The organism is Candidatus Neomarinimicrobiota bacterium, from assembly GCA_018651745.1.
Taxonomy (GTDB): Bacteria; Fidelibacterota; Marinisomatia; order Marinisomatales; family TCS55; genus JAAZYX01.
Genome location: JABIDL010000037.1, coordinates 1 through 57,671 on the forward strand (window position 1 = coordinate 1; position 57,671 = coordinate 57,671).

General features: G+C 39.7%; 32 protein-coding genes (1 of these 32 running past the window's edge). 22 read left to right on the top strand and 10 right to left on the bottom strand.

Annotated elements, in window-relative coordinates:
• The 16 genes from HOD97_06940 to HOD97_07015 form a co-directional block, all read left to right on the top strand.
• Nucleotides 1-397 (top strand): hypothetical protein (locus HOD97_06940; GenBank protein ID MBT4281331.1); only part of this gene is annotated, 397 nt, incomplete at its 5' end.
• A 25-nt stretch (nucleotides 398-422) separates the two neighbouring features.
• Nucleotides 423-1,064: a TlpA family protein disulfide reductase gene (locus HOD97_06945; protein MBT4281332.1), complete on the top strand. Its 642-nt coding sequence runs from the start codon at nucleotides 423-425 to the stop codon at nucleotides 1,062-1,064.
• A gap of 80 nt (nucleotides 1,065-1,144) precedes the next feature.
• On the top strand, nucleotides 1,145-1,864 hold the full coding sequence (locus HOD97_06950; protein ID MBT4281333.1) for a hypothetical protein: 720 nt from the start codon (nucleotides 1,145-1,147) through the stop codon (nucleotides 1,862-1,864).
• Between the two features lie 12 nt (nucleotides 1,865-1,876).
• A complete protein-coding gene (locus HOD97_06955) occupies nucleotides 1,877-7,906 on the top strand; it encodes a hypothetical protein (GenBank protein ID MBT4281334.1) in 6,030 nt (2,009 codons plus the stop codon).
• A 4-nt stretch (nucleotides 7,907-7,910) separates the two neighbouring features.
• Nucleotides 7,911-8,678 carry a FecR domain-containing protein gene (locus tag HOD97_06960; protein ID MBT4281335.1) on the top strand — a complete coding sequence of 256 codons (768 nt, stop codon included), beginning with the start codon at nucleotides 7,911-7,913 and terminating at the stop codon, nucleotides 8,676-8,678.
• A 45-nt stretch (nucleotides 8,679-8,723) separates the two neighbouring features.
• Nucleotides 8,724-11,030 (top strand): adenylate/guanylate cyclase domain-containing protein, encoded by a 2,307-nt coding sequence (locus tag HOD97_06965; GenBank protein ID MBT4281336.1) that lies wholly within the window; start codon nucleotides 8,724-8,726, stop codon nucleotides 11,028-11,030.
• 93 nt (nucleotides 11,031-11,123) lie between these two features.
• Nucleotides 11,124-12,647, top strand: a complete 1,524-nt coding sequence (locus HOD97_06970; GenBank protein ID MBT4281337.1) for a UbiA family prenyltransferase — start codon at nucleotides 11,124-11,126, stop codon at nucleotides 12,645-12,647.
• Nucleotides 12,648-12,730: 83 nt separating this feature from the next.
• Nucleotides 12,731-13,396, top strand: a complete 666-nt coding sequence (locus HOD97_06975; GenBank protein MBT4281338.1) for a ubiquinone/menaquinone biosynthesis methyltransferase — start codon at nucleotides 12,731-12,733, stop codon at nucleotides 13,394-13,396.
• A 19-nt stretch (nucleotides 13,397-13,415) separates the two neighbouring features.
• Entirely contained in the window at nucleotides 13,416-14,516 is a 1,101-nt protein-coding gene (carA, locus tag HOD97_06980) for a glutamine-hydrolyzing carbamoyl-phosphate synthase small subunit (protein MBT4281339.1), read from the top strand.
• 35 nt (nucleotides 14,517-14,551) lie between these two features.
• The gene (typA, locus tag HOD97_06985) at nucleotides 14,552-16,378 is read left to right on the top strand and encodes a translational GTPase TypA (protein MBT4281340.1); all 1,827 of its coding nucleotides are present in this window, start codon (nucleotides 14,552-14,554) and stop codon (nucleotides 16,376-16,378) included.
• A 35-nt stretch (nucleotides 16,379-16,413) separates the two neighbouring features.
• Nucleotides 16,414-17,316 carry an ABC transporter ATP-binding protein gene (locus HOD97_06990; protein ID MBT4281341.1) on the top strand — a complete coding sequence of 301 codons (903 nt, stop codon included), beginning with the start codon at nucleotides 16,414-16,416 and terminating at the stop codon, nucleotides 17,314-17,316.
• 1 nt (nucleotide 17,317) lies between these two features.
• Nucleotides 17,318-18,154, top strand: a complete 837-nt coding sequence (locus HOD97_06995) for an ABC transporter permease subunit (GenBank protein ID MBT4281342.1) — start codon at nucleotides 17,318-17,320, stop codon at nucleotides 18,152-18,154.
• Nucleotides 18,151-18,885, top strand: coding sequence for a hypothetical protein (locus tag HOD97_07000; GenBank protein ID MBT4281343.1), 735 nt, complete (start codon nucleotides 18,151-18,153; stop codon nucleotides 18,883-18,885). Before HOD97_06995 ends, HOD97_07000 begins: the two co-directional genes overlap by 4 nt.
• Nucleotides 18,886-18,972: 87 nt before the next feature.
• Nucleotides 18,973-22,185: a carbamoyl-phosphate synthase large subunit gene (gene carB, locus HOD97_07005; GenBank protein ID MBT4281344.1), complete on the top strand. Its 3,213-nt coding sequence runs from the start codon at nucleotides 18,973-18,975 to the stop codon at nucleotides 22,183-22,185.
• 69 nt (nucleotides 22,186-22,254) lie between these two features.
• A complete protein-coding gene (gene mtaB, locus HOD97_07010; GenBank protein ID MBT4281345.1) occupies nucleotides 22,255-23,553 on the top strand; it encodes a tRNA (N(6)-L-threonylcarbamoyladenosine(37)-C(2))-methylthiotransferase MtaB in 1,299 nt (432 codons plus the stop codon).
• Between the two features lie 223 nt (nucleotides 23,554-23,776).
• Nucleotides 23,777-25,648, top strand: coding sequence for an ABC-F family ATP-binding cassette domain-containing protein (locus HOD97_07015; GenBank protein ID MBT4281346.1), 1,872 nt, complete (start codon nucleotides 23,777-23,779; stop codon nucleotides 25,646-25,648).
• Between the two features lie 12 nt (nucleotides 25,649-25,660).
• On the opposite strand, the gene gcvP is transcribed toward HOD97_07015, so the two are convergent.
• Both gcvP and HOD97_07025 read right to left on the bottom strand, forming a co-directional pair.
• Nucleotides 25,661-28,465, bottom strand: coding sequence for an aminomethyl-transferring glycine dehydrogenase (gene gcvP / locus HOD97_07020; protein MBT4281347.1), 2,805 nt, complete (start codon nucleotides 28,463-28,465; stop codon nucleotides 25,661-25,663).
• 8 nt (nucleotides 28,466-28,473) lie between these two features.
• The gene (locus HOD97_07025; protein ID MBT4281348.1) at nucleotides 28,474-28,746 is read right to left on the bottom strand and encodes a cupin domain-containing protein; all 273 of its coding nucleotides are present in this window, start codon (nucleotides 28,744-28,746) and stop codon (nucleotides 28,474-28,476) included.
• Nucleotides 28,747-28,876: 130 nt separating this feature from the next.
• Between HOD97_07025 and lysA the strand changes: the two genes are divergently transcribed.
• From lysA to HOD97_07045, 4 genes are read left to right on the top strand one after another with little or no spacing between them, the layout of a single operon-like run.
• Nucleotides 28,877-30,127 carry a diaminopimelate decarboxylase gene (lysA, locus tag HOD97_07030; GenBank protein MBT4281349.1) on the top strand — a complete coding sequence of 417 codons (1,251 nt, stop codon included), beginning with the start codon at nucleotides 28,877-28,879 and terminating at the stop codon, nucleotides 30,125-30,127.
• Entirely contained in the window at nucleotides 30,117-32,558 is a 2,442-nt protein-coding gene (locus HOD97_07035; GenBank protein ID MBT4281350.1) for a T9SS type A sorting domain-containing protein, read from the top strand. The genes lysA and HOD97_07035 overlap by 11 nt, the downstream gene beginning before the upstream one ends.
• On the top strand, nucleotides 32,555-33,850 hold the full coding sequence (locus HOD97_07040) for a DUF1343 domain-containing protein (protein ID MBT4281351.1): 1,296 nt from the start codon (nucleotides 32,555-32,557) through the stop codon (nucleotides 33,848-33,850). Before HOD97_07035 ends, HOD97_07040 begins: the two co-directional genes overlap by 4 nt.
• A complete protein-coding gene (locus HOD97_07045) occupies nucleotides 33,843-35,069 on the top strand; it encodes a T9SS type A sorting domain-containing protein (protein ID MBT4281352.1) in 1,227 nt (408 codons plus the stop codon). The genes HOD97_07040 and HOD97_07045 overlap by 8 nt, the downstream gene beginning before the upstream one ends.
• 4 nt (nucleotides 35,070-35,073) lie before the next feature.
• Here HOD97_07045 and HOD97_07050 read toward each other — a convergent pair whose 3' ends face one another.
• The 7 genes from HOD97_07050 to HOD97_07080 form a co-directional block, all read right to left on the bottom strand.
• Nucleotides 35,074-36,126 carry a PorV/PorQ family protein gene (locus HOD97_07050; protein MBT4281353.1) on the bottom strand — a complete coding sequence of 351 codons (1,053 nt, stop codon included), beginning with the start codon at nucleotides 36,124-36,126 and terminating at the stop codon, nucleotides 35,074-35,076.
• Nucleotides 36,123-39,500, bottom strand: coding sequence for a hypothetical protein (locus HOD97_07055; GenBank protein ID MBT4281354.1), 3,378 nt, complete (start codon nucleotides 39,498-39,500; stop codon nucleotides 36,123-36,125). Before HOD97_07055 ends, HOD97_07050 begins: the two co-directional genes overlap by 4 nt.
• Before the next feature lie 2 nt (nucleotides 39,501-39,502).
• A complete protein-coding gene (locus tag HOD97_07060; protein ID MBT4281355.1) occupies nucleotides 39,503-42,157 on the bottom strand; it encodes a TonB-dependent receptor in 2,655 nt (884 codons plus the stop codon).
• Nucleotides 42,158-42,220: 63 nt separating this feature from the next.
• A complete protein-coding gene (locus HOD97_07065) occupies nucleotides 42,221-45,403 on the bottom strand; it encodes a T9SS type A sorting domain-containing protein (GenBank protein ID MBT4281356.1) in 3,183 nt (1,060 codons plus the stop codon).
• 112 nt (nucleotides 45,404-45,515) lie between these two features.
• A complete protein-coding gene (locus HOD97_07070; GenBank protein MBT4281357.1) occupies nucleotides 45,516-47,489 on the bottom strand; it encodes a TlpA family protein disulfide reductase in 1,974 nt (657 codons plus the stop codon).
• Between the two features lie 36 nt (nucleotides 47,490-47,525).
• On the bottom strand, nucleotides 47,526-49,928 hold the full coding sequence (locus HOD97_07075) for a TonB-dependent receptor (protein MBT4281358.1): 2,403 nt from the start codon (nucleotides 49,926-49,928) through the stop codon (nucleotides 47,526-47,528).
• Nucleotides 49,929-49,999: 71 nt separating this feature from the next.
• Nucleotides 50,000-51,505, bottom strand: coding sequence for a T9SS type A sorting domain-containing protein (locus tag HOD97_07080; protein ID MBT4281359.1), 1,506 nt, complete (start codon nucleotides 51,503-51,505; stop codon nucleotides 50,000-50,002).
• Between the two features lie 160 nt (nucleotides 51,506-51,665).
• Between HOD97_07080 and HOD97_07085 the strand changes: the two genes are divergently transcribed.
• Nucleotides 51,666-52,757, top strand: a complete 1,092-nt coding sequence (locus HOD97_07085) for a beta-lactamase family protein (GenBank protein ID MBT4281360.1) — start codon at nucleotides 51,666-51,668, stop codon at nucleotides 52,755-52,757.
• A gap of 12 nt (nucleotides 52,758-52,769) precedes the next feature.
• On the opposite strand, the gene HOD97_07090 is transcribed toward HOD97_07085, so the two are convergent.
• Nucleotides 52,770-56,504, bottom strand: a complete 3,735-nt coding sequence (locus HOD97_07090; protein MBT4281361.1) for a hypothetical protein — start codon at nucleotides 56,502-56,504, stop codon at nucleotides 52,770-52,772.
• A gap of 343 nt (nucleotides 56,505-56,847) precedes the next feature.
• On the opposite strand from HOD97_07090, the gene dacB reads away from it, so the two are divergent.
• A protein-coding gene (dacB, locus tag HOD97_07095) for a D-alanyl-D-alanine carboxypeptidase/D-alanyl-D-alanine-endopeptidase (protein MBT4281362.1) crosses the window boundary here: on the top strand, nucleotides 56,848-57,671 show its 5' portion. 454 nt of this gene lie beyond the right edge of the window; 824 of the gene's 1,278 nt are visible here — the first part of the coding sequence; it begins with the start codon at nucleotides 56,848-56,850; its stop codon lies off the right edge, out of view.

The window sequence follows — 57,671 nt, forward strand, 5'->3', positions numbered from 1 at the left end:
GAGCGAAAGTGTTGGCGCAGGGGGGCTTGAGTCAGGTTTATCTGCGCCAACCACCGGCGCAGTTACCGGATTGATTATTGATGCAAGAGGGCTCGGCGTTCGCCCTGCCATGTCTCCGCAAGTACTGGATCAAAATGGTGGAATTGTGTACGGACCAAATAATTATGACAGGAAATATGCTGTTACTAATGGTGTGGCGGGATATTCCAAAACACCCGAATCTGCTTCAAAGGATCAAAGAGTTATGGGGAATCCGCTGATTGTCAAAGCTGTAGCTACCGCCGGTACGAACAAAACAGATGTAGTGATCGGAAACTCAGACATTATGAAAATCAAATCGGCAGATTCCAGCTATGGTGTTCTGCGAGACTGTCGCGTTTTGATTATTCTTGATTGAACAATAATACAAAGGGTAAATGAAAATGAAATTTAGAATTTATGTAACACTTGCAATCTTTGGGTTTATGACCTTGGTGCTCGCCCAGGAAGAAGCCATTAATGAGGCAATGGAAAAAGATGATTCAAAGGATTTAATGATCGGGCAAATTGCGCCAAAGTGGGCACTTAAAACTAATCCCGATAAGATTAATTTTGAATTCTTAAGAAAATGGACTGTCGGAAAAGATGAACGGCTTTTACGTCCGCAATCCCAACCAAACAGACATGCAGTGTTGATGAGTTTTTTTGCAACTTGGTGCTCACCCTGTATGAAAGAATTACCCATATTGGAAGAGGTCTATAAAAAATATAAAGATAAACAAATCAAATTTTTTCTGATTGATATTACTGAGGCAACACGCGGGAACCCTGGATACGAAAACATGCCAAAGGCCGGGCCATTCCTTAAAGAAAAAGGTGTTACGATGGAAATTTTATATGATTTACGCGGGAAAGTGATGGAAAATTATAATGCACAAACATTACCCAGATTGTTTATTGTGGACGGTTACCAAACACTTCGCATGACTAGGAAAGGATTTCACGAAGGGGAAGAAGAAATATTTAAGAAAGAATTATCTGAAATTATAGACGAACTTTTGGCTGAATTGCCGGATTCGGAATAATTAATGTGAACAGCATCACAGTAAATAATGTAAAAATTGCGTAAACTGAATCTGAATTGAAACTAAAAAGGAACCATTTCATGAATGCAACTAAATCAATCAATCAATTTTTTCTTCCAGTATTAATGCTAATTAGCTTTGCTGAGGCACTTGATAAATCTACGGCAGCTGTACTGGATTTTGACGCACGAGGCATTTCTGCGTTGGAAGCCCAAACCCTTACAGATCGGTTTGCCGGTGAGTTGGTAAATACTGATGCCGTTATTTTGGTGGAACGCAACCAGATGGATGAAATTTTAGATGAGCAAGGATTCCAGCAAAGCGGTTGTACCAGCGCAGAGTGTGCGGCTGAAATCGGCGCCATGCTGGGTGTGCAAAAAATGATATCCGGGTCTTTCGGGAAACTAGGCAGCTCCTATACTATCGAAGCCAAAATGTTTTCCGTAGAAACAGGACAAACTGAAAAAGCTGTCAGCAAAACTTATAAAGGCGAAATTGACGGGTTGTTGGACCAGATTGCGATTGTAGCTTGGGAACTAATGGGACTTCAGCCACCGGCTGATTTGTTGGCCCGTGCTGGAATAAAACCACCGGAACCTGAAAAAATTTCCAAAGAAGGTGGCGGTAGTAATTGGCTTTTATGGACATTGGTCGGTCTGGGTGTAGCTGGTGGCGGCGCTGCGGCAGCACTTGGAGGTGGCGGCGATGACACGGGCGGTGGCGGAGGAACAGATCCTCCTCCAACCGGCGGAGGTGAACTTCCTGAACCACCAAACCCACCAAACCCACCAAACGGTTAAGGTTGGAGAAGAATGATGAAAAAATTATTAGCACTTAGCACAGTATATAGTCTTTTAAACTTGGCGCCGCTACAAGGACAGTGTTATACATATTACACGCAGCCCACCTGTGAAGCTGCCGGGTGTATATGGGATGCAAACACCAACGTTTGCGGGGATGGCGGTGGCGGAAATACTTCCGGACTCTTTGAAATCTATATGTACGATAACTATTTCTCTCCCGTCGACCAGTATATTAATGTGGGTGATACCGTAAAGTGGATAAATAACGGTAGCAATACTCATACTGCTACTTCCAATGATGGCTCTTTTAATTCCTATGATATTTCTTCCGGGCAATCATTCACCCATATTTTTTCCACCGAAGGAAATTTTAGCTACTACTGTACCTATCACTCTAACATGACTGGTACGATTAACGTTAGTTCTGGCGGCGGCACAGATTATATAGATATATCCAATCCTACCGATGCTTCCGTATGGGATGCAGGCAGTTCCTACTCAATTACCTGGAATACCAATCTTGATAGTTGGGAATATGTTAGCCTAACTCTATATAAATACAATAGTTACCACTATAATATTGTTCCCAGTACTGAAAACGACGGAAACTACACATTTTATGTACCAGACACGGTAACGACAAGCGACCATTTTCAGATATACATTGAACATAGTAATAGTGGCACAAGTGACTATAGTGATGAGTTTACCATTAACGGTTCAGGTGGTGGCTCGAACCTGTGCGAATCCCAGATAGAATATGTTCTAGATGGAGACGGGCTAAACTACATTCAGTGGTCACTGCCGATTGATGACGGCATCTGCGATGATACAGGGCACACCGGATACAAAATTTACAGGGAAGACAACCCGGGGAATCCGAATGTTTTTGACCAGACAAATGCAGTTGGTGCTTGGGAAACAGACCTAACCAACGGAACGACGTATTGTTACTATGTATCTGCTGTGTATGGTGCCGATGAAGCGCCCGCATCGCAAAGTGTGTGTGGAACGCCCACTCCTACTCCAAGCGTAGATGTCAGCGGATTCATATCGTATCCAGACAATGCCATTAATTTTCCCAGTGGCGGATTAAATGTGGCGGTATTTAAAAATCCGTCATCCTGGCCGCCGGCTGCATCCGATATTCCGATTGCTACGGATAATATTTCCCCGGTAGATTTTTCATCATCGGTGAGCTATACGGTTGAGGTAATGGATCCTGATTATCCGGATTGGAATGACACCTATTATTACATCGCTGCAAAGCTGGATGAGGATAGTGACGGCAATAACGATGCCGGCGGGATGTACAGCAATGATGCATTCACGGATACGGACAATATTGAAGCTAATTCCTATGATTTTTCTTTGTCTGCTGAGGGAGGGTCCCAAGCAACAGAATTAGTGAATGGAGATACAGTGTCCGGTATATCTATTAGTTCGCAGGAAGAACTGATGTATTACCTTGATGTCCCCACCGGCCAAGACTCCGTCCGGTTTGAAATTTTCGGCGGAACGGGTGACGCAGACCTGTATGTAAGACACGGCAGCTACCCGGTTGCGAATGATACCGATTGGGATTGCCGTCCATATGTCGGCGGTAATAATGAAGAATGTGTTTTAACGGCCACTGAAGGGACTTGGTACGTAATGATAAAGGCCTATGTAGCTGTTACGGGTTTATCATTAGTCGGAGAATATGGGACGATGGGTGGCGGCGCAACTGAGATGATTGAATTTACGGTAACAAGTAATGAAAGTTTATCGGGTGGCGAAACTAGAGTTGGGCTCATAAAACCAGGCGATGATCCAAATTATTGGTCTAACCGATCTTGGGATTGGATATTTGGCGCCTATACATACCCGGGGAGTCACCCTACAAGTGTTTGGGATAATGCGATTACCGATGATAACGGGTATCATTTAATGATTTTTTATGATCAAAACAATGATTGGCAACTAGATGATGCAACCGAAGCTTATGTAATTTCACCCGCATTTGATATTCAAGGATCCTACGGAAATGCCGGAACATTAGATATGGTTTATAGTGGTAGCAATGGGCCATTAACTATTTCCGTTACCTCGCCAAGCACGGGAGACAATTGGAGCACTGGTACAGGAGAGTCTATAGAATGGATATCAACCACATCTGACGGAAATGGGTATAATGTGGATATTGAATTGTGGCAAAACAATGCATATGATTCAGATATTGTACAGAATTATGCAAGCGGTTCTACGGGGGGTAGTTTCTGGTGGTCTATTCCATCCTTCGTCACGCCTTCAACAAATTATCAGATAAAAGTTCAACATACTGCTTCCGCCGTAGAGGGTACGAGTAGCGTTTTTGCAATTAGTACAGGTGGTGGTGGCACCGATGAATATTCACTGGATTTTGGTGTTTCCGGATCTGCAGAAGTAAATAATTTTGGCTTCACTTCCGGGGAGATTACCGTTGAAATGTTTTTCAAATTACATTCTACCGATCAGGAATATGAATGGTTCTGGATTGGAGATCACTCTGCTAGTACTCAGGTAGTAAGATTTGGATATGGGAGTTCGAACATTGAGTTTGAATTGGAAGGCATTGGTCAGCTTAACGCTGGGGTCACACCAACCCCAAATGATTGGATCCATGTAGCCGCTGTTTATAATGGTAACGAAATGAGAATTTTTGTAAATGGTACTCAACAACAATCTTCATCGCCTGGTGGGACATTCACCGGGTTTACGAATCAACAAATGGAAGTTGGTTGGAGTATGAATGGTTTAGGAGATGTAATTCGCGTTAGTGATATTGCCCGCTATGACGGAAATAACTTTGACCCCTGGACTCAGAACTATAGCCCCGATGCAAGTTCAGTTTTGTTATGGCATTGTAATGAGAACACCGGCAGTGTACTAAATGATGACAGCGGTAACAATTATACCGGGTCATTTACGACGGGAACACCGATATGGAGCTCAGATACTCCGTTCGGCGGTGGCGGAACAGGCGGGAGAATTGGTGGCGGTGTTAGCCTTAATGAAAATGTTGGAAACGGTCAGGTGAACATAGGTGTTTGGTTGCCTGGTAGTAACACCATGAATGCACCGGATATTAGCATTCCAAGCTGGGGAGAAAATTCACCATTCTCGAATATCGGTTTTGATGTACAGGACGATCAGATAACTCCCGGTTGTTGCTATACTGTGGGCGGATTTTTTGACACTAACAATAACTGGAATTGGGATGATGGAGAGCCCCAAGGCATGGTGGAAAATATTACTATTGATGCCTCTGGCGAATATTTTGGAGTGGATTTGGTTCTTTCCACCGGTGGCGGTAATGCGGGTAAAGTTTCCGGACTTCTAACTTTTGATATGAATAAAATTGCCGGTGGTGATGCTATTGTGGGCCTGTTCTGGCCTGGAGAAAATTCAGAAAATATCGCAGATTGGGGGAATAATGGCGACATGGTAAATCTTGGTGGCATGTCATCCGGCAACAGCATGAATTATGAGTTTAACAGTTCAGCTATTTATGATAATTCAAGTGACAGCTATTCTGTTGCTGCCTTTATTGATTATGATGGCGATGAAACACCGGGAGAACTTGAGCCGTATATTACTACTTCTGATATAATGGTTAGCGCTGGTATAGGGGACGTTCCCGAAACGCACGTAACGTATAATAACGCCGGGAATTTGTACACCGAAACATCTGATCTGTTTATTACAGCTATAACGGGTGAAGTCGTGGATTTGTATTTTGGAATATTGAACGATGGTTCCGGTCCCGCTCTTATTGATAATGTAACGACAGATAATTCTGAATTTTCAGTTCAATGGTACCCAATTGGTATTGGTGCTGGAGGTAACGATTTTATCCACTGCCAGCTGGATTTTCCCAATGTTGATAATATAACAGGAAATATTTCCATTGCCCTCAGGAATAACGGAAATGGGGACGTAACTATTCCCTACGATATTGATGTTTACGATGATGCCGATGCATCGATTACAACAGACACGACAACGGTCAGCTCGGATGGTACCTACGACTTAGATGCTGCCAATACGAGTTTTGATTTTTCTGGTGTAAGCGGGTCTGGTGGTACCATTACTGCAACATTAGTGGACGGAATGTATCCCAGTGATGATTCTACCGGGATGGCCGACCGCTACTGGGAAATTACCGCTGATTTTGATTTTAATTCGGCAACGGTCTGCTTTGATTTGACTCAACTTGACGCAGCCGGGATGTTGGATGGGATTACCGACTTTAACAGCTTGGTCATTTATTACCGTCCGAGTTACTCGCAGGAAGATTGGATTCAGATATCAGGTGGCGATATGACTTACAATGAAAGCGAAGGAACTGTTTGCGCGGACGTTGGTAGTTTCAGCCAGTGGACGGTAGGCGGCGGAGATAATTTTCTACCGACTTATACCGTTTCTACAGACTTAGACCAAATGAGTGGATCCGAAGGTCAAGGTGTTGCTGTGACGGCAACGATTTCAGGAATATCATCTCAATATATCACAGATGTAAAAGTAGTACATTTCAAACCGGGTGATAGCGGGTGGGGCACGACCACTTTAAATGATCCGAGTGGCGCTATGGTCTATGATGGGGAAATTCCCGATGGTGAAATAACGGCAGCTGGGTTGGCCGCTACAGTGGTTGTTACCGATTCCTGGAACCGCGTTTCAACATCTGACACGGTAAATATCCCGATATCGTTTGGTGAATTAACACTAGGATCAACATCTGCAAATACTTACAGAATGATTTCTGTTCCGGGGAATTTGGATGATAAAAGCATAAATGGCGTGGTTGGAGATGATCTTGGAGCATATGACAATACCGTTTATCGCGTTTTCCGGTACGATCCACAAGGTGCGACGTATAATGAAAATTCTGGACAGTTCACTCCGACTACAGCATTTTGGGTCATCACCGCAAGCGGACAAACATTAAAGGCGGGAAGCGGAGTTTCAACGCCACTCGTCAATGTACCGACAGTAACGCTCCAGCCCGGATGGAACATGGTTGCAACGCCCTATGCGGCAGATACCTATTTAAGTTCATTTGAAATTCAAAGCGGAAATGTTGAAGATAAAGTCTATCGTTATACCGGAAACGGCTATACGCAAACAACCCAACTCCAACAGGGGAGCGGATATTGGCTGTTTGTAAATGAAACATCTCAAATTAAGGTAAAATATCCGCGTCCAGGGATTAGCAAACCGGTAGCAAGAACGGCTGCCGAAATTTCACTCGATTTTGCCGCCAATATAAAGGCATACATCGGAAATGCGCGTGATGATGAAAATCAATTTGGGCTTTCTATCAACGCCTCTAACGAGTGGGACGAACTTGATTCTCGGGAACCCCCTGTCATCGGGGAATATATTAGTCTTGCATTTGACAATCGGAATTGGACACAAAATAACGGACTGTATAACACGGACATCCAACCAACCGGGAACGCAGTAAATGAATGGCCGCTTGTGGTTACAACAAACAAATATGGCGTTGTGAATCTCGATTTTGAATGGATGACTTTGCTTGAACCAAGTTGGACGGTTCACCTCGTGGATCTCGATCTTGGTTTAGTTCACGATGTTTCGGTAAACCCGAATTATTCTTATGCTTCAACAGGATCCGAAAAAGAAAGATCCTTTGTGATTGTTGCAGGAGATGAAGATGATGTGGAAACGGAAATAGGTAAATATGGGTTGATTCCAGATTCATATGCGCTGGGACAGAATATTCCAAATCCGTTTAATCCGGTAACATCTATCCCAATCGTTTTAGGTGAAGATGCTTATGTATCTCTCTCAGTATATAATATACGCGGTGAAGAAGTGTCTCGCATACTTGATCATCAATCCATGACAAAAGGCCATCATAATCCTTTTTGGATTGGAACCGATTCCAGAGGATTGAAAGTGCCAACCGGCGTTTATCTTTATAGGTTGGAAGCGGTTGACAGTTTTGGTCAAATGCTATACCAAAACACCCGTAAAATGATCATGGTGAAATAACCACTTGATTCGAAAACCCACTTCACAATTGAAATATTTTCAATCGGCTTTATTAACCTATATCATCTTCTCGGCGCAGGTTAATGCTGCTGAATTTGGTAAAATCAGTTTACCACTTGGTAAGGTGGAAGTCAAATCCGCCGGATCATCGGATTGGGTGCGTGCCAAACCAAAAATGCCTCTCAACGAAAATGATGTTATTCGGACGCTCGCTAAATCCCGCTGTGAAATTACTTTGACTGGAGGTGGTAAGGTACGCATTGGAGAAAATTCGGAACTTGAAATAACAGTAGCTAGCGTTAAGCCCATGACTAAAGATTTTAGTGCTAACCTGAATAAAGGGAGTGTATGGGTTGCTGCTAAGGCAGCCTTTGGTGAAAAAAAGAGAGTTGCTGTTCGAACTCCAACCGCGGTTGCGGCTATCCGCGGAACTAAATATCGCGCCACTGCCGGAGAAGATGAAAGCGCAGTATTGGTTTATGAAGGGAAAGTTGATGTCAATGCAGCAAAAAACATTAGCGAAAAACGGAAAGAGAAACGCAAAGGATTTACACCCGGAAGTCTCAACCCAAATAAACCAAAATTCACGCTAGGGCCCGTAACCGAAGTATTAGGACCTTACGAAGTCACGTTAAAAGATTGGATCAGTCTCGTGGAAGGTATGCAAATCAATGTCCGGAAAGACGGCAAATACCACATGTTTAAATTTGATCAATCATTAGACGTAGAAAACGACTTTGTTAAGTGGAATCAGGAAATGGATTCCCAATAGCAGTTTCCGCTTACCTTACGCCTCACTTTTCCTTATTTTCCAACCATGTCTGATCTCCTAAAGCGCGTAAGCATTGGTGCACTTATTGGGTTTTGTATGGCTCTATTTGTAGGTCTTGGCACTCAAAAAATCCCATTTATAAAATCTCTCCTTGACGGATATGAATATCTTTCCTACGATTCTCGTATGAAAGCCAAAGTTTCCGGCGTAGAAGAACAGTCTATTGATGATGTTATTATTATAGATATTGATCAGAATTCTGTTGCCGCTCCGGAAGATGGAGGACTTGGGAACTACAAGGATTGGCCTCATGCCCTACATGGTCAACTTATTGAGTCTGTTGCGATGGGAAATCCAAAAGCGATTTTATTTGACATAATTTTCGATCCGGAAAACACGAATAATTATTTCCTATTTTCGGACTTGATTAGTGATCATACTTTTAAAACTCAAGATATGGTAGATCGTGTAAATGAATTCCTTTTCACCCGAGATCCATATGCTTTTATTGACCAAACATCTGCAACCCAAAAAGCTTATCATGCTCTTGTATTTGAAAAGGAAGACAGCCTCAATTTTTTATACAAGATGGAATCTGAACCGAAAGGGTATCAGTACGAAAATCACGTAATTAGCGGCATCCCAAAAGAGATTGCTGAAAAATTGCCGACAGCAGACCGCATCGGGAATACATATGTAGAACTACTTTCTGCATCTGTTGGATCTGGAAGTGCAAATTTCCCCCAAGATGAAGATGGCATTATCCGTCGTGCACCGACCGCTATTTATTTTGAAGGTCCGAACCATGTATATCCGAGTTTGGTAATGTCTGCTGTAATTGATATTCTAGGAATAAAAAAAGACGGTGGCTTTGATTATGATTTTGAAAACCATGTGTTGCGGCTCATCGATACAACAAATACAATTGTCAGAGAAATTCCCATTGATGATCACGGTCGCATGTATGTGAATTATTACGGACGCTTTAAAACGTTTTACTATTTGCCGTATAGCTATTGTATTGATCCAAACCTTTCCGATTACTTTGAAGACAAAGTTGCTTTTGTTGGAGCTTCCTTGCCTGGTTTAATGGACCTTCGAAACACTCCAGTACAAGAAACGTTTGCGGGTGTAGAAATTCATACTAATGTGATGCACAGTATTCTGCAAAATCAGTTTATTCTTCCAACGTCATCCGGGACAAATTTGATGGTGATCTTGATTGTGGGCACCATCCTTGGAATCCTCGTAAGCATTCCAACCAAACCGCTTTACACACTTCCAGCTCCTTTGGTTGGTATTGTTGCATGGGTTTTATTTACATACACTCAATTTTTATCTAATCTTGTCATGTGGGAAATTGTTCGTCCAGCGATGAGTATGGCAGGGACATACCTCGGGATATTCCTTTATAATTTCCTCGTTGTTGAAAAAGATAAGCGCTTTTTAAAGAGCACATTTAGTACCTACATCTCTCCTGAGCTTATTGACCAAATGTATGATAATAAGGAAGAGCCTCAGCTTGGAGGTACGGAAGGTTACCATACGGCATTTTTTACGGACATTCAGAGTTTTTCCGGTTTCTCGGAAAAATTAACCGCATCTGATTTGGTAGAGCTTCTAAACGAATATTTAACCGAAATGACGGATATTTTATTGGACAACAAGGGAACTTTGGATAAATACATCGGGGACGCAATTGTAGCATTTTACGGGGCGCCTGCACCGGTAAAAGACCACGAATACTGGGCTTGCCTTACAGCAGTAAAAATGCAAGAACGTCTTGCGGAACTGCGCGTAAAATGGCAATCCGATGGTGACAGGTGGCCGGAAATTGTCCATAATATGCAAAACAGAATTGGAATTAATACGGGTCCGATGGTTACAGGAAATATGGGATCAACGATGCGCATGAATTATACTATGATGGGCGATACGGTCAATCTTGCGGCTCGCCTAGAAGCATCCGCAAAGCAATATGGTGTATATATTCAAGTTGCCGAAGAGTCTTACAAGGCTTGCATGGACAAATTTATTTGGCGAGATTTGGATTTTGTTATTGTGATGGGAAAAACTGAACCGGCACAAGTGTTTGAACTTATTGCAGAGAAGGGGCAAATGCCCAAAGGTTACGATAAATTATTGCCAGCATATCACGAAGCTGTCAAATTGTATCGCAATCAGAATTGGGGGAAAGCAATTGAAGCGTTTAAAGCATCCGATGAGCTTGAAGATATGTTCCCTGGACGAAAGACAAATCCGAGTAAAATATATATCCCCCGGTGCGAACATTATCGGGACAATCCTCCCGGTGATGATTGGGACGGATCTTGGGCTTTAACTAAAAAATAGATATTTTTGGTATGTAATTTCCGTTGGTGTGGGAGTGGCTGTTTACTTAATTTCAATGGATTTATCAGAGATAATTATAAAGGGAACAAGATTATGAATGATGTAATAGATGAAAAAATACTAAGCCTTTTAAACGAAGCCAATTTTCTGACCTTAGGCACTTCAGTAGGTGGAAACGCCTCAGCAGCTAATGTGTTTTTTGCTAACGATAGCTTTGATCTTTATTTTTTCACATTTAATCCATCTCGCAAAGCAGAACAAATTCGCGTGAATCCCAATGTCCAATGCGTCGTCAGACCTGATGGGTGTGAGGGAATTAAGGAACTCCAAATTGAAGGCAGGGCAACTCAGATAAAAGATGAAGCCGAAATTGAGAAAGCTTATGGGATGATTTGCAAAGTGACTGAAGCATTTAAGCCATATATGAATGATGAATTTCTCAAAAAAAATAAAGTGATCGGGTATTATAAAATCAAACCAACTGTAATTAAATATGTGGATTTTTATTCCGAGAAACAGTTTGAATGGAGAGAGTTTCCGGAAAATCGTCTATCATTATCATCTTCTATCATTAAAGGCGCTTTAAGCAAAGTCGGGCTATACTTGCGAGCTGTAAGGGCACCGTTTTTTACAGCTACGATTGCTCCGGTTGCATTGGGCGGAGCGGTGGCTTTCTTTAATTACGGCATGTTTAACTGGAATTTATTTTGGTTATCTCTCTTAGGGGCAATACTTGCCCACGCGGGAACGAATTTAGCTAATGATTATTCAGATCATATGACCCGCAACGATGAATCTAATAAACTATTCAGTCCTTTTAATGGCGGATCTAGATCAATCCAAGCGGGATTGTTTTCCCCGACGAAAGTATTTGTGTTAGCAGTGGGAATGTTTTTGGGCGCTATTACAATTGGTCTAAATCTTAATACAACACTACATGGCGCACCCTTTGCTCTAAGCCCTCTTTTGTGGTTTGGAATTGCCGGTGTTGCTTTGGGTGTTTTTTACACAGGCGCCCCATTGCGATTGAGTTATAATGGTTTTGGCGATATTGCTGTTATGTTAGGATTTGGTCCCGTGATGGCTTTGGGAACACATTATGTTCAATATCAATCTTTCCAGACATTTGGCGCGCTCCCCGCATTAGAATGGAATTTTCTTCCCATTTTGGCAGCTTCAGTTCCAGTTGCGGTAATGGTAGCATTAATTTTATTTATCAATGGTTTTCAAGATTTTAATGCTGATAGAGAAGTTGGTAAACGCACTTGGATTGTTCGAACAGCAGACGGAGAACCTGTTGCAAATTATGCTAGACCATTTGCTATCTATAAAGGCGCTCTCTATTTTACTTTTTTATATGTTCTCGCTCTTGGAATAGCCGGTGCAGTGAATTCTGATTTTTCCACACCATGGATATTGGTTGCAATGTTACCGTTTTTATTAGCGAGAAAAGCCATGACCATGGGCGCAGATTGGCTCAAGCGCTGGTCGGATGAAAATGCTGATAGAGAAAAACTACCTTATGAATTGTTGATGGTTAATGTTTCTACGATTGGAACTCACTTTAGTGTCGGAATTTTAATGGTAGTTGGCTATTGGCTAGGGACGATACTTTAATTTTGTCCAACCTGGTGAAATCTTCAAAAGAGCCCCATTATCGGGGCTCTTTTTTTATCCGCACGAAAACGGATATGGCAGCTATGTTTAAAGATATCAGTAAACGATACGACTTTCTAAATCATGTATTTAGCCTTGGAGGTGATTTACGATGGCGAAAAGCGAGTGTAAAATATCTGAATTATAGTAAGGATGCCCAAATTTTGGATTTTGGTGCTGGCACTGGTGACTTCAGCTTTGCTTTGAGGCAACATTCATCTGCGCATGTGACTGCATTAGATTTAGTGCCGGAGATGCTAGATCAAATGAAAATGAAAGCAGGTGCAAATAGCGAAAAGTGGTTAAAGCTGGTTCAAGGAGACGGAGAAGCGCTTCCATTTAAAGAAAATACGTTTGATGGGGCAGTAGCCGGGTTTGTTGGCCGTAACCTGCTGGATTTACCAAAAGGACTATCGGAATTATACCGAGTAATTAAACCTTCGAAGAAATTAGGGTTCCTGGAATTTTGTAAACCGGAAAGTGGTTTTACCCAAAAAGCAACTTGGCTCTATCATCGGCTAATCATAGCTCCGGTTGGTAATCTATTAATTCGTGGAAACAAATCGGCTTATCAGTATCTAATTGATTCTATTGAATCGTTTTATACTGCAGCAGAAATGCGAAATCTGATGAAACAAGCTGGGTTCAGAAATGTAATTAGTATAAGATTTAATTTTGGCACAGTAATTTTGACAGTAGCAACAAAATAAATACTAATGTTTTTTACCCATGAATAAACACATAAAACCAGCAGTATTACTCTTAAAAGATGGGCGAATGTTCCAAGGATTCTCTTTCGGGTCAGAGGGGAAAACTATGGGCGAAGTCTGCTTTAACACCGGAATGACAGGATATCAGGAAATTCTGACAGATCCATCCTACCGCCGGCAAATTGTCACTATGACTGTCCCTCATATCGGGAATTACGGAGTGAATCCGGAAGATATTGAATCTGATCGTATTCAAGTTGCGGGGTTTGTGGTAAAAGAAGGAACAGAAGTTCCATCGAGCTGGCGAGCGAACCAGTCTATTGGAGATTATTTAAAAGAACAAGCCATTATCGGAATTCAGGGAATTGACACTAGAGCGCTCACACGGCATATTCGGGACAATGGAGCTATGAATGGAATTATATCAACTATCGATTTCGAAAAAGATATGCTCTTGAAACAATTACTCAAGACTCCGGATATGTCAGGGTTGGATTTGGCAAAAGTAGTTTCTGTAGACAAAGAGTTTAAGTGGTCACAAAATGGTGATAAAAAACGATACAGAGTTGCTGCAATTGATTATGGGATAAAATATAATATCCTTCGGTTATTAGAAGAACAGGATTGCGATATTACCATCTTTCCAGCCGAAACGTCCTCGAAGAAAATATTGGATTTTAATCCAGATGGTGTTTTTCTCAGTAATGGCCCGGGTGACCCTTCGGCTGTTACGTATGGAATTGATATGGTGAAGAAATTGCTTGGCAAAAAACCCATTTTTGGAATTTGCCTTGGACACCAAATTTTAGCATTAGCCTTAGGCGCAAAAACATTTAAACTGAAATTTGGGCATCGCGGGATGAACCACCCCGTAAAAAATCTTGAAACGAATGGTGTGGAAATTACAAGCCAAAATCATGGATTTGCTGTGGATTTGGATTCACTGCCAAACAATGTAATTTCAACCCACATTAATTTGAACGATAATACATCTGAAGGCCTTCGCTCTAAAGATTATCCAGCATTTTCAGTACAATACCATCCTGAAGCGAGCCCGGGTCCGCATGATAGCAGATATTTATTCCACAAATTTATTAATATGATGAAAAATGACGATTGAATTCATGTGTTTAAAATTAGAAAGAAGTTCATTTTATGAGAAAAAATAATTTCCGCAATATTGCAATTATTGCCCACGTCGATCATGGGAAAACAACTCTTGTTGATGGGCTTCTGAAGCAAAGCGGAACCTTTCAGGCCCACGAGCAAGTAGATGAGCGTGTTATGGATTCGATGGATTTGGAAAAAGAAAGAGGAATTACGATAACTGCAAAAAATACAGCTGTCATTTATAATGATGTAAAAATAAACATCATGGATACACCCGGGCATGCGGATTTCGGTGGAGAAGTTGAACGAAGCCTGAACTTAGTTGATGGTGCTCTTCTTTTGGTTGATGCCAGTGAAGGCCCGCTACCCCAAACCCGATTTGTTCTCAGGAAAACATTGGATAAACAATTACCGGTTATTTTAGTAATTAATAAAATTGATAGAGCGGATGCCCGAATTGAAGAAGTTATTAATGAAGTTTATGATTTATTTATTGACTTGGATGCAACAGATGATCAAATAGAATTTCCCATTATTTATACGAATGCAAAGGACGGAATTGCTCATCATAACCTAGACGATGGTTCTACAAATCTTAACCCGATATTTGACACCATTATAGAAAAAATAAAAGGCCCCGTGGCAAATGATAATTTTACGCCACAATTTTTAGTTACCAATTTAGATTATGATCCTTACGTCGGACAGGTCGCAATTGGTCGGCTGAACAATGGCGTTTTAGAAATGAATAAATCGTATTCTCTTTGCGGAATTGATGGCATAAAAAGCAATCAAAAATTTTCTGCTATATATACTTTTAAAGGGCTTAAAAAAATTCAATCAGAAAGCCTGGAAGCTGGTGATATTATTGCTATTGCCGGGATTGATGGTGTGACCATTGGGGATACCATTTCCTCCAATGAAAATCCAATGCCACTTCCTAGAATAATCATCGATGAACCTACGGTATCGATGCTTTTTTATGTAAATAATAGTCCATTTGCTGGCAAAGAAGGAAAATATCTTACATCCAGAAACATCATTGAGCGGTTAGAAAAAGAAGTTCTAGGGAATGTTGCTCTTCAGGTTCATCCCACAGATAGAAAAGATATGTTTGAAGTTCGAGGTAGAGGCGAACTACAGATGGCAGTGTTGATTGAAACGATGCGAAGAGAAGAGTTTGAATTTATGGTTTCGAAACCACATGTAATTACCCATGAAGAAAATGGAAAAACAATGGAACCAATGGAAAAGGTTTTTCTTGATATTCCGGATGATAAAGTTGGTATTGTTACAGAAAAACTTTCTGTCCGAAAGGGGAAAATGACAAATTTAGTAAACCATGGCCATGGGAGAGTTTCAATGGAATTTATTATCCCATCTCGTGGGTTAATTGGTTTTCGAAGTCAATTCCTCACCGATACTCAAGGCGCCGGAATAATGAATAAATTGTTTGACGGATTTGCTCCATGGTTCGGTCCAATTCCACAACGAATAAGCGGGGCTATGGTAGCGGACCGACAAGGAAAAGTAACGACATATGCTTGTTTAGGGATGGTTGATAGAGGCGAGCTTTTTGTAAAAGTAGGAACCGAAGTTTATGATGGGATGATAATTGGTAAACGAAATCGTTCCATGGATTTAACATTAAATATTACACGGGAAAAGAAATTAACAAATATGCGGGCCGCTGCTTCAGATTCGACGGTTGTATTGCGACCGCCTAAGCAATTGTCTTTGGATCAATCCATTGAATTCATAGCAGAAGACGAATTGGTTGAAGTAACTCCGCTATCAATTCGATTACGTAAGATGGAATTGAATGCAAATAAGCGTTTATCTAAAAGTCGTAAAGAAAAATATGTCGAATAACTTTTAAAAGTGGTTGAAATTATAGAATAATAATAATGATCCTTAAGACAAAAAATCTATCTAAATCATTCGGCTCACGGGAAGCTGTGGATAATTTATCATTAGAAATTCCGGAAAGGTCTGTTTTTGGTTTCTTGGGACCAAACGGAAGTGGGAAATCAACAACCATTAGGATGATGACAGATTTAATTCGCCCAGATAATGGCGAAGTATTTATTGAAGGAAAATCTGTCCAAAAAAATCGCCAAAAGGCATTAATCAACGTAGGTGCATTTATTGAGCGTGCGGATTTTTATAAACATCTCTCAGCTCAAACAAATTTAGAAATGCTGGCACGAATGGATGGTAAAGGGTTTGATAATATACCAATCGTTTTGGAAAGAGTTGGGTTGACTGATAGAGCGAATGATAAAGTGAAACATTACTCTCAAGGAATGCGCCAAAGGCTTGGGATTGCACAAGCATTGCTGGCTAAACCCAAATTGTTAATTTTAGATGAACCAACAAATGGACTTGACCCACAAGGGATGAAGGAAGTAAGAGATTTAGTGAGGGATCTTAATAGTGAAGGAATCACCATTTTTATTTCTTCTCACTTGCTGGATGAAGTACAAAAAATATGTTCACATGTAGCGATTATTCATTTGGGGACATTGATTATTTCCGGAACGATGAAAGAATTATTAACTGAATCAGAATTTTTTACAACAGAGTTGCGGATTCATCCTATAAAGAAAGCTAAAACAATATTAGAATCTCAAGAATGGGTTCATAAGTGCGTTGAAAATAATGGGGTGTTGTTCGTGAACGTATCCACAGGGAAAATTTCCGATATCGCACCATTGCTTATCCAAAACGGCTGTAAAGTGGATGCGATTATTCCTAAAACTTCATTAGAAGAGTTGTATTTGTCAAAAATGGAAACCAAAGGATTTTGATGTGATAGGGCTTATTCATAACGAATTATTGAAAATTACCGGTCGATGGAGAAGCTATATCGGATTCATTGGGATAGCCATTTTAATGCCATTAATTCTCTGGGGCTTCTCTTATGGTGGCGGTGAAATTCATGATGAATATGCAAGTGAACTCGGGGATAATTTTATTGTAGTGGGTTCAATATTTAATGCGTTTTTAGCCACATATATTGTGATGAACGCATTTTGGATTCATATGCCATTTCTGGTAGCCCTGGCTGCCGGCGATGCGGTAGCAGCAGAAGGCGCTGCGGGAACGTTTAGAATTATTTTAACTCGTTCAACAAGTAGGTTGAAAATATTATTCGCCAAATTATTTGCTACGTGGATTTATACTGCGCTTCTCATCTTATTTTTAGCATTCATGAGTCTTGGGATTGGATCTATTTGGTTGGGAGTTGGTGACCTCATCGTATTTGATAAAGGAATTCTCATTTTAGATCAAAGTGAAGCATGGGTTCGCATGACACTTGCATTTGGATTAGCCATTCTAATTATGTGTGTTGTAGCAACTTTGTGTTTTATGTTTTCGACAATGGTAAATAACGGTATTGGCCCAATTATAGGCGCCATTTTCCTCATTGTGATTGGATATATCATTATGGCAATTCCAATCGAATTATTCGAAAAAATGGAACCTTATATTTTTGTAACGTATTTTGATGTATGGGTCCAGGCATTCAAAGACCCAATCCCGTGGGATCGAATCATAAAAAGTTTGGGTGTTTTAGCTCTTTATACAGTCGGATTTATTGGAATCAGCATTGGAGTGTTTATAAATAAAGACATTAAAACATGATTAAATATTTAATTATACTAACCGGATTTCTTTTCGCTGGGACACCCTCCGTTGAATCTATACAAGATAGCCTCATTACTAGGTTTAATCAAATTGAAGATTATACTGTAAAAATAAAAGTATCTGTTAAAATGACTGGGTTACGAATGCCTCGGAAAAAAATAAAAATTTACTATAAAGCACCTGATAAAATAAAAATAAAATCAACTGGATTTGCTATTGTTCCTAAAACTGGTTTAGGTGGATCGCCCGAACAATATCTAAGCATGTTGGATTCTGTATTTGTTTCAAGGAGTGAAGACTTGGATGGGATTAAACATTGGGTATTAGCAGGATTAGTAAATCCAGATTCCATGGATATTCCTATTCCGGAAGATGATTTCCCTAACATTAAAATGAATCTTTGGGTTGACGCTGAATCTTGGGTGATATCGAAGGCAGAAACAATGATTGATTCTCAAAAAGTATTCCATTTGATGTCAGAGTATGAAATGGTGGACGGATTTCTTCTTCCAATAAAAACAACCCTTTCGCTTGGATTTAAAGGTATGGAACGATGGTCGATGCGAGACCCATTTGGCGGCCCGGCGGCAGACCGACAAGATATAGAAAATCTTACAAAGGATGCTGGGGTTAATCCCAAGGAAAGCGAATTTGCCGGAACAGTCATCATGGAATTTTCTAAGTATAAAGTAAATCAAGGATTGGATGATTCAATATTTGAAGAATAGCCATAGAGGACACAGAGTAAAAAATTAATAAAATGATAACAAAAGATTTTATAAAAAAACTTTGTGCTCTCTGTGACATAATAAATAATGCCTAAACGTACTGACATAGAATCCATTTTAATCATTGGCGCTGGACCTATTATCATTGGACAGGCCTGCGAATTTGATTATTCAGGAACGCAGGCAACACGCGCGCTCAAAGAAGAAGGATACCGAGTCATTCTTGTGAATTCAAATCCAGCCACAATTATGACCGACCCAGAGCTTGCCGATGCAACTTACATAGAACCCATTACCCTAGATTATGTGGAAGCAATCATTCAAAAGGAAAAACCGGATGCTATTCTTCCGACGGTTGGAGGGCAAACAGCATTAAATCTAGCGATGGAACTGCATCAAAAGGGAATTTTGGGAAAATACAATGTGCAGTTAATTGGCGCTCAAGTTGACGCGATTGAAAAAGCGGAAGACAGGGAGCAATTCAAAGAAGCAATGGATGCGGTGGGAATTGAAACTGCGCGAGGTGGATTTGTTCATTCATGGGAAGAAGCTGAAAGCTTTTTAGAAGAAATACGGTTTCCAATCATTATTCGTCCATCATTCACATTGGGCGGAACCGGCGGCTCGGTTGCCTACAATTTTGATGAATTTCAGGAGTTGGTTGAAATTGGCCTTCAGGCAAGCCCAATTACCGAAGTTCTCATTGAAGAATCCCTCCTTGGATGGAAAGAATTTGAACTTGAAGTGATCCGAGATAAATCGGACAATGTGATCATTGTCTGCTCTATTGAAAATATTGACCCAATGGGAATTCATACTGGCGACTCAGCCACGGTTGCTCCGGCGATGACATTAACCGATAAAGAATTTCAGCAGATGAGAAACTGGTCTATTCAGTGTTTACGAACTATTGGTGTTGAAACGGGCGGGTCAAATGTTCAATTTGCTGTTAATCCAGAAAACGGCAGATGCATTATTATTGAAATGAACCCCAGAGTTAGTAGATCATCAGCATTGGCATCTAAAGCCACCGGATTCCCAATTGCGAAAGTGGCAGCTAAACTTGCCGTTGGATTCACACTGGATGAAATTCCCAATGATATTACGGGGGAAACTCTAGCCGCCTTCGAGCCCACTATTGATTATATTGTGACAAAAATTCCCCGATTTGATTTTGAAAAATTTCCATCCGCATCGGGACATCTTGGAGTTCAAATGCAAAGTGTAGGCGAAGTGATGTCAATTGGAAGAACGTTTCGCGAAAGCTTGCAAAAAGCCTTTCGATCCTTAGAAGTGGGGTTAGATGGTCTCGAACCAAAGCCAATAGCAGATGGCGATCAGGATGTGAGTAGGGCGCGTGCATTGGATATGTCCACTTTACGATACGGATCTGCATTTCGATTACTCAAAGTTCGCCAAGCATTGTTGGAAGGGCAGTCCGTAAAAGATGTTTTTGATGTGACAAAAATAGACCCGTGGTTTTTGCATCAAATTAAACAATTAGTGAATAAGTTTAACCCCAAAGTAGGGAACGCAAATTTGTGTCCCCTACTGGAATTAAAACAAAACGGATTTTCTGATAATCAGATTGGACGTTTGTACGGAAAAACTGAATTGGAAATTCGTGAGATACGAAAGAAGGAAGATATTTTCCCATCATTTAAAGTGGTTGATACATGTGCAGCTGAATTTGTAGCACAAACACCTTATTGCTATTCCACTTATGATGAAGAAAATGAAATTGAACCCTTAACCGGGAAAAAGGTCATTATTCTTGGTGGTGGGCCAAACCGGATTGGTCAAGGCATTGAATTTGATTATTGCTGTGTGCAGGCGGTTTTTGGATTGACAGATCAAGGATTCAAAACTATTATGGTAAACTGCAATCCGGAAACTGTTAGCACCGATTTTGATCTAGTGGATCGGCTTTACTTCGAACCGGTTACTTTTGAGGATGTTTTAAATATCGTAGAATTTGAAAAGCCGGATGGTGTTCTCGTTCAATTTGGAGGACAAACACCGTTAAAAATCGCGAATCGTTTAGCCGAAGCTGGAGTGCCAATTATCGGCACTTCTCCCAAAAGCATTGATTTAGCAGAAGACCGTGAAAAGTTTGGAGGTGTTCTAAAAAAATTGAATATATCCTGTCCTAAATTTGGTACGGGCCGAACACTGGACGAGGTCATTGCAGTTTCAGAAAAGATTGGATTTCCAGTTCTTGCCCGACCAAGTTATGTGTTGGGAGGACGGGCAATGGAAATTGTGTATTCGAAAGAGCAGCTCATTGATTATGTTGCTCGTTCGGCTGACGTTACCGAAGGGCACCCGATTCTTATAGATGAATTTCTTGAAGATGCCTTTGAATTTGATGTAGATGCTCTTTGCGATGGTGAGTCGGTTCATATCGGTGCTGTAATGCAGCATATTGAAGAGGCGGGAATTCATTCCGGCGATTCCGCATGCGTGCTACCTCCATATCGTATTACCACAGAAGCAATGGATGAAATTATCAGGATTACGACCGAAATGGCGCTCGAATTAAAAGTTATTGGATTAATAAACCTTCAATTTGCGTTTAAAAATGGTAAAGTATTCATACTGGAAGTCAATCCAAGAGCAAGTAGGACCGTTCCGTTCGTAAGCAAATCTACTGATGTGCCCTTGGCTAGGATTGCGGCTCAATTAGCAGTGGGAGTGAAGCTATTTGCATTTGAATTAAAGCAGTGGGATTCTCACAATCACATTGCGGTAAAAGAGGCAGTGCTTCCATTTAATAAATTTCCGGAGGAATCCATATTTTTAAGCCCCGAAATGAAATCTACCGGAGAAGTCATGGGAATTTCCGAAAGTTTCGGTCAATCATTCCGAAGAGCTTCCATCAGTGCGGGAAACGTTCTTCCTGATACGGGAACGGTGTTTATTTCTGTGAATGATGCAGACAAATTAAATGTAATCCCCATAGCAAGGGATTTAAAGGAACTTGGTTTTTCCCTTAAAGGAACAACCGGAACAGCAATGGAATTAAATAGAAATGGTTTGAAAACTGATTCGGTTTTTAAAGTTGAAGAAGGACGCCCAAATGTTGTGGACGGAATTAAAAATGGCGAAATAAATTTAGTGATCAATACGCCGTTAGGCGCTAAATCACGATATGACGAAGAAGCCATTGGGCGCGCATGTATTCAAAAAGGAATAGTAGCAATTACCACCCTATCCGGAGCGGATGCTGTGGTACGCGCTATTCGCCAATCGCCTAAAGCAATTGAAGTAAAATCGATTCAAGAATATCATTCAACCTAACCGGCTTGAGTGTTATGGTATTAAAATCCTCATTCCACCTTTACATATGAAGAGTTTAACACATATAAAATGAGCACTTTAGGTAAAAGCGTAGCATTCCACACGTTGGGGTGTAAACTGAATTATTCTGAAATGTCCACCATTTCCCGAGATTTTATTCAGCACGGATTTGAAAAAGTTAACTACCATGACAAAGCTGACATTTATGTTTTGAACACGTGTTCTGTAACAGATAATGCTGACAAAGAGGCACGGAAACTTATTCGTCAGGCTAAAAGGCGGAATCCGGATTGTGCTATTGCTGTTATCGGATGCTATGCACAATTAAATCCAGATGAAATTGCTGAAATAGACGGAGTGGATTTAGTTTTGGGTTCCGAAGAAAAGTTTAATCTTTTGAACCATTTAGATACGATCGATTTAAAGGGAGGAACAACGGTGATTCAATCCCAAATTGATCATGTAAAAACATTTACGCCTTCGTTTTCGCTTGGCGAAAGGACACGCTCTTTTCTGAAGGTGCAGGATGGATGTGACTACACATGTTCCTTTTGTACTATTCCGCTTGCTCGGGGAAAAAGTCGAAGCGACACGGTTGCTAAAACTATGAAGGCGGCCGCTGAAGTGGCTGCAACCCCTGCACGCGAGATTGTTTTAACAGGAGTAAATATTGGTGATTACGGAAATGGGACAATAGAAACATTTTTTGATCTTATTCAGAGATTAGATCAATTAGATGGAATAGATAGAATCCGAATTTCATCCATAGAACCAAACCTGTTAACGAATGAGATCATAGAATTTTGTGGTGTATCTGAAAAATTTATGCCCCATTTTCATGTTCCATTGCAGTCTGGATCCGACAAAATATTAAGCGCTATGCGACGAAGATATAAACGTGATTTGTACAAAGATCGAGTTTCTAAAATTAAATCATTTATGCCAGATTGTTGTATAGGTGTGGATGTTATTGTTGGATTTCCTGGCGAAAAAGATGAAGATTTTCTTGATACATATCATTTTATCCACGATTTAGATATTTCCTATCTGCATGTTTTTTCCTATTCAGAAAGACCGAATACAGATGCTGTTAAAATGGGAGAAGTAGTAACGAAAGAGAAACGAACAGAACGAAGCAAAATGTTACATATTTTGTCTGATAAAAAAAGACGTTTTTTCCATAATCAATTTATTGGCAAGAATCGTCAGGTTCTTTTTGAGACGATGAAAAATGGAAAAATTCAAGGTCACACGGATAATTATATTCAAGTACAAGTTGATGGTAAACTTGAACTTATCAATACGATCCATTCTGTAAATCTTACCTTAAATCATGGGGTTGTCGTCAATGGAGAAATTTCCGATTAGTCGGTTTGCTTTTTAGTCAATTACATACCTTTACTAAATTGATGAAATTAATATTTATTAAACCCCCATTGTCCCCTTGTATAGCCCGGTGACATAGCTTACCCATGAGAATAATTGGTAAAGTCTATATACTTTCCGATGTCATATGGAAAGAACAAAGGGGTTTTAATATTTTTGCTCATCAAATTCTCTTTGCGCCTTTGTGGCTTCGAGTTAAAATCAAATGATCCGCCTTGAAAACCTCGCCAAATCCTTTCCGGATGGTGACCTATTCAATAATGTAAATGTAACTATTAAACGTGGAATGCGTATCGGGCTTGTGGGACCAAACGGTTCAGGGAAAACCACTTTGCTTCGAATAATGTTGGGTAAAGATTCACCAGATTTGGGGAATGTACAAGTTGATAAATCAACAACAATTGGATATCTTGCCCAAGATATTATTGCTGGGACAGGGCGATCCATTTTGGAAGAAGTACTGATTGCTTACCCTGAAGTACGTGAATTGGAAGGGACAATTCTAGCCTTAACCGAAGCTATTTCCAAAGATCATGACAATATAGGTTTGGTGAATAAATTGGGGGATGCTCAATATCGTTTTGAAGCTTTGGGGGGTTGGAATCTTGAAGATAAGGCAAAAAAAATATTGAGTGGGCTTGGGTTTTCTGATGAAAAATTTACAGAACCCATGGACGTCTTTAGTGGTGGCTGGCGAATGCGTGTTGCCTTGGCATCTATCCTCCTGCAGGAACCAGATATTTTATTTTTAGACGAACCCACCAACCACTTGGACTTAGAAGCCACCATTTGGTTGGAAAACTTTTTAGCAGATTGGAAAGGCGGTATGGTTATGATCAGCCATGACCGGTCATTCTTGGATCGGTCCATAAATAATATCCTAGAAATTGATCTTAAAAAAATTACAATGTTTCATGGTAATTATACAAAATATACCGAAGAAAAGGCGCTACGCATTGAACAGCATAGGAATGCCTTTCAGAATCAGCAAAAGCAGATTAAAGATACGGAACGGTTTATTGAAAGATTTCGTTCAAAAAATACAAAGGCGACCCAAGTTCAGAGCCGGGTAAAAATGCTGGATAAATTAGAAAAAATTGAAGCACCAACTGAACATAATTATGCTATGAATTTGAGATTACCTCAGCCGAGTCGATCGCCATTGAATGTTGCATCCTGCCGGAGTGTAACCAAGCATTATGGGGATATTGAAGTGTTTAATAATCTTGATATGGAGGTGGAACGTGGACAAAAAATTGGCTTAGTTGGACATAATGGTGCAGGAAAATCAACTCTATTGAAAATGTTTGCAGGTGTGGAATCAGTTACGTCCGGCGCAGTCCGTATTGGCCCAAGTGTAGAGAGCGCCTACTATGCTCAACATCAACTGGAAACTTTAGATCTTAATGAGACAGTATTTGAATCGATTCAAAAGGTGAGCACCGGTTGGAGTGAAAATGAAATGAGAACCTATTTAGGCAGTTTTATGTTTTCTGGAGATGAGATAAATAAATATATAAAGGTGCTTTCTGGAGGAGAAAAAGCTCGCGTAGCTTTAGCTCGAATGTTAGTAAAACCATCTCACTTACTATTATTGGATGAGCCCACAAATCATTTGGATATGATAACACGGAATGTGGTGGAAAGAGCGCTTATTCAATTTTCTGGATCCATTGTTTGCATCTCCCATGATCGTCATTTTTTGAATAATGTTACCAATCTTACTTGCGAAGTAGGAAATGGCGGTATCCGATTGTTTAAAGGTAATTATGATTATTACGATTGGAAAAAACAGGAAATAAAAGAAACTAAATCTGATATACCAAAAGTAAAGACCCAATCAAAAGGGAAACCCAATTATAAAAAGCGCAAGAAAGTACGAAATCGGTTATCTTGGATTGATAAACGGTTTTATACTATTGAAAATGAATTAGAAATTCAGCGATCCATTATCCAAGACCCAGAAAATGGACGCGACTTTGAATTGCTTCAAAAGACTTTGGAAAAAATGACAGATTTGGAAAGTGAATATTTAGGATTGATGAGCGAGAAAGAAATATTAATGAATAAAAGTTGACAATAATAAACATTAATCTTCATACGCATCAATCGGCGGGCAGGTACACACCAGATTTCTGTCACCATATGCATTGTCAATTCTACCAACTGAAGGCCAAAATTTGAATTCTTTTTGCCAAGGCGCCGGGTACGCCGCCTTCTCTCTGGAATAAGGGTGATCCCATTCATCGGAGCTAATGTGACGGGCAGTATGAGGAGCATTTTTTAATACATTATTGTTTACATCACAGTTACCAGAAGCTATTTCGTTAATTTCATTTCGTATCAAAATCATAGCTACACAGAAGCGGTCTAATTCATCTTTAGATTCACTTTCAGTAGGTTCTATCATCAGCGTTCCCGGTACGGGGAAGGACATGGTTGGCGCGTGAAATCCATAATCCATTAATCTTTTTGCAACATCTTCATCTGTTATACCGACATCATTTTTTATCTGTCTCAAATCAATGATAAATTCATGACCACAAAATCCGGTTTTCCCACGATATAATATTGGGAAATGTTTCTCTAATCGCTTTGCCATGTAATTCGCATTCAAGATCGCAATTTCCGATGACTGTTTTAATCCATTATCTCCAAGCAAAGAAATATAAGCCCAGGAAATCGGCAAAATTCCTGCGCTGCCCCAAGGAGCTGCTGAAACGGAATGATACGTTTTATTCTTTGTAAGATATGGTAAAAATTCCCCCAATTGTTTTGTAGCGCAAATTGGACCGATTCCCGGACCCCCACCACCATGTGGAATTGCGAAGGTCTTATGCAGATTTACATGACAAACATCTGCGCCCAAATCTGATAATTTGCAAAGTCCAACCATTGCATTAAGATTTGCTCCATCCAAATACACTTTGCCGCCGCAATCATGAACAATTCTACAAATGTTCTGTATTTCTTCTTCAAACACCCCGTGGGTGGAAGGGTAGGTAACCATGAGAGCCGCTAGATTTTTAGAATGTTGCGATGCTTTTTCTTTGAGGTCATTTATGGATATATTTCCGTGTTTATCACACACAACTACAATCACCTTCATTCCAGCTAAAGTGGCGCTGGCCGGATTTGTCCCATGTGCTGAAGAAGGAATCAGACAAATGTTTCGGTGACCTTCATTCTTTGATTTATGATAATTCCGAATGGTCATGAGTCCTGCAAATTCGCCCTGAGCCCCGGAATTTGGTTGCAAAGAAACAGCGGGAAGTCCGGTTATATTTGCCAAAAAATATTTTAAATCTTTAAATAATATTTCATATCCTTTTGTTTGTCCTTTTGGAACAAAGGGGTGTAGTTCTGAAAATTCCGGCCAAGTGATGGGGACCATTTCGGTAGTAGCGTTTAGTTTCATGGTACAAGATCCGAGAGGAATCATACTTACATTTAAGGAAAGATCCTTTGTTTCCAATCTATGAATATACCGAAGAATCTCTGTTTCTGAATGGTAGCTGTTGAATACCGGATGAGAAAGAAAAGAAGATTTTCTGACTAATCGAACCGGGATCTTTGATTCACCGTTTCCGGTCTGAATGGTAAACCCAAGTATTTTTCCAATATCGCCCAAGGTTTTTTCAGTTGACGTTTCATCTAAAGAAATTCCGATATATCCATCACCATAATCTCTGAAATTATATTTACTTTCATATGCTTTTTGTAAAATGTCATTGCTAGCTTTCAATTTAATCGTATCAAAAAAGTGTTGATGAACAAGTGAAACTCCAGAATTTTGAATAGAAAATGCAAGATCACATGTGAGCGAGTGAATTTTATGAGCGATCTTTTTTAATCCATTTGGTCCATGATAAACAGCATACATACTCGAAATAACAGCCAACAATACTTGAGCTGTGCATATATTAGAAGTAGCCTTTTCTCTTCGGATATGTTGTTCCCGAGTTTGAAGTGCCATTCGAAATGCTGGGTTTCCGTGGATATCAACAGACACTCCAATGATTCTTCCCGGAAGGTTTCTTTTGAATTTTTCGGTAGTTGCTATAAATGCTGCATGTGGTCCACCAAATCCCATTGGCACTCCAAATCGCTGTGAATTTCCGATACAAATATCCGCCCCGAATTCACCGGGAGGCTTCAAGAGTGCGAGAGAAAGCAAATCGGTAGCTACAGCAATAAAAACTCCTACATCTTGTGCAGATTTGCATAATTCGGAATAATCAGAAATCAGACCGTCTGTGTTCGGGTATTGGACGAGACAGCCGAAGATATTTTCATTGAATAAAAATGAATTTGCATCTTCAATTTGAAGTTTAATTCCCAGAGGTTCTGCCCTGGTTTGTAGAACATCTAGTGTTTGTGGGTGGCATTTTTTTTCAACTAAAAATATATTTTTATTCTTACTGCTTCGGAAAAGCATAATCATGGCTTCAGCTGCAGCCGTGGCTTCATCAAGCAATGATGCATTGGCAATCGGCAAACCTGTTAAATCTGAAACCATGGTTTGAAAATTTAATAACGCTTCTAATCGGCCTTGGGATATTTCTGCCTGATAAGGCGTGTAAGCAGTATACCAACCGGGGTTTTCAAGTATATTTCTCTGAATAACTGGAGGTAATATCGTACCATAATATCCCATCCCAATAAATGACTTAAACACATTATTATTTGATGCAATTCGTTTAAGTTTTTCTATTAATTCTACTTCTCTCAATCCTTCTCCGATTCCCAATGGTTTTGTATCCAAAATAGAAGTTGGAATAGTTTGACCAATAAGATCTTCTATGGATTCAATTCCGAGCAAATCTAGCATAGCCTTTTGTTCCTCCGAAGAGGGGCCAATATGTTTAAGCAAAAATTCTTCGTTTGATTTCATTATTAGTATTAGGTAAAAGAAAAATGTTTTGCGACGGGTTTAATTATTTTCCATGTGCATTTTAATCCTGATGGAAAAATGACAAAATCGCCGGGCTTAATATGTACAGTCTCTTGATCAGTTTGTACTTTAATATCACCCTCTAAAATAAGACATGATTCTTCCACAGAATATTCCCATGGAAATTCAGATATTTCGCAAGACCAGATTGGCCATTGAAACACTCCGATTTCCGTGAGCTCTTCTTTTGATGGTTGTGAAATTAAAATGTGGTCTGTCATGGTACTTAACTGTTTGAAATTGTAAGTGTAAATCTAAGGGAAAATCCTCAAAAATTCCTATTGGATAGCATGGATAAAAATCAGATAGATGTTTTGAAAATTAAGAGATTAAAGTCAAATTAGATTGATTATGAAGCACCCACTTATTCACTTAGTCAAAGACAAAGAACGATTATCTTCTTTGGCAAAGCAATTTGGAACCCCTCTATATTTATATTCTGGGAAACAATTGCAGGAAAACATATTGAGATTTAAAACCGCTCTCGATTTATTTTTTCCGAACAACCATCTTTGTTACGCAATCAAAGCCAATAACAATCCTCATTTGGTGAAATATATGAAAAATGTCTTGGATACCTTAGGTGGAGATTGTTCAAGCCCTGGTGAATTATATGTAGCCGAAAAATCTGGGATAAATCTGGAAGATTCTATTTATACTGGGAATTATGAATCCTCGGACGATTTGAAAACGGCATTGGAAAGTGGAGTTTGTATAAACCTAGATGATACTACATCATTTGGTAGGTTAAAAATCATCGGATTACCGTCACGATTGTCTTTTAGAATAAATCCGGGATTCGGGAAAGGATCATTTTCCCAAGTTACAACTGGAGGACGAGAAGCGAAATTTGGGATACCTAGGGATAATATAGTTGAAGCTTATACATTAGCGTTGAATGAAGGTGTGTCTAGGTTTGGTTTGCATTGCATGACAGGATCTGGTGTGCTTGAAGAGGATTATTTCGTAGAAATGATGAAATCCTTGTTGATAGATGCCAAGCGAATTGAGGCGGAATTAAACCGACCGTTAGAATTTATATGTATAGGCGGTGGCTTTGGAATCCCATACAAAGAAAATGAATCTGAGTTAGATATCGAACGTCTTATGAAAAGACTTAGTGTTGAGTTTTTTCACACATATCCAGATAAAGATAAAGCTCCATCGCTTTGGTGCGAACCCGGTAAATTTCTCGTCGGAGATGCCGGTATATTGTTGGCCAGAGTAACCGGACTTAAGGACGGATATAGGAAATTTATTGGATTGGATGCGGGGATGGAAACTCTGATGCGACCAGGGTTGTATGGCGCGTATCATAAAATTTACAAAGTTGGTGATGTTGATGCAGAACACAATCAAGTTGTGGACATTACCGGGAGAATTTGTGAAAATACAGACAGGCTGGCGGTGGATCGTCCTTTTCCATATGTTGAAGAAGGCGACTTAGTTTGCGTGATGGATGTTGGTGCCTATGGATATGCGATGTCGCACCAGTTTAATACACGACCTCGTCCGGCAGAAATATTAATAAGTGATACCGAAAACAAATTGATTAGAAAGAGAGAATCCATTGAGGACATTTTCCGAAATTGTGATTTTTAAACGTTTTTTACTCATCCTGTTTATTGGGTATGGGTTCAGTCAATCCTTTCAAAGTACTCACCAAACCCAGTTGGAATATTACAATCAACATTATGCCCAAGAAGAGTATCAAGCAAACTCATCTACAGTAATTCTTGGCAAAAGTGGAAGGCAACGAACGCCGACAAAAGAAATTTTTGGGTATCACCCCTATTGGATGGGAACCGCTTGGCAGAATTATAATTACAACCTTTTGACTACCATCGCCTATTTTGGTGCAGAAGCAACCGCAACTGGCGATTTGAGCGACCTACATAGTTGGCCCGTAAGTGGATTGATTAACATGGCCCACGCCAACGGAGTGGATGTTGTATTGGTAGTAACTCTATTCAATAGTTCATCCCTCACTACACTTCTTTCAAGCAACACCAATCGTCAAAATTTGATAAATAATTTAATCACTCAGGTACAAGCCGGGAATGCAGATGGTGTCAATATCGATTTTGAATCTATGCCCTCATCACAAAAACAAAATATGGTCACTTTTATTACTGATCTTACTGCGGCGTTTCATAGTTCAATTCCGGGTTCACAGGTGACATTGGCGATGCCCGCTGTAGATTGGAGCGATGGCTGGGATTATCTCGCGTTAGCTCAAAATAGTGACGGACTTTTCATTATGGGATATGATTATCATTACAGCGGAAGCTCAACCACTGGCGCAAACGCGCCTTTAACTGGTGGCAGTTACAATGTTACAAATACAATTAACACGTATTTGAATGAAACTGGAGGATTGGCGGAAAAAATAATTTTGGGCTGTCCATATTTTGGTTTTGAATGGCCGGCGACCAGTGGATCCCCCGGAGCCAGCACCACAGGCACAGGATCTGCTAAATTCTATTCCGCTCAGGAACCGCTGGCACAATCTTACGGAAAGCTTTTGGATACCGGATCCCAAACTCCGTGGTATCGCTACCAAAACCCGGATTGGTATCAAGGATGGTATGATGACAGCTTATCCTTATCTAAAAAGTACGATTTTGCGCTCCAGAACAATTTAAAAGGTGTAGGCATGTGGGCATTGGGATATGATGGAACAAATCCTGAATTATGGGAATCGCTTGCAGATAAGTTTGGTGCCGAATCTGCACCAACCGTCCCAACTGAATTGGCGATGACAAATATCGGCAATGGGTCTGTGATGATTGAATTTGGCGGAGCTATCGGATCGGACAGTGTGACCATATTGAGAGGTTATTCAAATGCGTCGAATGTGGATACATTGGGTAGTTATAGTCAGCGACCAATTGTTTTAACTGATTTGACAATTGATGAGCCTTACTATCTTCGCATCTACGGAATCAACTCTTTTGGATCAAGTCCAACAACAGAAATGTTGGGAATCGTTCCAACTGCAGAAAATGTAAATGTTTTGGTGGTTAACGGATTTGATCGATTAAACGGAACCAACAATTCACATGATTTTATCCGTCAGCACGGCTCCGCAATTCATTCTTCGGGATATGCGTTTGAAAGCGCCAGCAATGAAGCTGTGATAGGTGGAAATATCAGTCTAAATGATTATGAAATTATCGACTGGATTTTGGGTGAAGAAGGTACCGCAACAAGCACTTTTACTTCAACGGAGCAAACGTTTGTAGCAGATTTCCTCAATAATGGAGGAAGATTATTTGTATCCGGTTCTGAGGTTGGGTATGACTTATCCGCTCAAGGGAGTTCAGATGACGTCCAATTCTACAATCAATATCTAAAAGCCCAATATATCAGCGATGCTGCCGGCGGTGGACAAGGAGTCTATAGTGGATACGGAGTGAATGGATCAATTTTAGATGGAATAAATTCCATAACTTTTGATGATGGAACCCAAGGAACATACGATGTGGATTGGCCGGATGGAATAAAACCATTGACCGGGGCGGCGGTTTGTGCTAAATACAGTGGGGTGGACTATTCTTCTCGAGGAGGAATGGGCGTTTCCTATGACGGCACATTTAGCATTTCAGGGAGCCACGGCGCTATAGTTTATCTATCAGTCGGATTTGAGGCCATTTATCCGGAAAACTCACGCAACCAAATCATGAGCGAAATCCTTAATTATTTTGAGCAAATTCCTACAGCTTCAACCACTACAGAAAATAATATTCCCCGCGCATTTGGAATTGAATCAGTTTTCCCAAACCCATCTAACTCTACCATAAACATATTACTTTTCTTCCCGCAGAGTCATACCAATTACACTCTATCTATCATTGATTTAGTTGGACGAACTATTCTTACAGAAAATATTTTATCCACATCTTCAGGAAAGATTAATTGGACTTGGGGTGGTGAGACTAAAACAGGCGAACCTGCATCTTCTGGCGTATATCTTGCAGTTCTTTCAAATGGAAAAAAACAGAGTGTTTACAAATTCAGCTTATTAAAATGAATAAAACCATTCATTCATTGTTATTACTTGGATTCATTTCTTATTTATCGAGTCAGGACATTTCTATCCATCAGCAACAGTCCGAAGAGTTTAAAAATAAAAATGTACCACCTGCCGATTTTGTAAAGATACAAACCGGATTTGATATATTATTAGCCGAAAAAAGTGATGTGTTAAAAAACAAAAAGATAGCTCTAGTCACCAATCACACCGGAGTTGATGATAAAGGGATTCCAAATTATAAACGACTAATGGAAATAGATGGTGTAGAATTAAAAGTAATATTTTCACCTGAACATGGATTGTTTGGAGAAGCTGCAGCAGGTGAAAAAGTCAATTATGACGGTAAAATAATCCATTTGCCTAAAGTGATTAGTTTGTATGGAAAAAACAGGAAGCCAGACCCTGCATTATTGGATGAACTGGATTGGGTGATTTATGATATCCAAGATGTTGGTGCTCGATTTTATACTTACATATCTACATTGGGGTTGGTCATGGAATCTGCTGCCAAAGCCGGAGTTCCGGTCATGGTGTTAGATCGTCCAAACCCAATCAGAGGAGATAAAGTAGAAGGTCCGGTGCTTAATGTAGAGTTTAAATCGTTTGTAGGTTTCTATCCCATCCCTGTTCGATACGGTTTAACAGTCGGAGAATTGGCTAAAATGATTGCCGGAGAAAACTGGATTAATTCAATTCCGGAATTGACTGTCGTTTGGATGAAAGGCTGGAAAAGAAGTCTTTGGTACGATGAAATTACCACAAAATGGAACGCACCATCTCCCAATATTCCGAATTTGGAAACAGCGACAGTGTATTCTGGCACATGCTTAATTGAAGCCACAAATGTGAGTGAAGGACGTGGTACAGATAATCCTTTCCTCTGGATTGGCGCGCCATGGATTAATTCATTAAAATTATCACAGGCATTAAATAAGCAATCTCTTCCGGGCGTTATTTTTAAGCCAATCACATTTCTTCCAAAGGATATTCCCGGAGCTGCCATAAATCCTAAATATAATGGTCAAGAATGTAAAGGGGTGGAAATATTCGTAATTGATAGAAACAGTTTTCTACCAATTTTGATGGGTGTTTCTCTTTTAAGTACAATAAAAGAACTATATCCGAACAAGGTGGAGTTAAAAGAAGCATCCTTGAAACGATTATGGGGAAAGTCTGATCTAAATAAACTCAGAAAGATTTCTATTGATCCTAAAAAATTACTTGAATCATACGAAGATGAAATAAATAAATTTAAATCGGCATCATCACAATATTTGTTCTATGAATAGTTCGTTTAAACAAATTCTAGGATTTTCTTTTTTATCATCAGTATTATGCTGTCAAAATATCCAAGGGGACCAATATAAGTGCGGTTATCAGGATATGCGTAGCAATAAACAATTCAAACAAACATTAAATTGGGGATATGGTTATGACAGCCTGCTTTTTGATTTAGCAACTTGGGGAACAAGCCCGTATGTGACCATCGATTCATTAGGCGCAACCGTACAAAATAGGGCCATTTGGGAGTTGACCATTGCAAACAACTCGGAGTCAAACTCAAATCGTCGAGTTTACATTCATGCCCGTACTCATCCAGGAGAAGAAGAATCTTTCTGGGTTACTAACGAAATTATCAATATCCTTTTATCAGAAACTCCTTTTGCCACATTTATTAGGTCAAATTGCACTTTTCACATTGTTCCTATGTATAATCCAGATGGTGTTGAATTAGAATATGCGCGTGAAAATGCAAACGGCATTGATATCGAAAGTGGATGGGATGATAATCCATTGGAACCTGAAGTGCTTGTGTTAAAAAATAGGTTTATTGAACTAATGGCAATGGACAATCCTGTGGAAGTAGCATTAAATATGCATTCTGCCTATTCATGTAAACGCTATTTTGTTTATCATGATGCAGCCGGGACTTCTGACAGCTATACTAATTTAGAGCAGCAGTTTATTGGTGGTATCCAATCTTACTTCGTAGGTGGAATTGAAAATTGGGATTATTTTGTTAGTTGGACATCCGGCACGCCTGATCAATATCCGGAGAGTTGGTGGTGGATGAATCAAGGTGAAAACGTAATGGCGCTAACTTATGAGGACATGAATTGTGTAGAAGCCGGCTCTTATGATTCAACAGCCTATGCCATTGTCCGTGGTATTATTGATTATCTTGGTTTGAGTTATACGTGGATTGAAGATGAAAATAATATACTACAGACTGAATTTTCATTGAGCCAAAATTTCCCCAACCCCTTTAATCCGAGAACAAACATTCGTTATAGTGTTTCGTTAAATGACCATGTAAAAATAACTGTTTTCGATTTAATGGGTCACGAGGTTAAGACATTGCTTGATTCAAAAGTAAGTATAGGAAGTGGTTTGGTACAGTGGGATGGCAGAAATTTTAGAGGAGAAATTGTACCTTCTGGAGTATATATTTATTCCGTTAAAGCCGGTGAATTCAACCAATCCCGGAAAATGATAATACTTAAATAATATATTAAAACTTATAGCCGACGGATATTCGTTGGATCATTCCCAAAGGACCATAATCAGCAGTAGAGTATTCCAATTTGATAATATTTGATGTACGAAATAAGTGGTAATCTAGTCCAGCGCCAATAGTTAAACCTTCTATGGAGTCTTTTTTCCCCAAGGATGGATATCCTGCGCGCAAGTAAATAGCTTTATAGAATATTAACTCTCCACCTAGGTTGAGATATTCATAATTATCATTAGGATGAATTGCGTCTATGGCAAACATAGCACTGATAGTTTTTGTGTTGAGTAAATAGCCACCAATCCCGACTCGAAAAAATAATGGTAATGGAAATGCATCGGTTTGGTATTCAGCATTAACAAATTCGACATTCCCCTGATTCACCGGGTCCGGGTCTACGCTAATATTCATGTCTCGCCCCATAAGTGATAAATCATTCCCAAAATTTGATATGCTGGCACCTAACATTAAATCCCAAATGGGTGTTTTGTATTGAACGCCAATATCCGTTGCTATGGATTGACCAGTAGAATGCCAAATTCGTTGCCTGATGTTCTTAATACTTGCACCAAGAGCCAATCGATCAGTGAGGTTTCTTGCAATGGTAAACACTATCGCCATATCTTGGGCATTGAACTTATCTCCGGTCCCTTTTGGTTTATCAACTGTTCTCACTAGATCATATGGAGTGGAAAGCATCGCCAAGGAAAGTGAAAACACTCCTACGCTAGGCCAGGAAAATCCAACTGCGCCATATTGAAAATCAGTTCCTGCTAACCATTCGTTATTTTCAAAATAAACTTGTATCCCCTGCAAATGAGCTAACCCTGCGGGATTCCAGTAACTGCTTGAAAGATCCGAGCAAAGGGCTACTATTGCACTTCCCATAGCGGAACCACGCCCTCCTATACCAATTTTTAAAAATTGGGCGGCAGTAGTTCCCTTTTTAGAGATATCTTGGTCATTTGCTACTTGTCCAAATATTGTTGAACTTATAAGCAACAGATAAAATATTTTCAAAATAAATGGTGATGTTTTTGTGTGTTGTTTCATTTGATTAGCGCAAATCTGCCTACTACTTCATTACCGGATTCACTTTCTACGTGAAAAATATACACTCCGAATGCAACAGGGAAATTGTCAGAAGTAGTTAAGTCCCAATATTCGATTCCATCTTCAATGCTGCTTTCATGTTTTAGGGTGCGTACCAAGTCCCCAGAAATAGTATAAATTTTAATAGTACAATTAGATGGAAGATTTGCGAAATAAATTCGTCTCGGGCCTCTGTCCTGTGGATTTTGAAGATCAAGCTGTTCAATCTTATTAGAGACCACATAAGGGTTTGGGACAACATAAATGTTATCCATATTATCTTTTTCCACCTGAGTATCACCTGAGGAAGCGGTGGTTGAAAATGTGAATATATCATCCGTAAAAGACCGATTGGTGTATATAGTAAAGATATCACCTTCTTTTGGTGGTATGGTATCCAAGACCGCAGTTGGTTCATAAAATGTCATTTCCCATGAAGCTGAAGAAAGCGTTGAATCTTGAAGGAAAATTATTCGTTCACCAGGATTCCATAGGCTATCTGAAGCGCCAGATTCAACTATCATAAATTCTAATTGTTTTTCTGTATTTTTTCGAGTGGTTTCCCAAAGTTCAAAGTTCGTTTTTACATATTCAAATCCTGGACGAGAGTTTGAGCTGACGGCAGAGTTAAACCAACGTATTTCATAATCAGCTGGATAAAAATTTGTTGAAAGGTTATTAAACGGTTTTACCAACCAAGTCCAATTTGTGTTGCTTGATTCATTCCAATTAATTTGATCATTATCAAGTTCCAGCTGATTATCTTGAACTGTAAGTGTCATACCGTCAAAAATTGGATTTCCTTCTTCCGAGGCCATTTTTATGCTATTGCGAATAGGGAAATATCGGTACATGACAATAATAGTTTCTCCTTCTGTCATAGATCCTGATCCAAGCGCATAAATTTGTCCATCATCAGGTAACAGATTAAAATCAACATCTTCAGAATAAGCAACTCCATTCAAGGAAGTAACTGAAACAAAGGAAGTATCTAAATTTTTATGAGAAAGTTTAGTGTATTGCCCTAACCGGACTACAACACTGTCAGAAACGTCTTTTTGATCTAAAACGCTATATTCAACTTGGCTACCATTATCGGTGAAAATAATCTGATAACTATTATCACTTTCAATTGCAGTATTATCTATTATATCTACAATGACATCTCCAGTCCCTTTACCATTAATTTGCTCAACCCCCGACTCATTGATACTGGAAGGAACATAGCCTGCTGTTGGTGCTTTCGGAACGATCGAAACCGTATTTATATCTAACATAATTTCATTTGTTTCGGGATTAACAGTAATATTTTTTGAGCATTCTGCTGGAGCAACAATCATGGTAGCATCGCCGTGGTCATAGGAAACAACTGCATAATAATAGTTTTGTCCATTCACCACATTATTTGAATCGACAAATACATGGCGCAGGCCAGTATTATTACCAAGGTTGTAGCTTATTCCTCTTCCTGTATACGGAATTGAGCTGAGCCCATAATAATCATTATTGAGATCAAATCGAGCAGAGGCGCCATCCGGTGTTTTAAGCGGTTCAAATAAAAACCTAGATCCATTTGCATCCGTTATTGTTTGTTGATCAAGGAACTGTGGATCTGTGCTTCTGTAAATTACATAGCCTTCAAAATCGTAGGTTTCGGTAATTGGATCAAAAGAAGATTCAGCACCATCATCCCAGTAAAGTGTAACTTTTTCGTCTCCGGGAACGGTTGTCACAATTGGTTTTTTCGGCGGTTTGGCAAACTGGTAGTTTTTTTCATAGATATCTTGGGCTGTTACAGCATTAAGCGTTAAATCATCATAATCTTGTCCAACCAATAGAGCAATACTAAATCTTCTTGCATCTCCAGCCGGTAAATTTATTGGGCCACTGCTATAAATAAATATAAAATCACCTGCCTGGACAGAATTGGCTGAATCAAAAACGCCCGGGGTAAGATAGTTTTCAAAAATAAACTGATCATTTGATATACGATTTTGACTGGTGAAGGGGGGAGATGAAAATCCGGTCAAACCAAGCATGTCAGATTCGTCCAAATCTGTCCAATCGATATTGGGTTCTCCCGGTTTTCGTAAATCAAATGGATCGCCAGGAGAGGGAACGCCATCATTTTCACCTTCATCACCGGTGTTTGGAACCCCATCTATTCCAACATCATGTTTTTCTGAGTCCCAATCGCCATCGTCATCAATCCCATTATCCTGCGATTCGTCAATCATACCATCATTGTCGTTATCTATACCATCGTATGGTTGACCTGGGCTTTCTAAAAATTTGTACCCAAAATACCCTGGAGTTTTTCCGCTTACATCACTTAATCCATCCTCGTCCCAGCAATAGACCATATTTAAATCTCGATCAAAGTAAGAAAGGTCATCTTGCCAATTGGATGGTCCGCCCACATGGGGATCGCCCCACATGCCAAAAGTGACATTTTCGAGGTCTTTTGAACTCTTATTTGTTACTTTGAAGATTAAGAAAATAATATCTTCTGCAAGCGGATTGGCCCACTGATAATATCGGGATTCAATTTCTATTCCGAGTCCGCGTCTGGATGAATCTGATAGGAAAGGATAGTACTCAAATTCTTTATTATTGCGGTCATCCACTACGAAAAATGACTCCAAATCAGAATTAGATGACCCTTGTCTAAGAGCACCTGGCCAAACGTAGTCCTTGAGGTTTTCATTGTACCATCCAAAAGGCCAACTATCGGGTTTTCCATCTCCATCTCTGTCTAAATCATTGCTGGTGGGGATATTTTCACTGAGCGGATCTGCATATGGAATGGTTAAATCATCATTCCATCCTAAGGGCTCCCATCCATAAAATTCCGTTCCATCCGGCGAAACTTCACCGCCTAAAGATGTCAACCCATCGCTGATAACTCTGGCATACCAAGTCGTATCTCCCGCATTATCGATTTTGAAGTATGCATCTTGGTGACTCCCCGGAGAAACTTCAACCTCGGCGCAAATGAAAGGACCAAATTCATAGCCGTAACCCAAGCCTTCCCATACAATGTCTGTTACACGATTCCCGGGACTCGATATTGACCCATAGTTCCATATTTCTGTTGTTATTTTATTACCATTTAGGATAGCTTTTTGCCTTCTTAAAATTTGATCGCCCTGGTGTTCTGCAAACTGTTTTTTGTAGATACCTTCTCGCCAATCATAATACCGATTATAGTCGCGTTGAGTCCATTTTTTTTCTGGGCCGTTTCGGTACCATTCCAAATCTTTTTTGAAAAACCATTGTGCTTGTATTGAAGACGTTGTAAAAAAAATAGCTAGAATAAAAAATGTACGTTTCATCTTTATAAGTCCAAAGAAAAGCCAAATTTAAAAGATCGTGGGGCAGAATAATAGTTTGGGCGAGTTATATACTCATCCCACGTATGGATCCCCGGCTGTCCATAATGGGAAATGAATTCTGCCGTTTCCTGACTGCTTCGGTTCTCATAGGTGAATTCTGCCGAGCCGGTGTCATCAAATACATATCTTTCATTACGTATATCAAATACATTATAAACTCGAGCGAAGAGAGAAACCTGCTGTTTACCAATTGATATTCTACTTTCGATTTTAAGGTCCAGATTTCGCTGAACTGGTTTCCGTCCACTATTGGGTTTTGGCACATAATTCGCATAGGGTATGGATGGTGTATAAGGCCATCCGGTTGAAATTTTACCAATGAGTCCCACTGTTGTTTTTGAGGGATCTCCAATAATGATTGTGGTATTTAACAGGTGCGCCTGATCCCAGGATAACGGAACAATAAGCTTTTCTTCTTCAACGCCGCTTAAAGTACTAAAATAAAATGAACCGGATTTAACTGAATTTCCTTCCGATTTCTGATAAGTATAGTCAAGCCAGATGCTTGTTTTGGAAATCGGGTCGTATCGTTTAGTTGCAGAAAGAGTTAATCCTCTAGACGTGCCGTAATCTTTATTCAAATATATGTCATAATTAGACGGACCGTATTGAGGGCTGTCATAGCGGATATTCTGCAGCGCTAATAGTTCGCGGATATCTTTGTAGAAGAGATTTAGGTCCATCCCGATCAATTGGCCGAATTGCTGTTGGAAACCGAATTCATAGAGAACTGTTTTTTCCGGTTTCAAATCAGGATTACCAACAGTTGGTGTAAGTCCTGCACCAAAATAACTTTCACGGTATAAATTTCGCAGGGTAGGCATTTGGTAAAAATGTCCATAGGAAAAATGAAAAATTCCAGTATCGGTAATGGGAAGAGAAACACCAATTCGAGGAGAAATCATTGTCTTTTCACTGGCTGCACTTTTTCCTGCCTGCGGATAAACAAGATCTGCTATAGATGAATCTTTGGGCACAAAAGCATCATATCGCACACCTAAATTCATGATCATGGAACTATATTCCATTTTATCCTGAATATATGCTGAATATTGCAACGCATTCTTTTTGTAATACACATGATAAGGAGATTCATTTTCTGGTAAAACGGTTGGCTGTAGATAATTTTGATTATATTGAATAGAAATGTTTCTTTCCTCAAGGTTATCCCTGCGAAAACTAAAACCGGTTTTTAATTCATGCCTTTCTGACACTTGCATAGTAAAATCAAATTTCCCACCTAAAGAATTCGAAGTTCTATAAGTATGTCCCATTTGGGTGCCGCCAAATAAAAAGGTGGCCGAGGTTGGCTCTGTATTGATGTAATCAGTAGAAACATATCTGCTGTCAGTAGTATCCTCATACAAGTAGTTTTTATAATCTGTATTACTTATAAATACATTAGCTTCGTAAAAGCTTTTCTCAGTCAGGGAATGATTTATTTTAATCGAATGATTGTTATTATCCGAAAGCTTTGACCCAACTCCATCCGGATTATATTTATATTCATGAGAATAACTCTTACGTTGTGATTGAGATAAAATAGATTGAGTAGAAATTTTCAAACGGGGAGAAAGCCGTAATGTAAACTTTGCCAGAGAATTGGTACTTTCACTAGGATTCATGGGTACGAAAGCACTATCACCACGCATTTGAATATACCAATTACCGCTTGGCGGGAAATACGCTAAATCATCGGGGTTGTGCTCACGGATTCCAAAGAGATAACCCTCGCTTTCACTCCGGCGAATGGAAACATTAAATGTCAAAAAATCACCAAGGAATGGCAGAACCGGTCCTGAAATAAAACCGTCAAAAGTTCGATTTGCTGTCATGCTGAGATTGTCAATATTGGGGTAAATGTTTGAGGCCTTTGATGCATAGTCACCACTGTAAATTGAAAGACTACCGTCATAATGTTTTCCACCATCTTTAATTTTTACATCTACTACACCACTCATCGCATTGCCGTATTCTGCATTAAAGGCGCCACTCACCAACTTCATTTCTTCTAATGCTTTGTTACTGATGCTAACAGCCAGAGAATTGGTAAAAAAGGGATTAGATACAGAAACTCCATCAATAAAATATCCGATCTCATTGCTTCGCCCTCCACGAACGTGCAATGCGCCCCCCGCACTACGGTTTACTCCAGCATGGGTGGCGAGGACACCTAAAAATGATTCGACAGGTAAGTCTTGAATGTCATCCGCTGTCGTTACGCGCTGTGACGCTGTTAAATCTTTCTGCACCAAGGGTCTTTTCGCAATTACCACGACTTCCTGCCCTTGAACCACCTCTTCGTCCAATTTAAACTCGAGATCAGTAGTTTGGCCGGTTGTGACTCGAACTTCTTTCATAGTGATTGTTGCAAATCCTATTGCATCTACTCGGACAGTATAAGTCCCGGGAGGAATATTCATGATAGTAAAGCGTCCTGATTCATCAGTGGCGGCTCCTAAATATGTATCCACCAAGATTACATTCACACCAACCGCTGGTTCAGCATTCGTTTTTTGTTTAACGACTCCAATGATTTTACCATTGGAAGCAAACAAGATTCCCGCGAAATGAAGGATGATTAAAATTTTTTTCATACGTAAAAGGGGAGTGCAATTTTGCACTCCCCTTAGATTAATTAACTATGAGGTTTACTCTATTTATTTAAGCAAAGTCATCATCTTGGCTTTTTTCATTCCAGCCCACTCAAGCGTATAGATGTATGCACCTGTTGCGACTTTTCTACCAAGATCATTTTTCCCATTCCATACAACCTTATGAGAACCAGCAGAGATTAATTCGTTATCTACGAGAGTTCTCACCAACTGTCCGGTTATGTTATACACTTTTACCGATACCTCTCGGTTAATGGGTAGAGTGTAATTAATGACTGTGTTGGGGTTAAACGGATTTGGATAATTCTGAGCTAAAATATATTCCTCAGGTCTGATAAACCTAATAGGATCATCATTCACCCCAAGATGTGCACTTCCATTTTCAATAATAATGAAAGACCATCTTTTAGGATTAACCACGGATGTAACAACATCATCATAATGTGTTACGCCAATAGCAACGGAATCCATGTTCAAGGTTTTTACCGTAGTCGTAAGACTGTCGTCAACGCTCTGGAACCCGACCAGCAACTCTTTTTGCCCGTCGTTATCAAAGTCCAGCAAATCACCACCCCAATTTGTTTCTATTTTTGCAGCGAATCCCCAAGGAGACGAAGCATAAGTAGTATCGGGCGCATCAGTAGAATCAAGAGTGACAGTGGTATTTACCACATCGTGCTCACCCCAATAGATGATTTTCTTAAAATAGCTGGAAGGTGATAATGGATCAGTACCAATGTATTCCAAAGCGGTTATATTTGGTACAGTACGACCGACGAAAATGCTTTTTCTCGCACTTCCATCATAACCGTATCCGACGTCACCAATGAATTGTCCGATATTTGGAGCAATCATTTTTACATGATTTTCATCAACATTTAAGACGCTATCTCCGGGAGAATAGTCCATTGCATATACATCGCCGGACCCTACACCCCAAGAACCATAGCTTGCAAAATAAGCTTCATCGTTTCCATCAGAATCGATGTCGTGTGCGTACCCACCCCAGATAGAATACTGGTCATTAGAAGTTGCTTTATACCAACCAGTACCAGAGTCAGGAGCAGAATAAGAATCTGCTGAATCTGCAGTCAGGTTATAGAAATGGAAGTTATTCCAAGTATGATTCACAATCTCATATTTGCCATCTCCATCTAAATCAGCAGGGAGGGCATGCAGAGGTGAACCGCCGCTATAATGGCTTCTATCTACCCAAAATTCTGTATTCCAGGTTTCTAAACCTCCACCTGAATTGTGGACAATATCATCGCCAGCATTGAGTGAAATAATTAGAGTCCCTTTTGGGGCGCTATCACGAATATGAGCCAGGATTTCCTGCTGGCCATCTCCATCAACATCCATTATCTCTATTGCATCATGTCTACCCCTGTAGCCTGAGCCATAGGTGGCAGAGCCCTGCCCATCACCGGCACAACAGGTGTCAACTTCAATTTGACAAATGGCAGAAAAAGTTGCGCCATAATTATCACTGCCAACAACCCCGTCCCATTCATAAATATGGTACCCGGGTGCAGCAGTTGAAGGAGAGTGAAAAACAATCTCTTGTTTTCCATCCGCATCTAAATCGGCTACTGTAACTGTACGGGGGGCGTATCCATACAAAACGTCGCTGGTAGTATCGGATGCCCAAACTTGATCAAATACATTATTTGCAACATCGTATTCAAAAACCACAACTCTAGACCCAGCATATTGAGTGGCAATAACTTCTCGCTTTCCATCACCATCCATATCCATTCCACCAATGACTGATCTTGGGTTGGAAGCGGTATTAAACAGTGAATCACCATCTGTTGCTTCAGCGATTGCAGAGATGGACCAGTTTGCTGCCAAATGCTCTGGATTATCTCCGCCGGAATCAAAGGAGAATTTGTCATAATCCAGAACCAGAATTTGTGGCTGTGTTGGATCATTCGCATACAAATTTGTTAAAACGACTTCAAGTTCCCCATCTCCATCCAAATCGTTATCGGATATATCGAGCGGATAATAACGATCTGCCGGGTCTCCGATACTTTCAAAAATCGTTGTGACTTCATAGTCGTTAGCGTCTGTTGGATCAGATCCGGTAAATTCCATCCGCACAACGGTTTCTTTTGTGCCGGTTGTGGCAATTATATCGAAATCGCCGTCGCCATCAATATCACCTGAATCACTTCCACGGTTTCTCGAACCAAAAGTTAGAACTTCATGAAAGTGAGATGCTTTTAAACTATCGACACCACCTACACTATCAGGAACTGATTCCAGATAATATAGTTTTCCATTTGTCATCGGGAACCAAGCCTGAAGTGAACTATCTCCATTAATATCATGAAAAGCAAAGCCATTTCTTCGGAAAGAAGCAGGGTCTCCATCCTGAAAAATTTCATTCAAGTCAACAGCAACTTTGTAAGAATCAGCTTGAACGGCTTCAAAAACAGTCATGCTAAAGTTATTCCAGGTATTTACCCACACTTCCATGTTTCCGTCGCCATCATAATCCACAGCATCCAAGTTATAGACACTACCGCCACCTAAGTTTTGCGTGTCCAAGTATTCATTGGTAAAAGTAGAAAGGGATGAGAAGTCGCTACCATCTAATTCATCAATCGAAAGTCTTCTGACCGCACGATCTACAGTACAAAGTTCCATGTTTCCATCTCCATCAAGATCTGCTATTTCAAACCCGGCAGGGCGAAAATTATCTGAAAATGTCATCCCATATTGAAACAACAACGTAGCAGTGGCAGGGAATGTTAAATCTGCTTGTTGTTCAAAAATGTAAGTTCCCCAAGTGTTGTCATTTGAGCCAGATGCAGGTGGCACTCCAAAATAAATTTCAGAAAGACCGTCAGAATCAATATCGCCATAAAACAAACCCGGCAAACTGTTTCCGGGATCGGGTGTGATGAAATGCCAGACATGATTATACCCGCCGTTGCCATCTGCTTCGTAGAGATAGACACCTAAATAGCCGGGGTCAGGACCACCGGGCGCTAGGGTTTCATCAATGGAAAAAAGAATTTCATATAAACTATCACCATCAAAATCCATTCCAGCCAATACGCTTTGGGCGCCTAAGGCCGTAAAGGTGGAGAAATTTGCATCTCCGTGTGCATTCAAAGAATAATCCAGGCTAAAATCACCGGCAGCATTGTAGCCACTAGTTGCGAAAGTGGGTTGCAGGGATAAGATCAGTAAGATTGTCATTAACTTATTTAACATGTAGTACCTCGTTTTGTTTTAGGGTTTGTTACTGTGATTTATATCACTAGCAATGAGCAAGCAATGTAATGGAGTTATGAAAAAAGAGTCAAGCAAATAAATTGAGCAAGATTTACCCGCTTAGGCCAACTTTTTGATCGTCGGACTTCAGGATGGAAATTAATGCATCCAGTTCATCCAAAAGTTCTGTTTCACCCATGAATCCCAGACTTCTGTAACGGATATTACCGGTTTTATCAACAATAACTTTTGTAGGTAAAAGAGACACACCAAATGATTGGTACACCTCATCCTTGTCATCCATCAATACGTGGAAAGGGTAATCATTTTCATTCATCAAATCTTTTACGGCTTGAAGTTTGTCCTTTGCTGTTTCTCTGGTATTGACAAATAAGATTTTTACTTCGTTCCCTTTCTTGTATTTGGTAAGGGCTTTTTTCATAGCGGGGAAAGATTTGATGCAAGGACCACACCAGGTCGCCCAAAAATCTAAAATAACTATTTTCCCTCTGTAGTTAGAAAGTGATATTTCTTTACCATCTGTATCCGTAAGAGTAAAAGCGGGGGCCTTTTCTGTTACGAGTTTTTCCTTTATTTCAGCTTTTAGATTTCCCATTGCGGAGGTTTTCAAGTTGGAAAAATAAGATAAAAAATCTTCATCTGATCCGTGGGTATCCATAAAAATTTCTTTTAGGATTTCTTCCATTTTTGGGGATTGAACACCACCTCCGATACTTTTTTCTAGAGTTTCTTTTGCTCTACCCACAGAACCGTTATTAAACAAAACAGAGGAAAAATGCTCATTTATTTGTTTTTGTTTTTTGTTGGTTAAATGATATGCTTCTTCCAAATAGATTAATGCATCAGAATGATTCCCCATTAAATTGGTTGCTACACCAAGTGCATCTAGCGCCATGGCGAGTTGTGTTGCTCTGGCTTCCTGCCAAATAGTCGAAATTTTTAATGGCGGTTTTGTAGTGCTTGGCTTTTCATATTCTTGGCGAGAAGCATCAACAGATTTATTGATTATTTCTACTATTGAATCACCATTGCCGTTTCCTATTTTTTCGATACCATTCACTGCATAAAATACTGGACGTTCGCTCCATAACTTATCATTAAGAGATTGAACATATTCAATCGCTGTTTTATAGGATCCCTCTTTTATATATTCTCCGATAATGACTCCTCTCATATAACTAAACCCGGAATAGTCAGGGTACTTGGCTTCAAATTCATCTAAAAATACTTTCTTTTCTCCCGAACCTACTTTTTTATAAAACTGACCGGCGTCTTCTCGTTGTATCCATCGACCCATAGGAAATTTTTCCTGAGATTTTGTCTTATAATAATCTGCCTTTTCCTGATTTTTGACTGCGCCGTACCAAGCGCTCAGGAAAAACAAGTGTTCCTCTGTCCACAAATCGGGACTAGCCATAGATTCTAGATGTTTTTCAATTTCAACAAATCCATCAGTTCCCAAACTTTTTCTCAATACGGAAAAATACGAGAAAGCAAACCCTAACATTTTTTCGGGATTCCGAGAAAATTCATTCTCATAAAAACCCAACAAAGTATCCGCAAAAAGTGTTTTGTCTAATTGAGCGCCCCATCCCCGCCGTACAAGTGATGCCGCATAGCCAGCTTCTGCCCCCGGCAATATCTGCTGATCGTCGGTATATAACGGTACCCAATATCCAAGACCTCCATTAAAATCTGTATCATTTTCATTGTGTAGTGTGACTACAAAACCAACAACCGAATCAGGGGTAGAAATTTGTACTGTCCACCCGTCTCCCCTTTTTTCCATTTTATATTCTTCTGTATCAACCACATTATTCGGCATAGAAAACATTGAAGCCGGTTGGAAATTTCGTTTTCCGTACGTCCGAACAATAGCATATAATTTATCTGTACCGTCCAGAATAGTCCCGTTAGAATTGTACAAGATGGTGACAGATTTGCCAGCCTTTGGGTTTTCCGGAAATGTGGAAAAGACGCTGGAAAAATCATAACTACCGCACGATATCATTAAGCAAGATATAAGGAGCAACCCTGTAGATATTTTTGTGAAATTTTTCAACATTTTTTTATTCCTTTATATTATAGTTATTCAAAAAGACTAAAATTCTAAATCAAATCCCAACACCATTTGCCGCCCAAGAGCTGGTTGCGTTATTCCGCTGGATATATCTTCATGCTCGGTTAAGTTCCTGACGTCAAAATAAATATTTATGTTTCTAGTAAACCAATAATTCCAACGCAAACGAACTGTGACATAAGGTTTATAATTGACCAATAAATCTTTACTATAATAGGAAATATAGTCAACATTCGGGTTGTAGAATCCATCGTATTGCAGTAGCCAATCTCGACCTTTCTTATCCCCGATGTAGTTAAAATCTAATACCAAAGAACCGCCTTTTTTATTTTTGGAAATAATTGGAGGAATGTTGTAGGTAAGAGAGAGGTTTGCGGTGGATGTCGGAACATCATTTCTCCTAACACCTTCGTCAAAAAATCCTTCATATTGCAGATCATTCTGGCGGATTGAATCCTGACCCCATCTGCTGTCCAAAATAGAATAGGTTGCATTAATACCTAAAGGTCCAAATCTTGTTTTCAACGCAAATTCCCACCCTTTATTAATAATTTCACCAAAATTAATATACCAATATTCCCGCTTAACGGTTTCCGGATCATCTATGCTGGGGTCATTCTGAATTCCATCTCGAAACAATTGATCAAAATAAGTGACTTCAAGAAAAAAATTATCTCCGAAATAAAAATCACCGCCGACTTCATATCCTGATTGCCTTTCGGGCTTCAAGTCGGGATTGCCGATATTAATAGAGGTGCTAGATTCGCTGGGAAGCGCCTGCATTGATTGTGGAGGGCTGATTCCTCCTCCACCCCAAGATCCCCGTAGTTTAGCAATTACACTACCCAACTCTGAAATAAGGGATATCCCCATTTGAGGGCTAAAATGAGTACCGTAATCTTTTCCAAAATATTCATTTTCTTCCACCCGCCCTCCAAGTGTCAAATACAAATTTTCTCGATAACCCAATACTGTTTCTGCATAATATCCCAAATTACTATTGCTTTGATCTACGAGAGAAGCATTGTCAAAATCATCGTAATAATATTGATCTTTTACCTCATCTACTGTTCCGGATAATCTTACATTGCTGCTTTGGGTTCGTTGGGCGCCAGCTGTGATGTCAAATTCTACCAAATTTTGAAAGTTGCGTTTCAGATGCCAAAAGTAATTTAGTGTGGTTCGGTTCCAATCTTGTTTTAAATAGCTTCCTCCGCTATCAGTGCCAAACTTTCTATACAAGTATTGTTTGGTATCGTTTCCAATAATTAGAGTATGGTACCAATTGGGTGTAAAATTTTGGGTAAAGTTGATACTGAGTCCTGGCTTATAAAATTCTGTAAATCCATCCGATAAAGGATCGTCCCAATGATCCGGTGCGTCCGTCCAGCCTCTTTCTTCTTTATATTTTAGTAAATGAAATAGATTGCTGATAAACCCTTGTCTGCCCCAACTCTGAAATGTTTTGACATCAACCTTTGCTGTTCCTATCCTTGCATTGAGTGCACCATGTAGTTTTATTTGTTCAATATTTTTACCATTACTTGGCATCACTTCTTCATCAACCGTTCCATTTACGCCAAAGTTGAAATTTAAATCGGATGAGCTTCTTCCACTTAAATTAAAGGAAACTTCTTGCCCCATAGCTTTGTCATTAATAATGGGTGCATCGGTGCTTTTTCTGGCAATTTTTATTCTATAAGTCGTCTTTCTTGAATTCGAGCCCCTTTTGGTGAATATATGAATAATTCCGCTTTGAGCATTTGATCCATGCAGAGTTGACCCCATAGGTCCTCGTACTACTTCAATTCTTTCAATGTCACTGGGATCAATAAAATCTGTAATCCCCGGATTGGATTGAACATCAAACCCAAGAAGTTCGACTCCGTCCACATAAATTTTTACATCGCCTAAGGGTCTTCCGGCGCCACTGGTTCCACCTCTCAAGGTAAACGCATAATTATTTTGACCGGGTCTATGAGGTAGGTTTGCATATCCACCAGGGACTTTTCCCAATAAAACTTCATCGATGCTTCGCAATGGAAGCACGCGTAAATCTTCTTCTGAAATAATTGTTACCGGTGACGCCTGAGCCCGTTTTTGTCGCTCGCTAAAACTCGCCGAAACAACAACTTCGTCTAAATCAATTAAGGACCGTTTCAAAATGAAATCAGCTTTGATTTCTTCTCCATCCTGCAATTGAACGTCCCGACTTACCGTTCTATGACCGATATACATTGCGGTTAATTGGTAATGTTTCCCAGCTGGAACTTTAGGGATTACATAATTTCCATTTTTATCGGTTGCTGAGCCCAAAGCTGTATTTTTGAGAAATACATTTGCACCGACCAGTGGATTTCCGCGTTCATTTTTTATAATGCCTGATATACTTCCGCTTTGGGAAAACAGAACAGATCCTGCCATTAAAAAAAATATCAAGTTTACATTTTTCAATTAAGTCTTAATATGTTTTTATCTATAGCTGATGAATATAATTATTTTAAAAGCATCATTTTGCTGGTGAAGATGCTCTCATTGGATTGTAAACGATAAAGATAAATACCGGAAGGCAGAGGTTGAGCTAAATCATTTGTGCCATTCCATGAGACAGAATGTTGCCCCGGGGTTACTTTACCCATAAATAAATTTTTTACCACTTTTCCACGAATATCATAAACTGTAATGCTAACATCCGAAACATTATCCATGGAATAAGAAATGTTGGTTACCGGGTTGAATGGGTTTGGATAATTTCCAATTAATTCAAATCCCTTAGGGTTTGCTTCATCTTCTGTTGCCAAAGTTCCAACAAGGTATGACTGCTTAGGTGTGGTAGAGATATTTTCCTCCACATCTTCTGCAGAAACCCACCAATATATGGTGGTTCCGTTTGTATAGCCTTGAATGTCGGCCGTATAAACATATTCCTGTATTACAAGATTATAAAGCATTGTCATTGCTTCAGACGTTGTACTGGCTGTAAGGGAATTAACCTGCCAATTAAGAATAGCAATTTCAACGCCATCGGATCCACCGGAGGGATTTTGATCATTTACGGTTGCAAATACTTTAATTTCTGTCCAGGATGGAATTGGATCTGGCAATCCGTCTGTGCTTGTAACTCCCACATGATATATTTCAATTTCAGGAGGTATATCTCCGAAAATATCAACCACATATTGAAATTTCCAAGCGTTAGGCATGATATGCCATCCATTTTCACCACTCGGGCCGCTACAGTCACTTGCGTAATATGTAAGCCCAGGTGAGGGATAAAAGTAGGATGCATCGGAGGCGTTTAAAATAATCTTGGTTGCATCGTTTGCCGGATCACCTGCATCGTCTGGAAGGTAGGTTACCACAACGGCAATTAATTCATCTTTTACAAACTGGGCTCCTCCGTCAGACGTAAAATCAACAAAATAAACTCCTGCGGATCCATCGGATGGCCTTTGGATTGTTACATCTGTTGGGCTAACCGGTAACACTTTGGTCCCCAAAACTGGTTGCCCATCTGCTATTTCCAGTTCTGCGGAACAGATACCAATCCCAGTACTGAAATTATTCCAAACCAAGTTTGTCGCAGAACTAGTATCTGGATAAGCGATTGAATCATTATCTGCAGTATGAGCGTATCCAATCCATCCATTTTGAGTGGTATCTCCAATGCTATACATGGATCCGGTTGATGTAAATGGATAACCCCCACTCCCGGGCCTGTAAACTTCAACCTTTAAATTTGGGGATGTTCCATCTGTATTCCATCCAAGCACATTCACGCCAATTCCATTTAAGGTTAAATCGCCTGGAGCATTGAAAACCTCCATCATGATGTCACCGGGGGAAAATCCTATACTTACTGTATCATTTAGACCGATGTTTAAGGTATCAACCACATTCCGTGAAAGGACATTTTCTGAATTAGATGCACCTTCTTGATTACCAATTAATGGTCTAAGCATAAAAACGCTAAATAACAAATAAGGTGTTATTTTTTTCATCAGAAGAATCCTCGTTGGTTAACTTAATTATTGAAATTCTTAAAACGAATATAGGTTTTTAATTTCATCCTAAAAAGAGAACATTTCCATTTTGGACCTTCTTTGATTAATTTTAATTAATGTCTCGGCTCGCTAAAGATAATTATAGAAAATTAAGAAAATGTTAAGTCGTCGCTCTATTTCTACCGCTATAACATCCTTAATCATTTTTTTATTCTCTTGCGATGATAGTAAAGTGAAGGCAGAGGATGAATTGGACAGAGTTGCGATTGATTTATTGCTTTCCGAATATGATTTAGTAAATGGACCGGGTGCGGCACTTTTAATCATTAAGGAAGGGGATATTCTATATTCAAATGAATATGGGATGGCCAACTTGGAGGAAGATACCCCAATCACATTTGCAACAAATTTCAGGTTGGCTTCTGTGACAAAACAATTCACAGCAATGTGCATTATGATTTTAAAGAGTCGAGGTCAGTTAGATTATGAACAAACGATTACAGATATTTTCCCAGATTTCCCCGATTACGGAAATAACATTACCATTACACATCTCCTGCATCATACTTCAGGACTTATAGAGTACTTTTCTCTGATAACGGAGCAGGTAAAGGATCGGGATGTTTTGAATCTTATGATGCAGCAATCCTGGACTTATTTCCCACCAGGGACGGATTACCGTTATAATAATTCGGGGTATGCAATATTGGCAATGATAGTGGAGGAAGTGTCTGGCTTAAGTTTTGCTAATTTTTTAGAACAAAATATTTTTTTACCGCTCGGAATGTCAAACAGCATTGCTTTCGAGGATGGGATTTCAATTGTTAACAATAGAGCATATGGATATTCTGTTAATACTATTTTAGAAGGCCCTGAATATTTTCGAGATGATCAAAGTCTTGCAAGCGCCGTACTTGGCGATGGTGGAATTTATACTTCTGCAGAAGACATGTTAAAATGGGATCAAAGTCTGTACACGAATACATTGGTTCCATATGCGATTCTGAATAAAGCTTTTACCAGTGGGAAATTATCCAGCGGTGAAGAAACAGGGTATGGTTTTGGTTGGGTGTTAGATACTTATTATTACCGGGAAAGAGTTTCTCACACCGGTAGTACTCGCGGATTTCGGAATGTTTTTATGCGGTTCCCTAACGAAAGAATAAGTATTATAATTCTTACTAATCGAAATTCTGGCACCCCAAAAGACATTGCGAATCAAATTGCAGATTTATTATTTGATCCATAAAAAACCTAAGAGCTAATGGAGTTCATTCATTTTGAATTCTTTCAAAAAACCATCGGACCAACGGATTCGAATTCTATCCACCTTCCTTTGATTATTATTACCCCCAATAAATACAATCGGCGCTGATTGAGATAAATAACCTCCACCGGCTGAAATTTCATGAAGTTGAATTGTTTCATCAGAAAAATCCACCCAAATTTTTGCTCCAACATAATTATGGTTTTCTGATAATTCTGTTAAATGAATAGCAGTCATTTTTGAATGCGTTAGGTTTATAAAAACTTTTACTACTGCATTGTTCACCCCGGCAATGAAATCAGGTTTTCCGTCACGATTGATATCGTTAATTGTCAAGCTGGTCCCATCTTTTGGAAGCAGGAGTCCGCTTATATCTGGTGTAATACTCTGAAAATTCCCCGATCCATCACCAAGAAGCAACAAGCTCACGCCTCCATCCATGTAGCCGGTTTCTCGTTGGGGTCCATAGAAATTTTGCACCACATAAAGATCTAAATTCCCATCACCATTTATATCGCAAATAGCAGAACCGAAAATTGGACTCGCTTGGGCTATTTGAGGTAAAGGGTGAAACTCGAATTGAGTATTTCCTTGAGTATCGGTTTCATTAATGAGGATTCCTGATGCTAAACTGTTAACCTCGAATTTTTCAGCGATCTCAAGCCGAGTTTCTGTATAAATGTCTTTTAGGGATGTAATCGCAAAATCATGATAGGATGGCAATTTTTGTTTTACCATTGGCATCGCATCACTTGAGCACCCTAACCCACGGCGCGGTAGGCAAATCCCATTTTCGTATTTTGCCTCGATAATACGCTTGATACCGTTTCCTTCAAAGTCTCCGTAATATAATATTTCCGGTTTTGTGTTTGAAGCTTTGTACTTTGTATTAAAACCAAAATTGCCAACTAAATAATCTGTGTCACCATCATTGTCGATATCGCCTCCGCTGATACTATTGTACCAACCCATACGGGTTGCCAAGCCAACTTTAGAAGTGCGCTCAACGAGTCGACCATTTTCATTGTGAAAAAATCGTACCGGCCCCCATTCGTAAGTAACCAACAAATCGGGATGATGATCTGCATCTACATCTGTAAACAGTGCACTTGTGACCATTCCTGCGTGCTTGATTCCCGGGGCAATCGTATTTGTTATATCTTCATATTTTGTCCCGGTAAAGCGTAACACTGTTGAATTGGGTGATTCCGGATAATTCCCAGGAATTATCCTTCCACCAATAAACAACTCTAAAGATTTATCGCCATCAATATCAGCCGCAATAATTACGCTACCACTATTCCGAATATCAGGTAGCAGATCTGATTTTGTAAAAGAACCCTCACCATCGTTGGTATAAAGACGATCCCGTAAAACATCATCACCCGGCTCACATTCTACGCCACCACTTACTACATACAAATCGAGGTCTCCATCGTGATCAAAATCAATGAATAGCGATCCCATATCCTCTGATCTGATATCATCGTTGAAACTTATTTGCGACGTTTTAAGAAATGTTCCGTCTCCTTGATTGCGATGAATCGATCCAATAAAACCAGAAGACCCTCCAATGAAAAGATCGTCGTATCCATCTCCATCAATGTCACCCCATGCCAACCCCGGACCAAGTTGTGAAGATTTATTAGGTAGCAACTTTTGTCGTTCAAAATCATCGTATATTTTTTCCATGTGAATTGCGCTTGACAACACATTTTGGTTTTGCGAAAACATTGTCATTTTTATCGGTTTTGTATTTTCTTGTTTTATGTCCTCAACTACTGTTTTGGGCTCAATAATTGTATATAAATATCCAGTGGGAAGATCTTGCAAAATTTGTTGTTTACCTGTCGGCCAATAAATTGTTATTGTATCTGCTTTTTCTGTTTTAGCCAAACCAAAGTGTACAATGGATTCACTTGATGACATGAACCCTCTTGATGTTGCGATATATCGTGTTTGTTTGGTATCACCATCTGCCTTCAAAACAATTTTTGATCCTACGCCATTATAATTACTTGATCTGCCTTTGAGTTTGATACGAAGCGACCTTCCGGAAGAAACATCATTGCGATAAACACGGACAGGCTCATTAAATCCATTCACGACAAGGTCGAGATCTCCATCTCCATCCAAATCACCCATTGCAGATCCGGTACTAATACCAAGATGGTCTAATCCCCACTGTTTACTGAGATTTGTAAATTGCAAGTCGCCCCGATTTTTATACACTTGGTTCTTCAATTTGTATGGTTTTTGCTGCTCCCACCATTCTAATTCTTTTTCTGCAAAAGAATCATCCTTAGCTGCAATGTGTTGTGATTTGTCTTTTAAGTCTCCATTGAAAAAATCGCGAGACATTCCATTTGTGAAATATACATCTTCAAATCCATCATTGTCTAAATCGCCAAATTTTACAGTCCAAGTCCAATCTGTTTTCGCCAACCCCGTAAGGTAGGCAACTTCCATAAACCGATCGGTGCCGGTATTTAGATAAAGTGCATTTCTCATGTATTGCGGCGGGTTTGGGAAATTCAAAAACCAAGCATCACTATTTGGCCCGCTCATAGAACCCATAGATAATTTATCTCGATAGTGGTTACTCCCAGCCATGTCAGAAGCAAGATAATCTATCCAGCCATCATTATTGATATCTGAATAATCTGAACCCATAGAAAACCAGGGAGTGTGTGGAAATGCTTCGTTTGCAACATCAGTAAATGAAATGAATCCATTAGCGTCTGGACCATTATTACGATATAGATGATCAGGACCCATGTAGTCATTTGCAACATACAAATCAGGCCAACTATCATCGTTATAATCCCACCAAGTTGCAGACAGCCCATAATATGGCAGCTTTCCAATTCCCGATTCAACCGAAACATCAACAAATGTGCCGTTGTCATTTCTATATAAATGATCAAATTGACCCGCCGGCACTAACATTTGCATACGATTGGGAGGTTTTACGATATAGGCAAGTTCGCGGGAATCAGGATGTATAAGAATTCTTCTATTTTCCTGACGAATTATTTTTACGTTTTTAATATCAGAACTTGGCTGCAATCGATTGGTAAGCAGATAACCATCCAAATCTCCATCCCGATCATAATCGGCAAAGGACATTGTAACGCTTGCCCCGTTAAAATCGAGACCGTATTTACTTGCTTCCTCAGTGAATTTTCCCTGCTGATTAATATAAAGCCTGTTAGGGCAGTCAAAACCTGACACAAATAAATCAAGCCAACCATCATTGTTTAAATCCGCAAAGGTTGCACCGGTGCTCCACATTCCAGCCGGATTCATGCCCACTTTTTCCGTAACATCTTCAAATTGAAACCCACCAAGGTTTTGATACAATCGTCCTCCATCCATTTGTCGTGTTAAGAATATATCAGCTAAGCCATCCCGATTGTAGTCTCCAATTGCTACTCCTGAGGCAATAAATGAATTGCGAATTTGATCACGGTGTTTTTGGCTCGGATTCCAAGTATTGTGAAAGTCGATATCTGTCTCTCCGGATTTTAATAAAACGAATTGGTGGTTTGAATTTGTTGAATTATTAAAAGGTGTCGCAGATAAATCCGGATTTTTTTCTCCCAATTCCTGCACACGAAGTAATGATTGGGATGAAATCATCCAATTTTCATTCGCATCGATTTGCTTACTCTCTCCGCAACCGAAAAAATAAAATGAAAGAACCGATAAAATAATTTTATTAATCATTTATTTTGTGCAAATCTTAAAATGAAAAGAATGTATCGAGATACTATTATTTTGGCAACGTAGCTATTTTTAGTATTTTTTCCCGCCCATCCTAAATCTGCAATGGTGAGATTTTGGCTAATAATTTTGTTCATGTATTGTAGTAAATTAACTATTAAATAATTATCTGGCTAAAAACTATGTATGTTATTTTTAACTTATGAAGAGCAATTATCCAAAGCGATTAATACCAATGTATCTACCAATACTTTTGGGGTTTTGGGCGATATCCTGCTCTCATCACAAATCCCTATTTAGTAATACCGGCAAATTGGTTTTTAAAAAAAATATAAATGAATTGATTATGGATTCCGGGCTAAATGCAAATATGGGGATCAAAATTAAATCGTTGTCAACCGGAGAAACGTTATACGCTCTTAATAGCGAAAAATTATTACTTCCGGCCAGCAATAATAAGCTATACACTTGTGCAACAGCACTGGGAGTTCTTGGATCGGACTTTGTGTTTGAAACTTCTATTTATGTTGAAAAAAACAATCTTTACCTAAAAGGCGGCGGTGATCCAGATTTTTCTATTGAGCAATTAGATTCACTCGCTCAAATTGTTTCGTCTTCACTCAATTCAATTGATACGATTTTTGTTGATGAAAGTTTAATGGATACACTTCATTACGGTGAAGGATGGATGTGGGATGAAGGATATTGGTGGTACGCAGCTCCAGTGAGCGCCTTATCTATGAACGATAATTGCGTGGATTTTTATTTCCATCCCGGGAAATTAGGAGAGCCGGCTGACATCACTGTTCATCCGCCAACACAATATATTCAAGTTAAGAACCAATCCGTTACTGTGAACGACACGATAGAATTCAAAAAGTTTAAAATTGAACGAGATTGGGTCGGGGAAACAAATCAGTTTATCATTTCCGGCGAATTACTGGATACCACGCCTAAAGATACTTTAATCCGAAATATTGTTCACCCTCCGCTGTTTGCCGGAACGGTCATGAAGGAAATGCTCGCAGAAAGAGGTATATCTGTTCTTGCGGTTTCTATTGGAACTCTACCAAAGAATGCTTCAAAACTTGTTTCTCATCGCTCCGATTCGCTGCTTTATTCTACCTCAAACCTGATGAATGAAAGTGACAATCTTACAGCTGAATTATT

Coding starts and splice junctions, on each gene's coding strand:
- HOD97_07080 (MBT4281359.1), bottom strand. CDS start 51,505: ATGAAAAAAATAACACCTTATTTGTTATTTAGCGTTTTTATGCTTAGA.
- HOD97_06990 (MBT4281341.1), top strand. CDS start 16,414: ATGATCCTTAAGACAAAAAATCTATCTAAATCATTCGGCTCACGGGAA.
- HOD97_06955 (MBT4281334.1), top strand. CDS start 1,877: ATGATGAAAAAATTATTAGCACTTAGCACAGTATATAGTCTTTTAAAC.
- HOD97_07050 (MBT4281353.1), bottom strand. CDS start 36,126: ATGAAACAACACACAAAAACATCACCATTTATTTTGAAAATATTTTAT.
- carB (MBT4281344.1), top strand. CDS start 18,973: ATGCCTAAACGTACTGACATAGAATCCATTTTAATCATTGGCGCTGGA.
- HOD97_06970 (MBT4281337.1), top strand. CDS start 11,124: ATGAATGATGTAATAGATGAAAAAATACTAAGCCTTTTAAACGAAGCC.
- lysA (MBT4281349.1), top strand. CDS start 28,877: ATGAAGCACCCACTTATTCACTTAGTCAAAGACAAAGAACGATTATCT.
- gcvP (MBT4281347.1), bottom strand. CDS start 28,465: ATGAAATCAAACGAAGAATTTTTGCTTAAACATATTGGCCCCTCTTCG.
- HOD97_06975 (MBT4281338.1), top strand. CDS start 12,731: ATGTTTAAAGATATCAGTAAACGATACGACTTTCTAAATCATGTATTT.
- carA (MBT4281339.1), top strand. CDS start 13,416: ATGAATAAACACATAAAACCAGCAGTATTACTCTTAAAAGATGGGCGA.
- HOD97_06945 (MBT4281332.1), top strand. CDS start 423: ATGAAATTTAGAATTTATGTAACACTTGCAATCTTTGGGTTTATGACC.
- typA (MBT4281340.1), top strand. CDS start 14,552: ATGAGAAAAAATAATTTCCGCAATATTGCAATTATTGCCCACGTCGAT.
- HOD97_07070 (MBT4281357.1), bottom strand. CDS start 47,489: ATGTTGAAAAATTTCACAAAAATATCTACAGGGTTGCTCCTTATATCT.
- mtaB (MBT4281345.1), top strand. CDS start 22,255: ATGAGCACTTTAGGTAAAAGCGTAGCATTCCACACGTTGGGGTGTAAA.
- HOD97_07015 (MBT4281346.1), top strand. CDS start 23,777: ATGATCCGCCTTGAAAACCTCGCCAAATCCTTTCCGGATGGTGACCTA.
- HOD97_07055 (MBT4281354.1), bottom strand. CDS start 39,500: ATGAAACGTACATTTTTTATTCTAGCTATTTTTTTTACAACGTCTTCA.
- HOD97_07090 (MBT4281361.1), bottom strand. CDS start 56,504: ATGATTAATAAAATTATTTTATCGGTTCTTTCATTTTATTTTTTCGGT.
- HOD97_06965 (MBT4281336.1), top strand. CDS start 8,724: ATGTCTGATCTCCTAAAGCGCGTAAGCATTGGTGCACTTATTGGGTTT.
- HOD97_06950 (MBT4281333.1), top strand. CDS start 1,145: ATGAATGCAACTAAATCAATCAATCAATTTTTTCTTCCAGTATTAATG.
- HOD97_07060 (MBT4281355.1), bottom strand. CDS start 42,157: ATGAAAAAAATTTTAATCATCCTTCATTTCGCGGGAATCTTGTTTGCT.
- HOD97_07085 (MBT4281360.1), top strand. CDS start 51,666: ATGTTAAGTCGTCGCTCTATTTCTACCGCTATAACATCCTTAATCATT.
- HOD97_07075 (MBT4281358.1), bottom strand. CDS start 49,928: ATGGCAGGATCTGTTCTGTTTTCCCAAAGCGGAAGTATATCAGGCATT.
- HOD97_07040 (MBT4281351.1), top strand. CDS start 32,555: ATGAATAAAACCATTCATTCATTGTTATTACTTGGATTCATTTCTTAT.
- HOD97_07045 (MBT4281352.1), top strand. CDS start 33,843: ATGAATAGTTCGTTTAAACAAATTCTAGGATTTTCTTTTTTATCATCA.
- HOD97_07000 (MBT4281343.1), top strand. CDS start 18,151: ATGATTAAATATTTAATTATACTAACCGGATTTCTTTTCGCTGGGACA.
- HOD97_07025 (MBT4281348.1), bottom strand. CDS start 28,746: ATGACAGACCACATTTTAATTTCACAACCATCAAAAGAAGAGCTCACG.
- HOD97_07065 (MBT4281356.1), bottom strand. CDS start 45,403: ATGTTAAATAAGTTAATGACAATCTTACTGATCTTATCCCTGCAACCC.